52 protein-coding genes are annotated in these 57,671 nt (G+C 48.5%); 24 read left to right on the top strand and 28 right to left on the bottom strand.

The genetic code is table 11. The annotated features are described in order from the left end of the window. Window position 1 precedes the first annotated feature (1 nt). On the top strand, window positions 2-835 hold the full coding sequence (locus MST20_RS01475; RefSeq protein ID WP_243939583.1) for a dehydrogenase/reductase SDR family member 1: 834 nt from the start codon (window positions 2-4) through the stop codon (window positions 833-835). A gap of 175 nt (window positions 836-1,010) precedes the next feature. Next, window positions 1,011-1,451, top strand: coding sequence for a GNAT family N-acetyltransferase (locus MST20_RS01470; protein ID WP_243939581.1), 441 nt, complete (start codon window positions 1,011-1,013; stop codon window positions 1,449-1,451). 41 nt (window positions 1,452-1,492) lie between these two features. Here the strand turns inward: MST20_RS01470 and MST20_RS01465 are convergent, their stop codons facing one another. The 7 genes from MST20_RS01465 to MST20_RS01435 form a co-directional block, all read right to left on the bottom strand. After that, window positions 1,493-3,307, bottom strand: a complete 1,815-nt coding sequence (locus MST20_RS01465) for an IucA/IucC family protein (RefSeq protein ID WP_243939579.1) — start codon at window positions 3,305-3,307, stop codon at window positions 1,493-1,495. A gap of 13 nt (window positions 3,308-3,320) precedes the next feature. Beyond that, complete coding sequence (locus MST20_RS01460; RefSeq protein WP_243939577.1) at window positions 3,321-4,667, bottom strand: lysine N(6)-hydroxylase/L-ornithine N(5)-oxygenase family protein; 1,347 nt, start codon at window positions 4,665-4,667, stop codon at window positions 3,321-3,323. After that, window positions 4,642-5,196, bottom strand: a complete 555-nt coding sequence (locus MST20_RS01455) for a GNAT family N-acetyltransferase (protein ID WP_243939575.1) — start codon at window positions 5,194-5,196, stop codon at window positions 4,642-4,644. Before MST20_RS01455 ends, MST20_RS01460 begins: the two co-directional genes overlap by 26 nt. Next, on the bottom strand, window positions 5,193-6,959 hold the full coding sequence (locus tag MST20_RS01450) for an IucA/IucC family protein (protein ID WP_243939573.1): 1,767 nt from the start codon (window positions 6,957-6,959) through the stop codon (window positions 5,193-5,195). Before MST20_RS01450 ends, MST20_RS01455 begins: the two co-directional genes overlap by 4 nt. Then, window positions 6,956-8,467 (bottom strand): pyridoxal phosphate-dependent decarboxylase family protein, encoded by a 1,512-nt coding sequence (locus MST20_RS01445; protein ID WP_243939565.1) that lies wholly within the window; start codon window positions 8,465-8,467, stop codon window positions 6,956-6,958. Before MST20_RS01445 ends, MST20_RS01450 begins: the two co-directional genes overlap by 4 nt. After that, window positions 8,451-9,797, bottom strand: coding sequence for an aspartate aminotransferase family protein (locus tag MST20_RS01440; RefSeq protein ID WP_243939563.1), 1,347 nt, complete (start codon window positions 9,795-9,797; stop codon window positions 8,451-8,453). The genes MST20_RS01445 and MST20_RS01440 overlap by 17 nt, the downstream gene beginning before the upstream one ends. Before the next feature lie 279 nt (window positions 9,798-10,076). Continuing rightward, on the bottom strand, window positions 10,077-11,516 hold the full coding sequence (locus tag MST20_RS01435; protein WP_243939562.1) for an aminotransferase-like domain-containing protein: 1,440 nt from the start codon (window positions 11,514-11,516) through the stop codon (window positions 10,077-10,079). Window positions 11,517-11,648: 132 nt separating this feature from the next. Here MST20_RS01435 and MST20_RS01430 point away from each other — a divergent pair, with 132 nt between their 5' ends. From MST20_RS01430 to MST20_RS01415, 4 genes are all read left to right on the top strand, one after another. Then, window positions 11,649-12,254 carry a LysE/ArgO family amino acid transporter gene (locus tag MST20_RS01430; protein WP_243939560.1) on the top strand — a complete coding sequence of 202 codons (606 nt, stop codon included), beginning with the start codon at window positions 11,649-11,651 and terminating at the stop codon, window positions 12,252-12,254. A 103-nt stretch (window positions 12,255-12,357) separates the two neighbouring features. Then, the gene (locus MST20_RS01425; protein ID WP_243939558.1) at window positions 12,358-13,827 is read left to right on the top strand and encodes a spore germination protein; all 1,470 of its coding nucleotides are present in this window, start codon (window positions 12,358-12,360) and stop codon (window positions 13,825-13,827) included. Between the two features lie 6 nt (window positions 13,828-13,833). Further along, window positions 13,834-14,952, top strand: a complete 1,119-nt coding sequence (locus MST20_RS01420; RefSeq protein ID WP_243939556.1) for a GerAB/ArcD/ProY family transporter — start codon at window positions 13,834-13,836, stop codon at window positions 14,950-14,952. Then, on the top strand, window positions 14,949-16,037 hold the full coding sequence (locus MST20_RS01415; RefSeq protein ID WP_243939555.1) for a Ger(x)C family spore germination protein: 1,089 nt from the start codon (window positions 14,949-14,951) through the stop codon (window positions 16,035-16,037). The genes MST20_RS01420 and MST20_RS01415 overlap by 4 nt, the downstream gene beginning before the upstream one ends. Window positions 16,038-16,187: 150 nt before the next feature. Here MST20_RS01415 and iolX read toward each other — a convergent pair whose 3' ends face one another. The 4 genes from iolX to MST20_RS01395 form a co-directional block, all read right to left on the bottom strand. Next, on the bottom strand, window positions 16,188-17,216 hold the full coding sequence (iolX, locus tag MST20_RS01410; protein ID WP_243939553.1) for a scyllo-inositol 2-dehydrogenase: 1,029 nt from the start codon (window positions 17,214-17,216) through the stop codon (window positions 16,188-16,190). 166 nt (window positions 17,217-17,382) lie between these two features. Beyond that, window positions 17,383-18,426, bottom strand: coding sequence for a LacI family DNA-binding transcriptional regulator (locus tag MST20_RS01405; RefSeq protein WP_243939551.1), 1,044 nt, complete (start codon window positions 18,424-18,426; stop codon window positions 17,383-17,385). A gap of 56 nt (window positions 18,427-18,482) precedes the next feature. Beyond that, window positions 18,483-19,040 carry a GNAT family N-acetyltransferase gene (locus tag MST20_RS01400; RefSeq protein ID WP_243939550.1) on the bottom strand — a complete coding sequence of 186 codons (558 nt, stop codon included), beginning with the start codon at window positions 19,038-19,040 and terminating at the stop codon, window positions 18,483-18,485. 28 nt (window positions 19,041-19,068) lie between these two features. Beyond that, window positions 19,069-19,932: a helix-turn-helix transcriptional regulator gene (locus MST20_RS01395; protein WP_243939548.1), complete on the bottom strand. Its 864-nt coding sequence runs from the start codon at window positions 19,930-19,932 to the stop codon at window positions 19,069-19,071. 121 nt (window positions 19,933-20,053) lie between these two features. On the opposite strand from MST20_RS01395, the gene MST20_RS01390 reads away from it, so the two are divergent. The 3 genes from MST20_RS01390 to MST20_RS01380 all read left to right on the top strand — a co-directional run bounded on the left by MST20_RS01390 (window position 20,054) and on the right by MST20_RS01380 (window position 23,373). Then, a complete protein-coding gene (locus MST20_RS01390) occupies window positions 20,054-21,394 on the top strand; it encodes an MATE family efflux transporter (RefSeq protein WP_243939547.1) in 1,341 nt (446 codons plus the stop codon). Between the two features lie 202 nt (window positions 21,395-21,596). After that, on the top strand, window positions 21,597-21,938 hold the full coding sequence (locus MST20_RS01385) for a P-II family nitrogen regulator (protein WP_243939546.1): 342 nt from the start codon (window positions 21,597-21,599) through the stop codon (window positions 21,936-21,938). 55 nt (window positions 21,939-21,993) lie between these two features. Continuing rightward, on the top strand, window positions 21,994-23,373 hold the full coding sequence (locus MST20_RS01380; RefSeq protein ID WP_243939545.1) for an ammonium transporter: 1,380 nt from the start codon (window positions 21,994-21,996) through the stop codon (window positions 23,371-23,373). A 234-nt stretch (window positions 23,374-23,607) separates the two neighbouring features. Here the strand turns inward: MST20_RS01380 and asnB are convergent, their stop codons facing one another. After that, window positions 23,608-25,449, bottom strand: coding sequence for an asparagine synthase (glutamine-hydrolyzing) (gene asnB, locus MST20_RS01375; RefSeq protein ID WP_243939544.1), 1,842 nt, complete (start codon window positions 25,447-25,449; stop codon window positions 23,608-23,610). Between the two features lie 164 nt (window positions 25,450-25,613). On the opposite strand from asnB, the gene MST20_RS01370 reads away from it, so the two are divergent. Further along, window positions 25,614-26,180, top strand: a complete 567-nt coding sequence (locus tag MST20_RS01370; RefSeq protein WP_020450883.1) for a DUF2777 domain-containing protein — start codon at window positions 25,614-25,616, stop codon at window positions 26,178-26,180. Between the two features lie 38 nt (window positions 26,181-26,218). Here MST20_RS01370 and MST20_RS01365 read toward each other — a convergent pair whose 3' ends face one another. From MST20_RS01365 to MST20_RS01345, 5 genes are all read right to left on the bottom strand, one after another. Next, window positions 26,219-26,575 carry a YisL family protein gene (locus MST20_RS01365; RefSeq protein WP_011197750.1) on the bottom strand — a complete coding sequence of 119 codons (357 nt, stop codon included), beginning with the start codon at window positions 26,573-26,575 and terminating at the stop codon, window positions 26,219-26,221. A gap of 134 nt (window positions 26,576-26,709) precedes the next feature. Beyond that, window positions 26,710-27,762 carry a ribosome small subunit-dependent GTPase A gene (gene rsgA, locus MST20_RS01360; protein ID WP_243939543.1) on the bottom strand — a complete coding sequence of 351 codons (1,053 nt, stop codon included), beginning with the start codon at window positions 27,760-27,762 and terminating at the stop codon, window positions 26,710-26,712. A 278-nt stretch (window positions 27,763-28,040) separates the two neighbouring features. Next, window positions 28,041-28,253, bottom strand: a complete 213-nt coding sequence (locus MST20_RS01355) for a hypothetical protein (protein ID WP_243939542.1) — start codon at window positions 28,251-28,253, stop codon at window positions 28,041-28,043. Between the two features lie 139 nt (window positions 28,254-28,392). Beyond that, window positions 28,393-29,298 (bottom strand): fumarylacetoacetate hydrolase family protein, encoded by a 906-nt coding sequence (locus tag MST20_RS01350; RefSeq protein ID WP_243939540.1) that lies wholly within the window; start codon window positions 29,296-29,298, stop codon window positions 28,393-28,395. A 152-nt stretch (window positions 29,299-29,450) separates the two neighbouring features. Next, on the bottom strand, window positions 29,451-29,954 hold the full coding sequence (locus tag MST20_RS01345; protein WP_243939539.1) for a CotG/ExsB N-terminal domain-containing protein: 504 nt from the start codon (window positions 29,952-29,954) through the stop codon (window positions 29,451-29,453). Window positions 29,955-30,119: 165 nt separating this feature from the next. Here MST20_RS01345 and MST20_RS01340 point away from each other — a divergent pair, with 165 nt between their 5' ends. Both MST20_RS01340 and MST20_RS01335 read left to right on the top strand, forming a co-directional pair. Next, window positions 30,120-31,205 carry a CotH kinase family protein gene (locus tag MST20_RS01340; protein WP_243939538.1) on the top strand — a complete coding sequence of 362 codons (1,086 nt, stop codon included), beginning with the start codon at window positions 30,120-30,122 and terminating at the stop codon, window positions 31,203-31,205. Between the two features lie 163 nt (window positions 31,206-31,368). Then, window positions 31,369-31,551 (top strand): aspartyl-phosphate phosphatase Spo0E family protein, encoded by a 183-nt coding sequence (locus MST20_RS01335; RefSeq protein WP_020450876.1) that lies wholly within the window; start codon window positions 31,369-31,371, stop codon window positions 31,549-31,551. 82 nt (window positions 31,552-31,633) lie between these two features. Here MST20_RS01335 and MST20_RS01330 read toward each other — a convergent pair whose 3' ends face one another. After that, window positions 31,634-31,927 (bottom strand): DUF3784 domain-containing protein, encoded by a 294-nt coding sequence (locus tag MST20_RS01330; RefSeq protein ID WP_165426613.1) that lies wholly within the window; start codon window positions 31,925-31,927, stop codon window positions 31,634-31,636. Between the two features lie 182 nt (window positions 31,928-32,109). Here MST20_RS01330 and MST20_RS01325 point away from each other — a divergent pair, with 182 nt between their 5' ends. Genes MST20_RS01325 through MST20_RS01300 form a run of 6 tightly spaced genes read left to right on the top strand, consistent with a single transcriptional unit; the run spans window position 32,110 to window position 34,052 of the window. Beyond that, window positions 32,110-32,331 (top strand): spore germination protein, encoded by a 222-nt coding sequence (locus MST20_RS01325; protein WP_020450874.1) that lies wholly within the window; start codon window positions 32,110-32,112, stop codon window positions 32,329-32,331. 12 nt (window positions 32,332-32,343) lie between these two features. Next, a complete protein-coding gene (locus tag MST20_RS01320; RefSeq protein ID WP_243939537.1) occupies window positions 32,344-32,586 on the top strand; it encodes a spore germination protein GerPB in 243 nt (80 codons plus the stop codon). Between the two features lie 18 nt (window positions 32,587-32,604). Next, a complete protein-coding gene (gerPC, locus tag MST20_RS01315) occupies window positions 32,605-33,219 on the top strand; it encodes a spore germination protein GerPC (RefSeq protein WP_243939536.1) in 615 nt (204 codons plus the stop codon). Next, window positions 33,216-33,398: a hypothetical protein gene (locus MST20_RS01310; RefSeq protein ID WP_003180439.1), complete on the top strand. Its 183-nt coding sequence runs from the start codon at window positions 33,216-33,218 to the stop codon at window positions 33,396-33,398. Before gerPC ends, MST20_RS01310 begins: the two co-directional genes overlap by 4 nt. Continuing rightward, window positions 33,395-33,778 carry a spore germination protein GerPE gene (locus tag MST20_RS01305; protein ID WP_243939534.1) on the top strand — a complete coding sequence of 128 codons (384 nt, stop codon included), beginning with the start codon at window positions 33,395-33,397 and terminating at the stop codon, window positions 33,776-33,778. Before MST20_RS01310 ends, MST20_RS01305 begins: the two co-directional genes overlap by 4 nt. Before the next feature lie 55 nt (window positions 33,779-33,833). Then, window positions 33,834-34,052 carry a spore germination protein gene (locus tag MST20_RS01300; RefSeq protein ID WP_016885923.1) on the top strand — a complete coding sequence of 73 codons (219 nt, stop codon included), beginning with the start codon at window positions 33,834-33,836 and terminating at the stop codon, window positions 34,050-34,052. Between the two features lie 44 nt (window positions 34,053-34,096). Here MST20_RS01300 and sbcC read toward each other — a convergent pair whose 3' ends face one another. From sbcC to modA, 6 genes are all read right to left on the bottom strand, one after another. Then, window positions 34,097-37,489 (bottom strand): exonuclease subunit SbcC, encoded by a 3,393-nt coding sequence (sbcC, locus tag MST20_RS01295; RefSeq protein WP_243939533.1) that lies wholly within the window; start codon window positions 37,487-37,489, stop codon window positions 34,097-34,099. After that, a complete protein-coding gene (gene sbcD, locus MST20_RS01290; protein ID WP_243939532.1) occupies window positions 37,486-38,667 on the bottom strand; it encodes an exonuclease subunit SbcD in 1,182 nt (393 codons plus the stop codon). Before sbcD ends, sbcC begins: the two co-directional genes overlap by 4 nt. A 65-nt stretch (window positions 38,668-38,732) precedes the next feature. After that, complete coding sequence (addA, locus tag MST20_RS01285; protein ID WP_243939531.1) at window positions 38,733-42,425, bottom strand: helicase-exonuclease AddAB subunit AddA; 3,693 nt, start codon at window positions 42,423-42,425, stop codon at window positions 38,733-38,735. Then, a complete protein-coding gene (gene addB, locus MST20_RS01280; protein ID WP_243939526.1) occupies window positions 42,412-45,912 on the bottom strand; it encodes a helicase-exonuclease AddAB subunit AddB in 3,501 nt (1,166 codons plus the stop codon). The genes addA and addB overlap by 14 nt, the downstream gene beginning before the upstream one ends. Window positions 45,913-46,021: 109 nt before the next feature. Continuing rightward, complete coding sequence (gene modB, locus MST20_RS01275; RefSeq protein ID WP_243939524.1) at window positions 46,022-46,678, bottom strand: molybdate ABC transporter permease subunit; 657 nt, start codon at window positions 46,676-46,678, stop codon at window positions 46,022-46,024. Between the two features lie 8 nt (window positions 46,679-46,686). Next, a complete protein-coding gene (modA, locus tag MST20_RS01270) occupies window positions 46,687-47,445 on the bottom strand; it encodes a molybdate ABC transporter substrate-binding protein (protein ID WP_377923804.1) in 759 nt (252 codons plus the stop codon). A gap of 240 nt (window positions 47,446-47,685) precedes the next feature. Here modA and MST20_RS01265 point away from each other — a divergent pair, with 240 nt between their 5' ends. The 4 genes from MST20_RS01265 (at window position 47,686) to MST20_RS01250 (ending at window position 51,580) form a co-directional block, all read left to right on the top strand. Beyond that, complete coding sequence (locus MST20_RS01265) at window positions 47,686-48,126, top strand: ferritin-like domain-containing protein (protein WP_243939521.1); 441 nt, start codon at window positions 47,686-47,688, stop codon at window positions 48,124-48,126. A gap of 123 nt (window positions 48,127-48,249) precedes the next feature. Continuing rightward, window positions 48,250-48,891, top strand: a complete 642-nt coding sequence (locus MST20_RS01260) for a response regulator transcription factor (protein WP_243941118.1) — start codon at window positions 48,250-48,252, stop codon at window positions 48,889-48,891. Then, a complete protein-coding gene (locus MST20_RS01255; RefSeq protein WP_243939519.1) occupies window positions 48,888-50,255 on the top strand; it encodes a HAMP domain-containing sensor histidine kinase in 1,368 nt (455 codons plus the stop codon). The genes MST20_RS01260 and MST20_RS01255 overlap by 4 nt, the downstream gene beginning before the upstream one ends. A gap of 83 nt (window positions 50,256-50,338) precedes the next feature. After that, a complete protein-coding gene (locus tag MST20_RS01250; protein WP_243939517.1) occupies window positions 50,339-51,580 on the top strand; it encodes a cell wall-binding repeat-containing protein in 1,242 nt (413 codons plus the stop codon). A 20-nt stretch (window positions 51,581-51,600) separates the two neighbouring features. Here MST20_RS01250 and MST20_RS01245 read toward each other — a convergent pair whose 3' ends face one another. Further along, window positions 51,601-53,364: an SgrR family transcriptional regulator gene (locus tag MST20_RS01245; RefSeq protein WP_243939515.1), complete on the bottom strand. Its 1,764-nt coding sequence runs from the start codon at window positions 53,362-53,364 to the stop codon at window positions 51,601-51,603. A 115-nt stretch (window positions 53,365-53,479) separates the two neighbouring features. Between MST20_RS01245 and MST20_RS01240 the strand changes: the two genes are divergently transcribed. Together MST20_RS01240 and MST20_RS01235 are read left to right on the top strand one after the other, a co-directional pair. After that, window positions 53,480-54,682, top strand: coding sequence for an MDR family MFS transporter (locus MST20_RS01240; RefSeq protein ID WP_243939513.1), 1,203 nt, complete (start codon window positions 53,480-53,482; stop codon window positions 54,680-54,682). A gap of 74 nt (window positions 54,683-54,756) precedes the next feature. Further along, entirely contained in the window at window positions 54,757-56,376 is a 1,620-nt protein-coding gene (locus MST20_RS01235; RefSeq protein WP_243939511.1) for an AMP-binding protein, read from the top strand. A 44-nt stretch (window positions 56,377-56,420) separates the two neighbouring features. On the opposite strand, the gene MST20_RS01230 is transcribed toward MST20_RS01235, so the two are convergent. Genes MST20_RS01230 through MST20_RS01220 form a run of 3 tightly spaced genes read right to left on the bottom strand, consistent with a single transcriptional unit; the run spans window position 56,421 to window position 57,514 of the window. Beyond that, window positions 56,421-56,990, bottom strand: a complete 570-nt coding sequence (locus tag MST20_RS01230) for a manganese catalase family protein (protein ID WP_243939509.1) — start codon at window positions 56,988-56,990, stop codon at window positions 56,421-56,423. Window positions 56,991-57,011: 21 nt separating this feature from the next. Next, the gene (locus tag MST20_RS01225; protein WP_145653642.1) at window positions 57,012-57,275 is read right to left on the bottom strand and encodes a spore coat protein CotJB; all 264 of its coding nucleotides are present in this window, start codon (window positions 57,273-57,275) and stop codon (window positions 57,012-57,014) included. A gap of 5 nt (window positions 57,276-57,280) precedes the next feature. After that, window positions 57,281-57,514, bottom strand: coding sequence for a spore coat associated protein CotJA (locus MST20_RS01220; protein ID WP_152847512.1), 234 nt, complete (start codon window positions 57,512-57,514; stop codon window positions 57,281-57,283). Window positions 57,515-57,671: the final 157 nt, after the last annotated feature.

Below are 57,671 nucleotides of genomic sequence, written 5' to 3'. Positions count from 1 at the left end.
AATGAAACCGCTGAAAGGAAAAACCGCTCTCGTAACAGGCGGAAGCAGAGGCGCCGGCCGCGCCATCGCTGTCGAACTTGGAAAAGCCGGTGCAACCGTGTATATTACAGGCCGCAGCATCAGGGGGGCTTCCACGAATCAATGGCCCGGTTCAATTGATGACACCGTGTCACAAATTGTAGCTTCCGGCGGAAAGGGTATTGCTGTAAGATGTGATCATACGAACGATTCAGAAACAGAGGCCGTCATCGCTAAAATTCGCGAAGAACAAGGAAAGTTGGATATTTTGATCAACAATGTGTGGGGTGCGCACGATCTGGGTGTCGAGGCAAAGCCTTTTTGGGAACTGTCATTGAAAAATTGGGATACGATGTTCACCGCAGGGGTGCGCGCCCAGCTGGCGACGAACCACTTCGCCGTGCCGCTCCTTCGCGAAAATAAACAAGCTCTTATCATTCATACGACCTTTTGGGATGAGAACAAATACACCGGACAGTTTTATTACGATTTAGCCAAGAACGCAATCGTCCGCATGGCGTACGGTCTTTCACTGGAATTAAAACGGGACAACATTGCCGTTCTTGCCGTTTCGCCGGGATTTATGAGAACCGAACTTGTGCTGAAGCACCATGAATCAGATGAGGCGCATTGGCAGGAATCAGAAGATTTAAGGAAAACCGAAACGCCTTATTATGTCGGACGCGGAATCACAGCATTGGCCAAAGATCCGGATGTGATGGAGAAAAGCGGACGTGCGTTAAGAGTTGGTGATTTAGCCAAAGAATATCAGTTTACAGATGTGGATGGACGATATATTCCGCCATTTACGATATAGGGATTAGGGATCGCCTCCCGAGGGAAATGTTTCTCTAAAGGCAGATCAGGTGAAGGTGTTCATCCTGCTTTGATCGTTTCCGCCAGCGTTATATAATGGAATGACAGTCATGATTTATAGCAGCATGCGGAATTTCGTTCGCCCTCATCTGAACTGCAACTGAAGGAGGAATCATATGATTGAAGTCAAACCAATAAACGCGGAAGATACGTATGAGATCAGGCACCGCATTCTCCGGCCGAATCAGCCGCCGGAAGCATGCATGTATGAAACCGATTCGCTCGGGGGCACGTTTCACCTCGGCGGATATTATCAGGACAGGCTGATCAGCATCGCCTCCTTTCATAAAGCCGAACATTCAGAGCTTGAAGGCCAAAAACAGTATCAGCTGAGAGGGATGGCGACACTTGAAGGGTACCGCGAGCAAAAAGCGGGCAGTACGCTTATCCGCCATGCCGAAGAGCTTCTTCGAAAAAAAGGCGCAGACCTTTTATGGTGCAACGCCAGGACATCTGTGAGCGGGTACTATAAAAAGCTCGGCTTCAGCGAACAAGGCGGGGTCTACGATATACCGCCGATCGGACCTCATATTTTGATGTATAAGAAATTGACATAAAAGACCCCGCCGGAAGCGGGGCATTCTCGGCCGCATGAGCATTACAGCTTTGCGGCCTCTTTTTTAAATTGCGCAAGCGCGTTTGTCACTTTTCCGAATTCAGAGGCGTGCGGGCGGTCATCGCCGTCCTTATAGCCGTAGTCGATCATCCGGTTTCTGTTGAGGCAAAGCTTCGTCAATTCCGGCTTGAATAAGTCGAACAATTCGAAGCGCTCATGCAGTTCAGGGAATCTCTGCTGATAATCCAAAATTGCATCAGCCAAAGCTTTCCACAGGCGCTTTTCAGGAAGCAGACCGTCATTTTCCAAAATGTTGGCCACATAGCGCAAATGGCAAATGAAAAGCCCTGTAAAGATAAACTGCACAAGCCCTTCCGGCGGCTCGCTTCTGAGAACGGCTTTTAAATCTTCTGTCAAACCGCTCAGTTCTGGAAGCGGCTGGTCGCTGATATTGACGTCATCTACAAAATCTTTAATCGCCAGCCTGTGCGGCTGATGATCTTTTAAGACAAGAATCGTATTTTGTCCGTGCGGCGAAAATACGGTTCCGTAACGGTACATGAAATGCAGAAGCGGCGGCATCACGGTGTTAAACAGCTTTCCGATCCACTCCTCCGCTGACAGCCCCGACTTTTCGATCAGGCGCCTGATAAACGGCACGCCGTCTTGATCAATGTATGTTAAAGAAGCGAGCGTAACAGGCTGCTCTCCATCTTCCAAATACGTATAAATGCTTTCTCTGAAAATAGCGCCGAGCATTTCCAAATATTGATACGGGGCTTTTTCAAGCGCATGATAGTATTGGTGATCAACGTTCAGACTGGCATTTTCGCCCGGCAGGATCACCCTGCATTCGTCTTTTAGAAATGCGTCGTTTTCGGCGATCCCTTTAATATGCTCAGTAATTCTCGGCGCGATCACTGTCCGCTCCGCCGGCAGTCCTCTGTATACAAGCGTATTTAAAATGCTCATCGGCAGTTTAATATGATGCTTGTGTTTGTTTGTGATGTTTGTAAAGGTCCTGATTGACTGCTGCGGCAGGTACTCGTCTCCGCCTTCCCCTAAAGGAATGATCGCTTTTGAAGCAATTTCTTCCGGAAACTGCTGAATGATCGTATTTGTCCACTGCCATTCGTGGACGGGCAGATAATAATAGTCTTCACTGGCTGCGCCCTGCTTTTCTATCACTTTAGCGAACTGCCTTAAAGTCAGCTCATCAAGCTCCTTATGAATCAGCGTTTCATAATCGAGTCCTTCAACCGAGTGGAATGACGCGGTCTCTTTGTGTACAGCGATCCACAGCAGCCGTTCGGCCCTCTGATTTTCCGGTGCAAACCGGAGGTAGTCATCATAGCCAAAACCGATTCTTCCTTTGTTGTAGACGATCCACGGATGGCCTGTCATCTCGCCTTCAATGACGGCATAATCGGCTTCGGTCAGCTCGTCAGCCGTAAGCCCATCTTTTGCTAAAAGGTGAGCATCCGCCAGCATCGTATGGTTGAACTCCTTGATCAAATGCCCCGCTGTTTCCGGACTCATCGGGATATGCGGCTGGATATCGAGGAGAAATTCAATCGCGCTCACTTGTTTTGTCCATTGTCCGCTCTTGAAGACTTCAATCGTCTCCGGTATCGCGTCAAAACTGTCAAACATGCGGGGTTTGGCGGCAAACCGGTACACCTTATCCTCGGCCATTCTCAGCTCATACCGGTTGATCCCGTCTTCAGTTTCAATGAAATCGGGTTTAATAATATCCTCATACATATATTCAGAAAGCATCTTCGCCAGCATTCTCCGATTGACTTCTGTCCACCTGTCCGGATTGAGGACCCTCTTTAATTCATCTTGAAACAACATGAAAATGCCTCCTTTATGAGCCGTTTGGCACAGCCGTTTTTTCCGCGATTCCTGTTCCAAATGTCTGAAAAACTGTTTTGTGGCTGACGTTGTATACTTCTCTCCCGGCTAGCTGATTGATGATCACCGAGTTCCGGTAAGCGCCGAGTCCTAGGTCAGGCGCTCCGACACCGTGCGTGTGCAGCTCTCCGTTTTGAACGAAAATATGGTTTTTTGATGTTACCGCTGTCACCAGCCTGTAGTCGCGCGTAATCACATAGCGGCCGCCCGCGTCCTTTTCAATCAGACTGTCAACAGGTGCCAGACATTCCGGCAGCCTCTCTTTATAGCCCGTCGCCAGAACGACCGCATCTGCCTGCCGCTCAAACCGTTCTTCATTCACCCGGTTTGCGCAGTGCAGAATCAGCGTTTCCCCATGCTGTTCGATCTGCTCGACTTCTGTCATGGACTGCAGATCAAAAGCCGCTTCCCGTCCTCCGCAGGTCCGCTCATACAGAAGATGATAAATATCGGTGATCGTCTTCGCACTGATTCCTTTATAAAGCAGACCCTGCTGCGTTAGCAATTCATCTTTTTTCCACTGCGGAAGCTGATAGAAAAAATCGATATAGTCAGGCGAAAAATATTCGAGCCCGAGGTTCGAGTATTCCATCGGGAAGAAGCCTTTTGAGCGGGTGAGCCAGCTGACATGCTCCGCTTCATCTTCACCGACCAGGTCATAAAACACCTCGGCCGCGCTTTGACCGGAGCCGACGACGGCCACCCTTTTCCCTTTAAATCCGCCGGGCTTTCTCATTAAATACTCAGCTGAATGGAACACCGAGCCACCCAAAGCGTCTGAGAGCGTTTCGGGAACGTGCGGGCCCGTCCCGATGCCAAGCGCAATATGCTTCGCGTAATATACGGCTTCCCCGCCGTTTTCCCGATTCGCGACCCGCACCTCAAAAAGCGCGTCCGAGTTCGATTCAATGAGCGAGATGCATTCAACATTCATCCCGAAGCGGCACGAGTCGAGCTGTTCTGCCACCCAGCGGCAGTAGTGGTTGTATTCCTTTCTCGGAATATGAAAGTCTTCCAGAAAATAAAAAGAATACAGACGGTTATGCTGCTGGAGATAGTTTAAAAAGCTGTATTCGCTTGTCACATCGGCCATGCTCACCAAGTCGGCCAAAAACGGCACCTGCAGTGTCGTTCCTTCAATCAGCATGCCGGGATGCCAGTTAAAGCTTTCATTCCGTTCAAAAAACAGCGCATTAATCTCAGGCACGGAATCGGCCAATGCGGCAAGACCGAGGTTAAACGGCCCGATGCCGACGCCGATGACATCATATACATCAGAGGGTCTCTTTGTAGAGTTCATTTTTCTTCTCCTTTTCAAAAAAACGTTCTCGTTCGCAAAACATCAATAATCCGGTTTTATCAGGGAGATTCACAGGTTTAATCGGGCGAAACCCGCATTTTTCAAAAACATGAATCATTTTTTTGTTGCGGATATCCGGCTCTGCGATGACCTTTTTTGTCATAGGCTCGGCAAATTGCATGCTGACCATCGCGTTTAAAAGCGGAAGGGCCAGACCTTTTCCCAAGTACTCTTTTTCCCCGATCAACAGGTGGATGCCTTGGTCAAAAGGTTCATTGTCATAATGGCGTTCAATGACGTCACCCTTGACCCAGTACGACTCCCAGTAGCTCATCGGCACACCGTCGATGGAACCGATGTAGAGCGTTTGGTGAGGGTCTGTGATGGCCTTGTGAAAATGGGCTTCAAATTTTGCAAACGGCATGTTTAAGTGCCAAAACGGGATGACATGCTCCTCCTGCATCCAGCGGTAGACGAGCGATACGTCTCTTTCATAGTCCGCTTTTTGAAATGTGATCCGGTCATTCATTGGACAGCCGCCGCCTCCTTTAACAGCGGATTGCCGACAGACGTATAGCGAGACTGGGTTTCAAGCGAGCCCGTCAGCTCATCCATGTCGTAAAATCTCGTCAGCAGATTGGCCTTGCACGGAAGCTCCGAAAACCGAAGCAGGCTGTCCGTCAACTCAGTGATGCCGTAAATTTGTTCCGCTTTTTCAAGCCGCTCTCTGATCATGGACAGGAGCGTTTCTTCCCGAATCAGCCCTTCGCAGCCAAAGCCGTTCACCAGCCCAAACAAATGGTTGAAGAAGAAATAATAGCGCAATCTCTCAACAGCCACGCCGTCCGAGCAGATCGTCTCGCTCCTTTCGCTCAAGCCTTCGATCAGCTTGGAAAGAATCCCGGCTTTTGATTCGCTGTAATAATAGCCTTGGTTATCCCTGTAGTAAAACGTCTCCGGATAGCCGTTTTTTAAGCGGATGACGGCGTTTTGCTGGTGCGCTTCAATCGCCAGCCCGTATGTTTCAAACAGCCATAAAACAGGCTCAAGCGAAATCGATAAGTATTTGTCAAACCAATCGATGCTCACTTCTTCCGTCGTCCGCCCTTCTTCTAAAGCCAGCCCGCGGATGACAGAGGACAGCCGCGACTCTTTCCCGTAGGCGTGATCTTGACAAAGCCCGGCGACCAGACTGGCAGAACGGTCGTCTTCATAAAACGGATTCTCCCTGATCACGACTTCAAAGCCGGACTCCCCGTTCTCTCCCCGAATCGAGATGTAGGCAGGATCTGTAATGACGCGAAAGCCCGGAAACTCTTGTTTTAACCGTTGACCGAGTTCTGTCTGAAGCAGCCGGGCCATTTCAACACCTCTGTCCAATTCTTTCTGCTTGTTCACACGAAGCGAATTCGTGATTTTGATCGGGACCGAGAATTTGTACATATAGCGCGAGTGCTTGCTGTAAACCGTGCGGACGGAGGATGTCGCCGTGAACGCCCGGCCCTTTGCGCCGAGATATGTAAGGAGACCTTGATCGATCAATTTTTGCACATACGGCTCCTCCAGCAAGGCTCTCGCCTGGAGCGGGTGTGCGGGAAGAAGCGCAAAGTCCGGATCTGCTGTTTGCTCATCCAGCCAGTTATTGTCAATCATCGGGTCGTTTCTCAATTCCTCTTGGATGACTAGCGGCGCTTTTGTTCCTGTACTTGAATCGTGCAGAACGAGCGAGGCATGCGCCTTAAAGTAATGAAGCTGAAACTCCCCTTTCAATTCAGGTGAGAAAATATTTTCCTCTTCAGGTTTCATCCCCTGCCTGCTTTTTGGTGTCGGGTGCATCAGATGGCCGAGCAAGAGCGACTGCTCCGCTTCGATAAACGTAAAAGCAGCGCGGCTAAGCTCATTTTGATCACCGGCCCGTTCTTCCACATAACGGCTGATATTGCGGCAGCTCAAAATGACTCTGAGCATGAATTCATCCTCGGCACCCCCGCGGTTTTGCTGAAGAAGCAATTCTTTTGAAGCGAGGGAGACGAGCGTGACATAGTCGAGCGGAAGCGGCTTTTCGTTTTGGGTTGTTTGATAGTAAAGCGGAAATGAGAAAAGGTGCCTTCCCGTCTTCGACCAGTACTTGATCGGAACGATCAGCTCGATTTGCTGGCGTTTTAGCGGGACAATCAGCGTTTTTTGAGAGCCGTCCGCGATCTCACGTGTTTTGATGCCGGTTTCACGCAAATAGCAATTTAAAAAACTTTGAATCGTAGCGTTTTCTGCTATTTCTTTAAATGAACTCATCTTGTTACCCTCCTGCTATTCGTATAAAGACTTGCCAGCTCTTGAATCCTGCCGAGAATGTCGTCAAGATCCGAAATCGTCGTCCGCGGATTCAGCAGCGTGAATTTTAAATACGTTTTCCCGGCTGCTGCCGTCTTGGCGATCACCGCCTGTCCCGTTCTGAACAATTCTCTGTGGATACATTTATTCAAACGGTCGTTCTCTGCGTCGTCTTCTGAGGCGAGGCAGCGGAAGACGACAGCGTTCAGTTCAGGGTGCGGATTCAGCAGTTCGAACCGATCGCTTGCGGAGATTTTTTCCGCTGCCGCTTCGGCCAATGCGAATGTCCAGTCAATCATCTCGGCGAATGTATCTTCTCCAAGCACACGCAGCGAGACAAACAGCTTTAAAGCGTCAAAGCGCCTCGTCGTCTGAATCGATTTATTGACGAGATGAACGATTCCCTCCGCTTCATCCTCTTCAGGATTTAAATAATCGGCATGATAACCAATCAAGCGGAAATGCCTTCTGTCTTTGACAAGAAAAGCGCCGCAGCTGACCGGCTGATAAAACTGCTTGTGGAAGTCGACGCTGATCGAGTCGGCCCTGTCGATCCCGGCCAATTTATAGCGGCGGGTTCTACTCAAAATCAACGCCCCGCCATACGCGGCATCAACGTGAAGCCAAAGCCCGCCGGCATGCGCGGCATCCGCAAGCTCGGAAAGCGGATCAATGCTTCCGAAGTCCGTCGTACCGCATGTGGCAACAATCGCAAATGGATGTAAACCCGATTCCTCCAGTAGCGCTGTTTTTCGCTTTAAATCGTAAAGGCTCATCCGCTTTTCATCATCTGTATCAACGAGTACGACGGCGCGCTCTCCGAGTCCGAGCTGGGAAGCCGACTTTTTCACGGTAAAATGAGCATCCTTTGAACAGAGGATCCGCAGCCTGTTCGCTTCCGGCGGCAGTCCGTCCTTCTGTACGTTCCAGTTCCACTGCTTTTCACAGAAAGCATCGCGGGCCAACAGAAGCCCCATGTAATTAGACTGTGTGCCTCCGCTCGTAAATGTACCGTCAGCATCCTTTCCATACTCGAACTTTCGGCAAAGCCACTGCACCATTTCTTCCTCGATCAATGAAGCCGCTCCGCTTTGATCAAACGAATCCATCGACTGATTCAGCACACTGATCAGCATCTCTGCAGCGAGTGCCGGGATGAGCGGCGGACAGTGCAGGTGTGCGGCGCATTTTGGATCTTCAACATGAATCCGGTGCGGCAAATAGGCTTTTTTCAGACCCTTGAGAACATCCGCAAGCGGTTCTCCCGCTTCCTTAAACGAAAACAAGTTTTTAATTTCGTGCTTTAATTCATTCGGCATTTTCCCGCTGTAGGGCTTCGATTTATTTTTCCAATCGGCCCACAGCGTCTCTACAGCGGTCTCGGCCGCGTCGCGGTATGCTTTGATCCCCTGTTCACCGTTGTGCATAAACAGGGAATCAAAGTTTTTCTGTTTACTTGACTGCTTCATAGACGGCCTCTCTGAAGATCGTGATAATATCGTCGATTTGCACCTCTGTTACGATGAGCGGCGGCAAGAAGCGGATCACGCTTCCGTGGCGGCCTCCCGTTTCAACGATCAGTCCTTTTTCAAAGCATTTTCTTTGAATCACGCTTGCAAGCTCCGCATCAGCCGGATAGCTGCCGTTTGCGTTTTGTTTTTTATGCGGTGCGACAATTTCGGCGCCGATCATCAGCCCCCGTCCCCGGACATCGCCGATTTCAGGAACGTGTTCCTGAATGTCTTGCAATTCCTGCATGAGCTTCGCACCGACTTTTTCTACATGTGATAGTACATCGTGCTCTTTTATATATTTTAAGGTTGCACTTCCGGCCGCCATCGCCATCTGGTTCCCTCTGAATGTGCCGATGTGCGCCCCCGGTCCCCACTGATCAAGGTCTTGATCATAGATGACGACAGACAGAGGAAGACTTCCGCCGATCGCTTTTGAAAGGACGATGACATCCGGTATAATGCCGGCGTGCTCGAATGCAAACATTTTTCCGGTTCTGCCGATGCCGGTCTGCACTTCATCGATGATCAGAGGGATTCCGCGTTCTTTTGTGATCCTTCTCATTTCTCTTATCCATTCAGCCCGGGCCGGAATTGAGCCTCCTTCTCCTTGTACGGCTTCAAAGATCATCCCGGCCGGCTGTAAAACTCCGCTTTCCGGATCATCCAGCATATTTTCGATATATGCGCTCGACAGCTTGTGGCTCGCCTCTCCTCCGCTTCCAAACGGGCAGCGGTATTCATACGGGTATGGCAGGAAATGCACATCAGGCATGAGTCCCTGAACGTTTTCCTTTGGAGATAAATTACCGCTCAGCGCCATCGTTCCGTGAGTTGCTCCATGATATGCCCCGTGAAACGACAAGATGGTTCTTCTCCCCGTTGCTGTTTTGACAAGCTTGAGAGCGGCTTCGATCGCATCGCCGCCGGTCGGACCGCAAAACTGGATCTTCGCCCGTTTGGCAAACGCCTCAGGAAGGCTCGCAAATACTTCGCTGACAAACTCTTCTTTGATTTCCGAAGTGATATCAAGGGTGTGCAGCGGGCGTTTTTCATCAATCATTTTTTGAATCGCTTCAATCACAACTGGATGATTATGACCAAGCGCAAGCGTCCCCGCTCCTGCCAGGCAGTCATAATATTGCTTTCCATCCGCATCAGTCACCAAGACGCCTTCCGCGGTTTGCATGGCGAGCGGAAATCTTCTCGGATATGAACGCGCATTAGACTCTCTTCTATTTTGCTGCTCCAAAAACACTTGATTTTTAGAACTCGTTTGTACAGGCATAGAAAGCACTCCTCCAATTGATAAAGATTATCATTTTCAATGACAAAAAAAGTGTATATTTTGTGACACCGGCATGTCAATAAGATTCAGAAAAATAGGTCGTTTCTCACAATGAGGCGCATGAAGATTTTCTCTGCCGCAAATTCATCTTTAATATGAATCAATAGTTCCTTGAATGATATGTTAATGGAATTTTTTGGACTGTTTTTAAATAACCTGAGGCCTGAAAGCGGGGCGGCTGCTGAACGCCGATTTTTCAGCAGCCGGTACAGCCGGGGCTCACATGAGCTTCCCGGCGAGTTCTGCGATCGTTTGAATGCCATAGCGAAGCTCCGGCAAAGAGGCGTACGAATAGGACAATCTGATGCTGGATTTGGCTTCTTTATCGTAGAGGGTGCCGGGATTGATGAGGATGTTTTTCTGTAATGCTTGTTCGAACAAAACGCTGAGCGAGAGCGGCTTTAGAAATGTGACCCAAATGTAAAACCCGCCTGAAGGCTTTTCCCAGCGGGCGATTCCTCTGCAATAGGTCTCAAGACACCGGAGCGCCTCATCCCGCCTTTGTCTCAGTTCACCTTTGATCCGGCTGAGATTTTCATCATAAAGCCCGCTTGAAAGCCACTTTGCAGCCGCCCATTGCGACAATGAACTTGATCCGTAGTCAGTCTGCATTTTAATATCGGCCAGCCTCTCGATGACGGGCTCCGGACCAGCCACCCAGCCAATGCGAAGGCCGGGGCTGACGGTTTTCGATAGTGTGCCGACATAAAGAATGCTGCCTTCTCTGTCCATGGCCTTCAGCGGCGATGACGGCGGACCGTCAAGCCGCAAGTCGCCGTATGCGTCATCTTCAATAACCGGGAGCGACAGCCGCTTGCTCATTTGAATCAGCTCGCGCTTTCGGTCTTCGGACATCAGTTTGCCCGTCGGATTGTGAAATGACGGAATCGTGTACAGCAAATCGGCGCCATGCCGTTTTTTTACCGCCGGAATGACGGACGGGTCTAATCCCCCGCCATCCATGGGAAGCCCGCAAAGCCGCATGTCCATCGATTGAAAAACGTGGAGCGAGTATAGGTATGACGGCGTTTCCGTCAACACGACGGCTCTCCGCTTCAAAAGGCCGATCGATATGAGCTGCAGCGCCTGGAGCGCTCCGGAGACAATCAGAATCGAATCGGCCGATACACGCACACCCTTTCGGCCCAGATGCTCCGCCAGCACCTCTCTTGTATAGCGGCTTCCTTTCGGTTCTTCATACCCGAGCATCAGCCTATCAGACGCGGCGCCGCGAAGAATCTCTTCCATCTGTTGATAGGGCAGCAGTTTAGGCGCCAATTCACCTGTGCCGAGCCTGATGATCCCTTCTGTAAACTCCTGCCTGTTGATTTCCTGAACCGTCATTGAATTGGGACGGTGAATCCCCGAATGTACATAACTCGTCCAGTCAAGCGGCGGCCCCGCCGTCAATTGTGACCATGTTTGATTGGCCACCTTTGTGCCTCCGCCCCGGTTGCCTTCAAGAAATCCTTGGGCTGTCAGCTCGTCCAGAGCCGCGGTAACCGTGCTTCTATTCACTTGAAAAATGGAGGCCAGCTTGCGTTGTGAAGGGATTTTCGTCCCGGCCGGCCATTCGCCCTGTAAAATCTTCTCTTTTATGATCTGTTCGATTTGCTTGTATAACGGAATGTCTGAATGTTTGTTCAGTTGTCTGTGCACTTCATGTTCAGCTCCTTTTTTTAAAAGATAGCATTTGGCTGGGCAGTTAGACCAGCCAAATGGCCGGAGACATTCTCCGCTTCTTGCTCTACAATAAAACGGATGTTTTGAATGAAAGGGGTTTTTGCAGTAATGAACGCAGCTATTCACGGAATCATTCTCGCTTTTGGACTGATCTTGCCGCTCGGCGCGCAAAATGTCCTGATTTTTCAGCAAGGGGCCGCATCATCGGGCATTTGGCGTGTCTTGCCGCTGGTGATCTCCGCCTCGTTGTGCGATTCCCTCCTGATTATACTGGCAGTCACAGGTATTTCCGCGGCTGTCGCCGGCCTTCCCGAAGTTAAATTTGTCCTTTTGACCGGAGGATTTCTGTTTCTCATTTATATGGGATGGGTCACATGGAGAAGCAAGCCGGCGGTAGAAAACGCGTCCCAAGCTATGCCGGCTAAAAAGCAAATCGCTTTTGCTGCGGCCGTATCGCTCTTAAATCCGCACGCCTTGCTCGATATCGTCGGCGTGATCGGCACGAACTCTTTAGCGTATGAAGGTGCGGATCTTTGGCTGTTCACCTGTGCATGTATGATCGTTTCGTGGCTATGGTTCCTGGGACTTGCCGCAGCGGGAAGACTTCTCAAACAGCTCGATTCGCAAGGGTTCGTAATGACCTTGTTCAATAAAGGATCTGCGGCTGTCATGTGGGGGCTTGCCGCCTACCTCGGCGCCTCGCTGTTTACCTGATCCTGCGGGAATGCGGCTTCTGTCCGCATAAACCTGAGAAGCAGCGAGCACAATAAGGACATCCGGTAACCCGGCATTGATCAATCGCTGATGAGGGATGTCCATGTTTCGAAAATACAAAAGAAAGGGAGCCGGATTGCAGAGCGCTCCCATTACGAAAGATGCCCTTCTTGATGCCACCGCCGGTATGGCTGATGCGGTGATCGAAGAGCATGAAACAAAAGGCGGACAAAAAGCAGTATTTTACTATTTACATACCATCATTGATCGGGTCATGTTGCAGCAGTCAATCATCAGGCCTCTGATCATGAGCGCCGAAGAAGAGTCAATATATCGCTGTTTAAAAACCTTTGTTTTGCACGTTGAACCGATCGTATCTTTAGAAAGTGCAAAGGAATGGCTGATGTCCGGTTCGATCATCATCCATGATCCGGACAGGCAGCAGTGGTTTGCGATCCCGGTTGAAAATCGGGTCGGCCGGCAGATCGAACCGTCTCAAACCGAAACGGTGATGTACGGTCCGAAAGACAGTTTTACCGAACAGCTCGACGTCAATCTTTCTTTGCTGCGGCGCAGGCTGCCTTTAACCAATTTAAAAGCGGAAAGGCTGACGGTCGGTTCGCTTAGCAAAACATCTGTTGTCATCGTTTATATTGCCGGATTAACTAATCCAGAATTGATTGAGGAAGCCAGAAAAAAAATCGAGGAAACCAATTTTGACATGATTTTCGATTCAGGACAGCTCACTGAATTGATTGAAGATCATCATCATTCGATTTTCCCGCAGTTTCAGAGGACCGAGCGTCCCGACATTTCCGCATACAATTTAAGCATTGGCAAAGTCGCCATTTTGGTCGATCAGACGCCCTTTATATTACATGCGCCGATCACGTTTTTTCACCTTTTTCACTCCGCTGAAGATTATACGACGCGCTGGCCGATTGCCAGCTTTTTTAGAATACTGCGCTACGTCAGTTTTTTTCTGTCTATTTTGCTCATCCCTTTATATGTGGCTTTGTCGACTCATCATTATCATATGTTTCCGCTCCAGATTCTTTATGTGCTGATCGAATCAAGGAGCAAAGTGCCGTTCACCCCGTTTTGGGAAGCGGCCCTTATGCTTCTCGTTATTGAAATTATTAAGGAAGCCAGCGTGCGGATGCCGACAAAATCAAGTTCAACATTGGGGGTCATCTCGGGGATTGTCATCGGGGAAGCGGCGGTGCAGGCCGGCTTTGTCAGCAAAGTGCTGATCGTTTTGGTCGGCATCTCAACGGTCGCGTCATTTTTGGTGCCCAACTACATCGTCGCTAAAGGGCACACTTTGATTCATTTTACGATGCTCGTGTTCTCCGCCTGCCTCGGTTTTTTCGGATTGATCTTCGGCATGATCGGGCTGTTTGTTCATTTGAACGGGCTCACTTCTCTCAAGCAGCCTTATTTTGCGCCGATTACTCCGTTATATTGGCGCGATTGGCTCGATCTTTTTATACGAAGTCCTTTGATCTGGCTGAAAAAGCGCCCCGAATATCTGCATACCCTGCAAAAGTGGCGGTACGTTAAAAGGAGATGAAGCGGCTTGAGTTCTTTTCAATTATTTCACAAGACACGGCCTCTCGGCGGAATTTACATCACCCTTATCGCCAACCGTATGCAAGTCCTTTTTTTCATCTTGGTTCTGCCGATGTATCTCGTTCATCCTTACATGATGTTCGTTATGCTCGCTGTCGGATTGCTGTCACAGTTCAACTTGTACGTGTTGTCCAAATGGCTGTCTTCTCCAGCGGCCGCAAAAGGCTATGAAGGCTTCGCCGCTCTCTTCGGCGAACGCAAGCTGCGCTTTTTTATCCTGATCGGCTTAATTCAGCTCGCGTTAAAGATCGCGATCATGATCACAAGCTACGCCGAAGCGGTGAGACACTTCATCTTTCCCGCCATCAATATCAACTGGCTTGTGATCTTGATTCTGGTGATCAGCGGATATGCGGCCTCCCGCGGCATGGAAAATACGATGCGCTTTGTCATCATTGCCTTTATGTCATCATTTTGGATCGTGTTCATTTTTATCAGGTTTTACATCCCCCCGATCGCTTCCTTGACCGACTTATATCCGTTGATTCCTTTTGAGTGGACTGAACATTCTTGGAAGGCGCTACTCGTCATGTGGTCTTCTTTTTCCAGTCCCGAGTATTTGATTTGTCTGGCTCCGTGGTTCAGCAAGGAAGCAAATATGCTGAAATGTTTATCGGTCGGTAATGCGATTTCACTCTTCGAATACTTGTTTTTGTTTATCGGTGCACTGTTTTTCTACGGCTCCTCTTATTTGCGGGAAACCATTTTTCCGGTGATGAACATGCTCCGCTATTTGCAGTCACCGATTTTGGAGCGGATCGATACGTTTCTTCTGTCTGCCCATATGTTTCATTTTGCGTTTGTGATCGCAATTTTTTTGCTCTGCTTTTACGGAGGCCTCCGCATTTTGTTTAAAAGGATGGCCAAGCCTGTGACGCGAAGAGGATTTCTGTTCAGCTTTCTTTTGCTCATGGGTTTTTCGCTCGTGTTAAGCACCTGGATTTGGCAATCCGGAAAGCAGCAAGATATGTGGTTTTTGATCGAAGTATCCATCGGAGCCGTCACTTACGCATTGATTCCGGCTATTCTTGTCATCGCCGGAAAACGAAAGGGGCGCATGCAATGATCAGCGGAAAACGCCTCATATTAAACTGCTGTATCGCGCTTGGGGTTTTCATGACGATTGAGGGCTGCTCTCCATTTGTTGAAAACAATGAGATTGAAGAAATCTCACCGGTTACCTTTTGGTACATCAAAGAAGGAAAAAAAGGAAAGATCTCAATGAGCACCACCGTCCCTCCGGTGGGCCTTGAAAAAAAGCGGCTATTCAGCACCGAAGTCGATATGATCAAACAAGTCGGCAAGCGGTTTAATTTAAATTATTTCAACGAGCTGAAAAACGGGCAGCTGAGAATGGTGATGATCGAAGAAAATCTCGCCGACAAAGGCATACTTCCGATTATCAACACGCTTCTGTCAGACCCGAAAATCGGCCCCCGCCTTTATCTCATCGTCGTCAACGGCGATTTTGACAAATATATACTGAGCGAATTGAAGCAAAGCGAGAATTTTGACTTTTATCTTTATCAGACGTTAAGGCATTTTGAAAGAGCCAACCAGGGTGAAATGAGCATCGTCAACCTGCATCAATTCAAAAACCAGCTGTACACCCACTATTCAGATCCTTACGTACCTGTTTTCAGAACCGATGGTAACCAGTTCACATATGAAGGAACAGGACTTTTTCGAAACGACAAATTCGTGAAGACACTGACCGGCATAGACGATCAAATTTTTCAGCTGATCAACAATAACAGGTATCTAAAGTTCCTCACGATTCCCAGCTTGTCAATCGTAATCGGCCAAGCCCGCTCAACCGTCACATTTGACTTAAATCAAAACAATACAGCTTTATCAATGAAAGTCACCATAAATGCGGGCATTGAAGAATACACGGGCGACAAAAACTTGCAGGATCAAAGCGAGTTCAGCGCACTCGTCCATGATGTGGAATCCGAATTGGAAAAGAAAACAGCGGACATGATAAAGGACATGCAAAACATTCGGGTTGATCCGCTTGAAGTCGGCGGTGAAGCGCTGTTTCCGTTTACAAAACCGATAAGCGACAAAGCGTGGCTGAATCGTTGGGAGAAGATGGATGTCGAGGTGGACTATCAGGTGAACCTGAGACCGAATGTGAATGTGCAATAAGGGACACGCGGTTGATTGAAAACGCTAAAGAGAAAGGCGGCAGCGGGCGGAGAAACGCTTCCTTCCGCCCTTTCTGTTGATCCTATTGACCGCAGGATGATCTCCGGCGTATTTGGTCTTTCTTCACAGCCCGTTTATGAGCGCCCCGTTTTATACCGTAAGCCGTTTCGTCTGATACTGAATCTTGACGGGCTTGCCTGTTGACCAGGATTCTGTGGCTGCAAGCGCGATTTCCAGATTGACTGCCGCATCCACTTCAGTCACAATCGGTTTCGTTTTGTTGCGAACACACTCGGCAAAGTGCTGCATCTCCAAGCAGTACGCTTCATGGAACCTCGCCTGGAAATCCGGAATGATATTATAGCTGCTCCCTTGCCCGGTCCGCACGGTAACCGCCGGGTTCCGCAGCGTGCCGATGAAGATGCTGCCGTCCGTCCCGATAATTTCGGCGCGTATATCGTGACCGTAAGACGAATTGCGGCTTGCTTCCGCATCACCCGCCGCCCCCGAATCAAACTCCATATAGGTGAGCGCTTGATCGACATCATGGCATCCCGGCATGAACGCGTGCTTCAAAACCTTTCCGTGGCCGGAAACCGCCGTAATTTCAGCCCCCATTAAATAACGCGCGATATCATAATCATGAATCGAACAATCGACGAAAATACCGCCGCTTTTTTTAATGAATTCGGCCGGAGGAGAACCAAAATCGCGCGTGAACCCTTTATAATAGATCGGTTTGCCGATCTCCCCGGCATCGATCCTTCTTTTGGCATCCGCATATGCAGGATCAAACCGTCTCATAAACCCCACCTGGCAAATCACGCCCGTTTCTTTGACTTTAGAAATGACTTCCATCGATTCTTCAAGATTTAATGTCAGCGGCTTCTCGACGAAAATCTGTTTGCCGCATTCGGCCGCCTGTTTGATCACTTCGGCATGGGTAGATGTCGGCGTCACGATGACGACGGCATCAATTTCTGGATCGCGGAGACATTCAAACGGATCTTCAAACCACTTTTCAACACCCAGTTCAGCGGCAACCTCCCTCGCCCTCCCCTCTGCCGGATCGGCTACAGCGGCGAGTACGACTCCGGGCACCTCGGTTTTGAGGTTTCTCGCATGGTAATAGCCGAGCCTTCCGAGCCCCAATACGGCGCATCTCACTCGTTCTGTCATTTCCTTCTCCCCCTTTGCATCTCGCGAAAGCGCTTTATTAATTAGAGAAAGCGCTTTCCCATTTCAATTCTGATTTTACCCTGTATTTATTTTATCCGCGATATTTTTTAGGATTTCATCAGGTCAAGCGCTTGCTCTTTATAAACGAAAAAAGAGCGTTTTTCTTTTAAAACCCGCTCTTTTCGGCATATGCTTCTTTTTTAAATGGAGAGGCCGTTGACTGTCTGACGACAAGTTCAGGCATGAGAATGATTTTGCTTTTCGAGCTTTTCTTGCCGCTGATTTCTTCGGCCAGCAGCTCGGCCGCACGACGGCCCATTTCTTCAATCGGCTGCGACACTGTCGTAAGCGGCGGATCGGTCATTTCAGCTAAAAACGTATTATCAAAGCCGATGACCGATAAATCCTTAGGAACTTGGAGCCCCCATTCCCTTGCAGTCTGAATGACTCCGCACGCGAGCACATCATTCATGGCGAAAACGGCGGTCGGAATGTTGCTTTCGAAAATCTGAGCAGCTGCTTTTTTGCCGCATTCCAGGGAAAAACCGGTTCCGGCGATGAGCGATTCATCCACTTTGATACCGGCTTCATCCATCGCTTTTTGGAAGCCTTTCAGCCTGTCTTTTTCTCCGGTTGTCGATCCGTCGCCAGCGATGCAGGCGATTGTCTTATGGCCGAGCGAAATTAAATGCCGCGTCGCTAAGTATCCGCCCATAAAATCGTCAATGACCACGACATCCAGCGGAACAAGGGCGCGGTCCTGAGAAATCATCACGAGCGGTATGCCCTCTTTTGCAATATCTTCGAGCGCATCCATGCTCTCCTGATTTTCGATGCCGGTCGCAAAAATGATGCCGTCGACGCTTTTTTGCTTGAGCACCGAGAAATACGTTGTCTCCTTTTTCGGATCGCGGTCGGTACTGCATATCATCATGCTGAAGCCAAGCTCGCCCGCCCGCTCTTCAACGCTTTTGGCAAGCTCTCCGAAAAAAGGGTTTGCAATATCGGGCGTCAACAGGCCGATAATGTTCGTGCGCTTTCCGGTAAGCGCAGAAGCGTGAACATTCGGCAGATAATCGAGTTCTTTCATGACGGCATGCACTCTTTGCCTTGTCGACCTGCTGATTCTCCCTGTATTGTTGATCACCCGGGAAACCGTGGAAATCGAAACGCCTGCCGCTTCCGCTACATCATAAATGGTTTTTTTCATTTTGGTCCCCTCTAGTCCGCTGATAAAAGATATCTAATATTACATTATAGAACGTGTCAGCTACCGCCGCAAATCAGCTCCCACTCCTCCCGCAACATTCCGTATCTGATTGAATCATAATAAACTCCGTCATAATATCTGACTTTTCGAATCCGGCCTTCCATCTTAAACCCGGCTTTTTCGGCGCACCTCATCATCCGCCTGTTGCCGGACCACGTCGTCATGCCGATTCTCGGCACATCGACGTTTTCAAATAGGAAGCCGAGCCATAATTTGACGGCTTCCGTGCCGTAACCCCCGTTCCAGAACCGCGAATCATAGATGCCGATCCCGCATTCCAGCCAGCGTGTCGGCCGGCACTCCCAATAGTAAGAAACGGTTCCTTTCAGCTCTCCTTCGATCTCAATCGCCAAATAGCGCGGCGGTTTTTCTTTTAAAGCCGGCACAAAAGAGTCGAGAAAATATTGAAACGGTTCGGGCTGAAGCGGAAAATAAGGGGCATCCCATTTTTTCCATTCAGGGTTTCGGGTTCCGTAAATCATTCTCCATAATCCGGGCAGGTCATCCATTGTGATCGTGCGCAGCTTTACTTTTTCACCATTGATGGATGCCAAACTTTTCTCCTCCTATGCTTTGAAAATATCACTCAATATTTCTCTTCATCATCTTTCTGTACTCAACAGGCGAAATCCCTTCTATTTGTTTAAACAGTTTTGAGAAATACGTCGGATCATCGATTCCGACTTGTTCGGCAATCGATGACATTTTGTCGTTTGTAGCAGAAAGGAGCCGCTTCGCTTCAAAAACCTTCGCCTTGTTGGCGTATTGGCCCGGTGTGATGCCGAACACCTTTTGCATGCAGCGGGTAATGTAGTCCTGGTGATAGTGAAGGGCAGCCGCAAGCTGCTCCATGCTGAGCTTCTCCTTATAATGGCGGTCGATGTAATGCTGCGCTTCGGATGCCACACGCTCACTCGCCGAAGGAATGTGGAACGCCTCCTTCTGCAGGTGAATCAGCAGCTCTTCGAACAAGAGCTGCTTCCGAAGAGGCAGGTCGGAATTTTGGGCCGAATCGTCAATCAAACGCCTAAACTGCTGTTCAATAAACGCTTTTTGGTCGATCTTTCCCTTTCTCGGAATCTTTAAATGATACAATGTCGGCGTTTCAAACGTCCCCTTCTTCAGCTTGAGCTCGGTCCAGTTCTCACCTCCCTGCTGTGCGAAGCCATAAGACGGCTCCTGAAAGTGCAGCCAAAAATAGCGGGTATCGTCTTGACAGCCTTGGTGTCCATAATGCTCAAGCCCCGGAACAAGGATGATGTATTCCCCTTCCCGGATCTGATGGGGGTCGCCGTCTTCAGTCAAAAATAGTTCCCCCTGTATTACATATAAGAGGTCAAACACGGAATATTCACGCCTCACATGCTTTTCCCCTTTTTTGAACAGTCCTTCTCCGCCGGTAATCAACACAGGGAGCGGCGGAATTGTAAAGATGATATGTTCCATGTTCTCTCCCCTTTTCATCAAGTCGGATTTCTCCAAGAAGTATCGGTTTCGTCTCTTCTTATTATAAGAAAATGGCGTTACACTATAAAACGGATTTTTTAAAAGAAAGGGGTCAAACGCCATGAAAAAAACAGCACCTCAAAACCTCTCTTTATTCGCATTGACCTGGCCTATCTTTATCGAGGTTTCATTATATATGTTAATGGGCAACGCAGATACCCTGATGCTCAGCCAATATTCCGACGACAGCGTAGCAGCCGTCGGCGTCAGCAACCAAATGCTGAACTTGATCATTGTGATGTTCGGTTTTATTGCAACAGGAACAACCGTCATTATTTCTCAATTTTTAGGAGCACGGCAAAAAGCCGAAGCGATGGAAGTCGGCTACGTTTCCATCAGCGCCAATTTTATCATCAGTCTATTCATCAGTGCGGCGATTTATCTATTTGCCAAACCGCTTTTGTTGATGATGGGCCTGTCCGCCAACCTGCTTGCCGAGGCCGGCATCTTTCTCCAGATCGTCGGCGGACTGTCCTTTATCCAAGCGCTCATTATGACGTTCAGCGCCATTTTGAAAAGCTACGGGCATACAAAGGACACAATGGTCGTAACCATCGGCATGAATATCCTGAACATCGCCGGCAACTATCTTGTCATATTCGGACCGTTCGGCTTTCCGGTTTTAGGCGTGGCCGGTGTAGCAATGTCCACTTCAATCGCGCGCATCATCGGCCTTTTGGCGATCGCTCTGCTCGTCAAAAAGCGCGTCGGCATGCCGCTGTTGTCCAAACGGCTGTTTGTCTTAAAGAAAAGTCATTTGAAAAAACTGCTGAAAATCGGGATTCCTTCAGCAGGGGAGCAGCTTTCGTATAACGCGTCACAGATGATTGTCACCTATTTTATCACGCTGATGGGCGCGCAGGCGCTGACGACAAAGGTCTATACCCAAAATTTGATGATGTTCATCATGCTTTTCGGCACAGCGATCAGCCAGGGAACGCAAATCTTAATCGGACGCCATATCGGCGCGAAACAATTTGATGAAGCATACAGCCGCTGTCTGAAGAGCCTCTGGTGGGCTCTGGCCATTACAACATGTACTTCCGTTCTCTTCGCTGTGTTTTCCAAACAGCTGATCGGCATTTTCAGCAGCAATCCCGATATTATCGCAACGGCCAGTATACTGATCCTTTTGACGATTATCCTGGAGCCGGGCCGCTCGTTTAACGTGGTTATCATTAATTCTCTCAGAGCTGCTGGAGACGCGAAATATCCGGTTTATATGGCAATTGTCTCAATGTGGGGAATCGGTCTTCCGATCGCTTATATTTTCGGCATTCAGCTCGGATTCGGCCTGGCGGGAATATGGTTTTCCTTCATCGCCGACGAGTGGGTCAGGGGAATTTTGATGTACAGAAGATGGAGATCTAAAATGTGGCTACAAAAAGGCTTTGCGGCATAACCTGCTTTCAGTTGAAAGCAGGTTTTTTCATGTTATGAAACATTACAACAATTTCATTCTATGAGCACAGACCTTTCGAAGAATAGGTCTAATAGATTAATTTTTTTGAAAATTCGTATTGATTTTCAATTTAATATTACGTATGATAATAAACATAACAACACACGTAATAAAACCTTACACCAAAAGGAGGATTTACATTGTGAAAAAAATCGAAACGATTATACGCCCTGAACAGTTTCCCCGCCTCCGCAAAAAGCTTGAAGAGGTTGGCATAAACGGATTAACAGTCTCAGAGGTTGCCGGCTGCGGGCAGCAGCGCGGGAAACAGGCTTTGTTTCGCGGCACCTCCTACGAAATCAAGCTGCTGCCTAAAGTGAAAGTCGAAATGGTGATTGAATCGGAGAGCGTTGATGAAATTATCCAAATCATCGAAAGCACATGTTCGACAAATACAGTAGGCGACGGAAAAATCTTTGTGCTCCCGATTGAAAACGCGATTCGAATCCGGACAGGGGAATCCGGAAAGGAAGCGATTGGGTAAAGCGGCCAATTCCCTCCTGTCTCTTTTAACCGATACTTTAGAAAGGGTGATTCTAATGAAAACCAAAGTATCTTTTGTCCTGTTCCTCAGTTTTTTCCTCGCAGCATCAGCTCTGGCCGCCGAACCGACGGCGCAATCGGTCAATGATTCGGTCAACATGACATGGGTGGCCATCGGCACTCTGCTCGTCTTTTTTATGCACGCCGGGTTCGCGATGGTTGAATCCGGCTTCACGAGAGCTAAAAACACGTTAAATATTTTAATGAAAAACTTTCTGACGGTCTCTATCGGCTCCATCCTTTATTTCTTCGTCGGATACGCGTTGATGTTCGGGGACAGCGCCGGCGGGTTCATCGGCACAAGCGGTTTTGCTTTAGCGGGTGATCAGGATGTCGGATTTTTCGTCTTCCAGGCCGTGTTTGCCGCTACGTGCGCGACCATTATTTCCGGTGCTGTCGCTGAACGAATGAAGCTTGGCAGCTATATGATCTTGACGCTGTTTATGACCGGTCTCATCTACCCGGTTGTCGGCCATTGGACTTGGGGAGAAGGCTGGCTGTATGACCTCGGATTTGTTGATTTTGCCGGATCTGCGATCGTTCACATGACAGGTGCTGCAGGCGCGGTTGCGGCTGTCATGTTTCTCGGGCCGCGGATTGGAAAATATGCAAATGGAAAGGTCAATGCCATTCCAGGACACAGCATTCCGCTGGGCGCACTCGGTGTCTTTATCCTGTGGTTCGGCTGGTTTGGGTTCAACGGCGGAAGCACGCTTGCGGCCGATCCCGCCGCCGTCCCGCACGTCATCACCACAACCCTTTTAGCCGCGTCGGGCGGAGTCGTCAGCTCAGCGCTGTTCACTTATTTCCGCTACGGCAGGATCGACCCTTCCCTGACGCTGAACGGCGCGCTTGGCGGCCTTGTCGGAATTACCGCGGGTGCGGACGGCGTTTCATTTACAGGCGCGATTTTGATCGGGGTCATCGCCGGTGTCATTTTAGTTGTCGGCGTTCAGTTTATCGACCAGGCGCTGAAGCTTGATGATCCCGTCGGCGCCATTGCCGTTCACGGTGTTTGCGGTGTTTGGGGGACGCTTGCAGTCGGGCTTTTCAATACATCGAGCGGTCTCTTTTACGGAGGAGGAGCCGCACAGCTCGGCATTCAAGCCGTCGGCATTTTGGCGATCGCAGCCTGGACCCTCGCTGCCACATCGGCTGTCACTGCGGTAATGAAAGCTATCACTCCGATCAGGGTATCAAAAGAAGAGGAAATATCCGGACTCGATTATGCCGAACACGGTTCTTCGGCGTACGAGTATAAAGAAAGCTACATCGATCAGGGCGATGTTGACGTCAGCTCCGCTTTCGGAACGGATCTTGTCTCACGGCTCAACAATTTAAAGCCGGGACCGTCTTCCAAAACAGAACAGGTTTGACTCTCATCCATCCGGCTCTCCGGCCGGTCTGCCGATCATTGAAATCAGCGGCGGTGTTCGAAAAAACGCCGCCGTTTCTTTTTGTCTTCAGCGTGTCGACAAACCCTCGCATCCGTTGTCAGACCTGCAAGGGTTTCGGGTCACGCAGAAGGAATGACAAAATCGCAAAACAAAAAGCCGTTTTGCGATTTTGCCAACAATCTGAAACACCCGGCTTATGCCGGGTGTTTTATGTTATTCCTCGATATCAATTCGATAATTCTCAAACCAAGTATGGATTTGGGCAAGGTGCGCGATCAACTGCGGCCCCTTCATCAATTGTCCGTACCAGGGAACTTGAAATGATGCGCCCTCCGTCTCAATCAGCCGCTCCAGTTTTTTCTTGTCTAAGAAAACATAAAGCGCCGAGTCTTTTTGCTCCAGCAATGACTCCAGCCAACGAATGACGGCTTTCGTATAGGCCGGGTGGTGCGTTTTCGGATATGGACTTTTTTTGCGATACAGCACTTCATCAGGCAGAATGCCTTCAAGTGCCTTGCGGAAGATGCCTTTTTCACGGCTGCCATGCATTTTGACATCCCACGGAATATTCCAGACATACTCGACAAGCCTGTGATCCGCAAACGGAACCCTGACTTCGAGGCTCGCCCCCATGCTCATTCTGTCTTTTCGATCTAAGAGCGTTGTCATAAACCAGAGCATATTTAAGTAAAACAGCTCTCTCCTTCGTTTCTCCGCACCCGTTTCTCCTTCAAGCAGCGGTGTTTCTTTAACCGTTTCCTCGTATTTCGCCTTCACATATTCGCCGAGGTTCAGTTTTTTCTGCCAGCCGTCCCGCAGAAGTCCGATCCGTTCTTCCATTGATCTCATCCATGGGAAACCTTTCACATCTTCTGCCGAATGGAACCAAGGGTAGCCGCCGAAAATTTCGTCCGCGCATTCCCCGGAAAGGCTTACGACAAAATCCTTTTTAATCTCACGGCAAAACCACAGCAGGGAAGAATCGACATCAGCCATCCCCGGCAAATCCCGGACCAGTACGGCTTCTTCCAAATAAGCGGCCAGCTCCTCCTGGGAAATCACGCAGTTGTGGTGAACCGTTGCGAATGCATCGGACATTTTTTTAATCCACGGGCCGTCGGCGTTAGGCTGAAATGAACTTGACGTAAAATATTGCTCATTGTCTTCATAATCGATCGAAAACGTATGAAGCGGCCCCTTCCCTTCTTTCTCGAAATGCTTGGCGGCCGTTGCGGTAATGGCGCTCGAATCGACCCCTCCTGATAAAAACGTGCATACCGGCACATCAGACACAAGCTGCCTTGTGACGGCGTCCTGAAACAGCGACCGCACATTTTCCACCGTTTCGTCAAAGCTGTCCGTATGCTTCTCGCTTTTCACATTCCAGTAGCGCCAAACCGTTAAACCGTCTTTTGAGAAAATCATCGCATGCCCCGGGCGGATCTCTTTTATTCCTTTAAAAACCCCGCTCCCTGGCGATCGCGACGGCCCGAGGCCGAAAATTTCGGCCAACCCTGAACGGTCGACCTTTGCTTTCACTTCAGGGTGAGCGAGAATCGCTTTGATTTCAGATCCGAACAAAAATGATGAGCCCTGTTCGGTGTAAAAGAACGGTTTAACGCCGAGCCTGTCGCGTGCCGCAAAAAGAAGATCGCGCTTTTCATCCCATACCGTAAATGCAAAAATTCCGTTCAGCCTGTCGATGCATTCCTCTTTCCATTCCATGTATGAATGAAGCAAAACCTCCGTATCTGAGTGGCTCTTGAATTGATGCCCCCGCTGCCTAAGCTCTTTCCGCAAATCCTCCGTATTATAGAGCTCGCCGTTATAGCAAATCGTATAATCGTATCCTTGGTGTGTGCGGGTCATCGGCTGTCTGCCGCCTTCCAGATCCACAACTGCCAAGCGTTTATGTCCGAATAAAACATGGCGCTTTCCCCAAATGTTCGTATCATCAGGTCCTCTGTTCGAAAGCGTATCAGTCATTTTCTCCATGATGGACTGCTCCCGGACAAGCGGCTTCTTAAAATCGACCCACCCCGTTATTCCACACATTGTCGATCAGCTCCAATTCTAATGTTCTTCCTCTGCTTTAGGCTTCACTTCCTTTGTCACTTTACCTATTTTATGCACCTTAAAATAATAGTTGAATTGTCCAACAGAGTCTTGTATGAGACAAGCCCGTTTTGGAAAAAACGAAATAAGAAAGGAGACCGCCTATGGACACCGAACGCCAAAAACGAATTTACGCCGAAAAGCGCAAATGGATTTACGGCAAAATCTTAATGGAAGACGGGATCTGCCTGATTGAAAACGAAGAAGGAGATTTATTTTTGGTTGAAAGCCTGAACAGCCCCGGAGTTTTCATCAGCATAGACGGAGAATGGCAAAAAGCCGAACTGTTTGATCAATTCGCCGTCACGGAAAAGCCGGAGACCGTGAAGCTGACCGGCGGAGAATCGATCCGTTATCTGAAAACGGTAAAACAGGCATTCCTCGAATTTTTGAACGATCTGGAAGACGGACAGTTCTATTCTTTTTTGGATCAACTGAATAGCCTCGGCTTTTCCGTCTTTGACTGCGTCTTCGCCTATAACGGCTTGAGCTTTTGGCCCGGGAAAAAGGATGTGAAGGGCGTTTCGTTTTATCAGTTTTCTCATGATATGAAACAATGCGCCCTGCAGCATCATTACGAACGAAAAGAGGAATGGAAGGACAGATTCGAATGGACTGCTTCAGACGGGGAACGGATCGTGATGATTTCAACCTTCAAGCCGCCGACATAAAAAGACATCAGCTCTCATCAAGAACCGATGTCTTTTAATTAAAACACTTTAAAGCCGAGTGGAAGCCGGAGTCCAAGCACAACCGTCAAGAGCAGAACGACAATAAAGCCGATCCAGATCCCGGTGGCCGCTTTTCCGTTTTTCCTGCGAATTAAAAGCATTTCCATGAATCCGATGGTGATGAGGCCGAGCAAGGCCTTCGCTATGTATTCTCCGTTCCATGCCGTGAACTTTAAAAAGAGCTGCGCCCCGGTAATGATCACGATAATATAGAATAAGCGGAGAATCATATGTGTAATTTTTGCGCCTTTGCTGTTTCCAGATGAGTAAAGTCCGTAAGCAACGAACACTAAAATGAGTGCGATCACCCAAGACGTGATATGCATATGCGTCATATTCGTTTTTCCCCCTATCAAATCAGGTATCGTTCTTATCTTATCATGAACCGGTCCATTAAACAAAACAATGTGAACGCTGTCATTTCCGCAGCAAAAAAGACGCTGAAACCATTCATCAGCGCCTTTTTTATTTATTTGTGTTTGTTCTTTTTCATGCTTTTCGTTATCTGTTTCCACCGCTTTTTTTCCTGCTGTGCCGCCCGTTTATCCGTTTTTCTTTCGAGGTATTCGAGCTCTTTTTTTAATTTCAGGTAGCTTTGGAACCGGCCCGCATCCAGTCTGCCGTCAGCCAGCGCATCCTGCACGGAGCAGCCGGGTTCTGTTTGATGCAGGCAGTCTGAAAATCGGCAGTTTTTTGCAAGCTGGTCAATATCGCTGAAGCTCTGTCTGAATCCTTCTTCCGATTCCCAAAGCTCCAAGGCCCGCATCCCCGGCGTATCGATTAAAAGCCCGCCTTCAGGCAGCAAAAACATTTCCCTGTGTGTCGTCGTATGCCGCCCTTTATCGTCATCTTCACGGACGGACTGGACCGCCTGCCTGTCTTCCTTTAGAAAAAAGTTGATGATCGTTGATTTGCCGACGCCTGACGACCCTAAAAGGGCGACGGTTTCTCCTTGTTTCACATACGCTTTCAACTCATCCATCCCATTGCCTTCATGAGCGCTGATGACATGAATCGGCACCCCGAATGCCACGGATTCCGCCTCGCGCACCTTTTCTTCAATCCGATCAGCGATGTCGGCTTTACTCAAGACGATGACCGGATTGGCTCCGCTTTCCCACGCCAGCAGCAAATAGCGTTCGATTCTTCTCACATTAAAATCCTGACCGAGCGCATTGACGAGAAAGATCGTGTTGACGTTTGCTGCGGTGATCTGTTCCTCCGCAGGCTCCCCCGCCGCTTTGCGCGAAAATTTGCTGAATCGGGGAACGATCTCCGTGATCATTCCCTTCTTTTCGCCGCCGCGGGGACGCATATACACCCAATCGCCGACAGCGGGGTAGTCTCCGCGGCTTTCCGCTTCAAACCGCAGCCTGCCTGAGATTTCCGCCAGCCATTCTCCATCTTCCGTCCATACCCGGTACAACCTTTTATGCTCAAGGGCGATCCTTCCTAATATCAGACCTTCCTCGTCCTTTAAAGCTTCCATGATATATTTGATGCCTAATGCAGATAAATTCAATGCGGTTTCCTCCTAAAGATCTGATGATTTTTCAAACAAAAAAAGAGCCGCAAATACACGGCTCTCTCAACATATAAACACTCCATGAGCCGCTTCGACAGCCCACGGAAATATCACCAGATCCATTTGAAGAATACCAGTCGAAATATTACATGGGCTGTGCAATGATCGTTTGTTGGGCAAAAAAGACAATATCCATTCTCATCACACATCCCTCATTTCTAAAAAGTTTGACAGCTTCATTATATGCTAAAGCCAATCTTTTGACAATCCTTTATTTAACTGGATTGGATTTTATTGAATATAAAATCACTGGTAAAAAATACGATTAAACCAACCATTAAAATCAAAAATGAAATATTAAATCCAGAATCTATAAAAAATGAATATGCGGAACTTACCGATAAAGCAATCATATAAAAAACAAATCCTACTTTTGTCGCTTTTTCAGTACTCTTCTTTTCTTCTTCCGTCATTTTTCTAAAGAACAATTTCTTTCCTCCCAAACATCAATCATTATTGATAAACAATCTGCGAGCAGCCATAACACATATCGAAAGCGGGCTGTGTACTTGCCGTTGATTCGAAAAACAACCCCCTGACAATCTCGCGTATTTTCATAAAAGTTTTTTATTTAACTGGATTGGAAAGCGTTCCGATCGGTTCGATCGTAATGTCGACTTGATCACCTTTTCGGAGGAACTTCGGCGGATTGAAGCCTTTGCCGACTCCTGACGGCGTACCGGTTGCGATAATATCCCCCGCTTCAAGCGTCATTCCTTTGGACAGCGTTTCGATCATTTCCGCAATCGGAAAAATCATATCCTTTGTGCTGCCCGACTGGCGAAGTTCGCCGTTCACTCTCGTCTCCACCCTCAAGTCGCCTGCGTCTTCAATCATTGATTTATGTACAAGAAACGGCCCCATCGGGCAAGTCGCATCAAGGCTTTTGCCGATAAAAAACTGCTTGTGCCTCTTTTGCAGGTCGCGCGCCGTCACATCGTTAATAATCGTATAGCCGAACACATAGTCGAGCGCTTCAGCTTTCGGGATGTTCTTTCCCGTTTTGCCGATGACAACCGCGAGCTCGCCTTCATAATCGAGCGCCTCTGTCACGCCTTCGTGGGCATCAATCCCTTCCATGTGGCCGATAACCGAAGTCGGCGCTTTTGTAAACACCATGATATGTTCGGGAATATCTGCTTCACTTCCCATTTCAATCGCATGATCCCGATAATTTTTTCCGATGCAGATCACGTTTTTCCGCGGTTCGGGAATCGGCGCAAGCAAATCAACGTCTGACAGCGGATAAATATACGAACCGCTCTCTTCGCTGTTTTTCTTTTTTGACCATTCCACTAGCTGTTCGACATGGCGGACAAACTTCTCTCCCTCTCTTACGCATTCGATAAGCGTTTCAGGTATCGTTTCAAGCTCAAACAGCTTTTTTTCCGCCTTTTGCAAATCCATTATCTTCTCATCCATGACAAGCCCTACAAATGTACGGCTGTGTAGCTTTGCTGTCGCAAACTTCATAAATATTCCCCCGCAGTATGATTTAAAACTATTCTACATATTCTCTAAAAAAACGAAAATTCCTTTTCGCTTTCTGTAAACAGCTTCTAAAGTCCCTGGCGTTCCTTCCCAGAAAAGAAAATGGCGGCTCACCATGCAGTAAGCCGCTTCTCTTATTTTTTCCGGTAGATGACTTCGGTCAGATTTCCGTCAGACCATTTTGTAATGGTTTCATAGCCGCCTCGTTTGTGATGGTGAGTCTTCTTGCAGCGATGATGATCGGGGCGTTTGCGGCCGCATTTATCCCGCTTTTTGCAATCGTGAGGCTCTTTGCTTTTATCCGGTTTTTTACAGTCGTCGGGTTTCTTGCTTTTGTCGGGTTTTTTGCAGTCATCGGGTTTCTTGCTTTTGTCAGGCTTTTTGCAGTCATCGGGTTTCTTGCTTTTGTCGGGCTTGCTTTTATCCGGTTTTTCATGGTCGTCATGCTTCTTGCTTTTATGATGTTTTTTGCTTCTGTCCGGCTCGATCCCCCACCAAAGATCCCAAATGTTATGCGGACGCCGCTCTTTTCCCGAGCCGGCGGATTCTTCGGGTTCCCGGTCTAAATAATGGTCTCTGCCTTCGCTCTTCAGCTGATCTACCGCCTCTTTAATGTCATGATCATGGACACCACTCATCTTGTAACCTCCTGTTCTTCCTTTTTTATGTCCTGATTTATCATACGCACCGTAAAGACGAGTGTACTGAGGCAAATGACTGTTTTTGTTCAAACTTAGGCGGTCCGCTTCCGGGACTGGCTGTTTTCACATATGATATGTCAGCTGAAAAAGGAGGAAATGATGATGAGTGCCACTGCCTTGCCGGCCTTCAGGCTGCACATTCATCCGAAGCATCTGCTTGAGTTGAAAAAAGACGTCTGGAGTGATGAAGCCGTTCCGGGCATGCTCTTGACCGGTTCAGCAAAGACGCCTGTCGCAGTGTCATACAGAGGGGCCCACACCCGCGAACTGACAAAAAAGTCCTATTTCATTCAATATCCGGACAGAAAAGAAAAGGCTGAAGAGGCTGCGCTTCATTTGAACGCGGAATATCACGACCCGTCTTTCATCAGAAACAGGCTGTCCTTTCATTTTTTTGAACAAATCGGCGTTCTTGCGCCAGCAGCATCGCATGTTTTCCTTTATCTCAATGAAAAAAAAGAAGGCATCTATTTAAAAATCGAATCTGTTGACGATCATTTCTTAAAGAGGAGAAATTTAGAAAGGGGGGCCATTTATTATGCCGTTGATGACGATGCTAATTTTTCTCTGCTGAGCTCCTTCGATAAAAAGGCTAAGCAAAATCTCATGCAGGGATATGAAAGAAAAACGGGGTCAAGCCGCCACGATGATTACCTCCAGGAATTTATCTACTTTATTAATACCGCCAAAGACGACATATTTGAAAAGGAAATCAAACGCTATCTCGATGTCAAACAATATTTGCTGTGGCTCATCGGCGCCGTCTGCACCCAAAATTTCGACGGCTTCGTCCATAACTACGCGCTTTATTTAAACGATCGCACAAAAACGTTTCAAATTATTCCATGGGATTATGACGCGACATGGGGACGGAATATTCACGGAGAAGAAATGGAACACAACCGGATTCCGGCGAAAGGCTATAATACACTGTCTGCGAGACTGCTCGACATCCCGGCTTTTCAGTCCCAATACTTCAATTTAATGAAAAACGTCTTGCACCGCCAATTTACAATCAGCCGGCTTTCGCGGTTTGCGGTAGACTGGCATGAGACAATCGCGCCTTTTCTTGAACATGATCCTTATACAACCGTCACATACAACCGACTCGAAGATGAGCAAAAACAAATGTTCCATTTTATCGAACAGAGGAAGCGGTTTCTGCTTTTCGAGCTTTCCCGATTATAAGCGGACGCAGTCCTTCAAAAAAAATGTCACATTTTTTGTCATATTGGCGAAAAAAATCCCTTTAACACAAAATAAGGTATACTAGCAATATCAAGGAAACATCATTGCTGAATACCTGAAATCACCGACTCAAAATACAAATCGAAAGTTGGAGACTGCCATGATGAACAATAAAATTGAAGCAAAAAGACTGGCCTTATTTGAAGCTGCCGAAAAGTTCGGCATCAACTCCAAAGAGGCCATTCAATGCAGTCAGGAATTGGACAACTTGCTGAACCAACGAATGCAAAAGGATGAAAACTGCGTGATACATGCGGAAGAAAGAAAAGGCCGCCACACGTCATGACCTCCGACTGCAAGCTGCGCCTGATGCCCGGCCTTCCCTCTCCTCCGTTTCATCATCCGTTGATTTCAGGACGCAGCTTTGGCTATTCGGCCATTGTTTTTTGAACATAAATTATCGTGCACACACCATAGGCAAGAATGACTGAAGGCGTAAAGGACTCTTGATACGGGATATAAACAAACCCGTTCAAGAATAACAAAAATCCGCTGTTTAAAAAGAAATACCCCGCGATTTTGGCCAGCTTATCCTGATCCCTTATCTTTTCCCGGCGAAATCCCCTCAATATCCAAGTTTGTTTTTTGATTCCGACTGCATATGCTGCTGAAAAGAACAGCAGGGCTGCAGTGATTGACATCGCATTCCATTGAAAATACATACGTCTCCTCCCCTTATCGCACCGTTTTTCTTATTCATACGTTTTCCCATCTGATGCGTTTCACCCGCATGTGATCAGCACTCACGGAAAAACCTCTTTTTTTATCACAAAAGCGCCCAATCAACATAGGATATGGTGTATAGCCCATAAAAAACGTTTGATTACTTAAAGGGTGTGCCATCATGCCAGCTATTGTCGGAGCTTTTAAAGTAAATGCCGTCGGTACGAGCGGCGTTGTTCATGTAGGAGACTGCATCACGATTTCTCCTTATGCAGAAGTTAAAACATTCGCAGGCGCCGGCAGTTTCAATACCGGAGACGGACTCAGCGTCTACAACCAGAACAGCATCACCAACACATATGACAACGATATGATTGATCAGCCGATAGCAGGCAACCTGTAAGGAGGTGGGGGCATGAATTTTTATATCAACCAATCGATTCAAATCAACTATTTAAGAGTCGAAGGCATCAGCAACTCTTCCGTCTTGCAGATCGGGAGCGCGGGCTCCATTAAAACACTTGCCAACCTTTATAATACAGGGAGCTACACGGAAGCAGCCCCGCCTGTCACCGGCGAAGTTTTCCAAGAAGCTTTCGAAGAGGAGCCGTCGCCGGTCTTCGTTCCTCTCACGGCTCCATCTGTTACAACAGGCTAAACGGGGGTGTGATCACTTATGAAGCAAAACAATCCCTCCTATTCTCAAAACTGGTACAGCTATGTGCAGCAGCAGGCTGCTCTGATTGAAAATCTCGAAAGGCGAATGGCCGTATTACAGGCAGAATTGAACAACCTGAAAGAAAATCCCGGCACAAGGATTGACCGGATTGAATACAAATTTGACCAGCTGAAGATCGAGCGTCTTGAAGGAACGCTCAACATCGGGCTTAATCCGACAGATCCTGACCAGGTGGAGAACTTTGAAATCAGCCAGCAGCCGCCGGGTATCGGAATGCTGCAGCAGGAGCTTGACGGCCAGCTGATGCAGCAAACGAGACAGCTCGTCGATGCCTACTTAAATGAAGAAACTCCTCATTTGCTGGAACAGCTGGAAGACCGGTATGACAGTAAATTGGACGATACAAACCGCCACCACATTATCGAAGACATCAGAAAGCAAATCGACAGCCGCATCCGCTATTACGTCAAACATGTGCAGCCTGACGAAAACATCCAGCCCCGCGAGCATGCAGAACGGCTGGCCGATTATGTAAAACGTGATATCGCCCGGGCAATCGAACACTTTCTCAAATCGATTCCTGACGAAATGAAAGGAAATGAAAACAAATGAATTTTACCGTTGTGAACCGCTGTTTCGATGTAGGCAACATTAACATTACCGCGGTTTCAAGCTCATCTGTTTTTTTAATCGGAGATACAGAGTGCATTTCCCTGTCATCAATTTTTGATACACCGCCTGAATCTCTCATTGTCGGGCCGTTTGTCCCGCTGGCGCCGGAATCAAGATGATCAGAACATCAAAAGTAAAGTTTTTGAAAGTACAATCAATAGGGATCACCAGCGCCCTGCAAATCGGGGATGTCGAAGAGATTGTTCCTAAAGTGAAAATTCTCGCTGTCCAGCGCTACCTTTCACTTTTTTTCGGAAATGAAGGCTCATTTAATCAGGAAGATTTCCCTCTTTTTCAGCAGCCGATACCACAATTATTACCGGAAACCGGCGTCTCATCAGCGTTTTTCCATGAGGTTCCCGTCATTCGAGTCAGAGCTGTAAAAATTGCCGGGGTTTCCTCTTCTTCAGTTTTTCAGGTTGGTTCGACGCGCCGAATCATTGCCGAGGCGAGAATCAAACATATCAGAAAGCTTCCTCCTCCAAGGAACTCACAATAGCAGCCCGCCCGACATATACTGGTTCAGAGACTTCTACAAAGGATGTCGATCAATCATGCCAGCCATTGTCGGACCCATTAAAATCAATGAAATCTCAGGAGGAGTAGTGAATTTCGGCGATTCTTTTTATCTATCTCCAAAAAGCTCTTCAAAGTCTGCACTCGGTTCTGGTGCTGGTAATACTGGAGATTTCCTTATCGTCAACAATGGTATAAACGCGACAAATTATATAGACCCGGATGTAAGCGACCAGAATGTTGTCGGAAATGCATAAAGCAGCCTCTTCCTTTAGGAGAAGGCTGCTTTTTGGTTATCAGGTTAAATCATTTCAAGCGATACGGCTGTACCTTTGCCGCTCGGCTCAGCCGGATGGACGATCAGCTTCTTCGGCAGCCTGGCCCGAAGTTCCTGAACGTGGCTGATCACACCGACCGACAGATTGTCAGACTGAAGCTTCTCCAATGCGGTCACGACCGTATCCAGCAAATCCTGATCAAGCGTGCCAAACCCTTCGTCCAAAAAGAAGAATTGGAGCGGATACTCTCCCCGAAGCTGGATCTGTGCCGAAAGTGCAAGCGCAAGCGCCAGTGAAGTCAGAAAGGTCTCCCCGCCTGACAGACTCGTCACAGGGCGCTTGACCCCGCCGTTGGCATCGTCCCTCATCACAAAGCCGCCTTCGGAGTCGACTTCAATCGCATACCGCTGTCTTGTCAGTTCGCCGAGTCTTGCAGATGCGTCTCTTGTGACGCTTTCAAGCTGCTCTTCTGCCAAGTATTCAACAAAGCTGTTTCCTTTAAAGACGGCTTGGAGTTTATCAAGGCGGTCGATGTATGTCTGCCATTCAACCAATGATGCTTCAAGCTCCTTAAACCTTTTATGGTTCTCACGGATGACGGCGAGAGCTTTGCCGGCCGCTCCTCTTTCCTCCAAGGCTTTGCTGAATGCCTCCTCCGCCTTGTCCTTCGTGACGGCGGCTTTTTCCCAATTCTCCTCAGAAACCGATCTCCCATCAAGCTTTTCCGTAATCCGCTTGATATTGGACTCGCACTGCTTTGTCTGATCCCAATACATTTGAATGTCTTCTTTCAGCCGGGAAAGCTCATCGCGGTCTAAAATGCTCGCTTTCACTTCAGAACCCTTTTCAAAAGGTGTACCTCCGGCTTTTTCCTGCCAGATGTCCTCCGCTTTCGCAAGCCTTGCTTCAGCTTCACGCAAAGCGAGCTCACACCCTTTTGTCTGTCCTCTTAAACGGCTGACCTCGGATTCGGTCTCTTTGAGCTGTCCGTAAAGCGTCTGTTCCTGCTCATGCAGCTTGGCCAATTGCGTTTTCACGTCTTGAAGCTTTTTGTCGATCGCGGCTGTATCGGGATAGCCCATCAGCTCTTTTTGATAATCGTTTATTTCTTTATTAAGGCTTTCGACCGCATAGCGGAGGTCGAGCTTTTCTTTATCAAGCGCAAACAAGCGCTCGGTGAGTTTCTCTTTTTGCTGTTCATTTTTTGTGAGAAAGTCGACGCTCGTTTCGATACGCTTTTCGAATGCCTCTGCGGCCAGATCTTTTTCTTCAATCGTTTTTTGCCATTTTTCAGCCTGTTCATAAGAGAGGCCGTCGAATTGTTCGCCGAAGCTTTTTCGGCGTTCATTTAACTGGTCATTTAATTCGCGGACGCGGTTTTGAAGCCTGTTACGCTCCTTTTCTTCATGGCTGAGGCGCTCGCTGATTTGATCGTGTTTCTTGCAGAGCTCTTTATATGTGTGAAGGAGCTTGGACATCCGGCTTTTTGTCTCGGCGAGATCCTGTCTGATTCCTTTCCATTCAAAGCTGATGTGGTTGTACCGTTCGGGAATGGTGCCTTCTTCCAACGATGCTGCGGTTTCAGGCAGTTCATGTTTGCTTTTCACTAAAAACGGGCATTCGCTCACCAGGTGGTCGGACTGCTGTTCGAGTGCCACTTTGGCTGAGAGAAACTCCTGAGCCAGCGCGCCGGCTTCGGCGATGATGGCTTCCGTTTTCTCCAGTTCGGATTCCGTCTCTTTAAAGGACAGGCTTTCTGTGCCGACGCGGGCGGGCATTTCATGATGTACAGATCCGCAGACCGGACAAGGCTCCCCGTCTTTGAGCTGCTTTGCCAGTTCGATTGCCAGCTGATCACGGTTTGCCTGTTCCCGTTTTACCGCAATCTCTTCTTTTTTTTGAGACGCGAGACGGATGGTCTCAGAGAGCGATCTGTCTGTTTCGCAAACGAGCGCGTACGCTCGTTCGACAGCGGCAAACAATGCCTTGATGCGTTCGGTTTCAGCCTTTACCTTTTGATCCACCGCTTGCTGTTCTTGCTGAAGCTCTTTGATCAGCGTCTCCTGCTGATCAAGCCGTTCCTTTTCTAAAGCAGCATCGTTGTTAAGCTGCTGAATGTGAAAAGCAAGCTGATTGGCATTTCGGCAGTTTTTACGCTCTTCGCTAGATACCTGGACAGATTTCAGCTCCGCTTTCAGCTGATTCTGCTTGGCTGTTCCGCGTTCAAGCAGGCTTTTCACCTTGGCCAGTTCGTCTGCCGCATGCTTGATTTCCTCTTCTTTCAAACGCTGTTCGCTCTGTTTTTTTTCGGCTTCGGCCTGTGCGGCAAGCCGCTTGTTTTCTATTTCCTTTAAAGCGGTGAGCTGTTCTTCTTGCTTGAGAAGCTCCGGTTCCTTTTCATTTTTAAGACGCCTGAACTCCTCGTACTCGCGCTCTGTTTTTTTATGAAGCTCTTCATATTGTTCTAATTGTTCCCGCGCTTGTTTTTCTTCCCGGCGTGCGCGTTCGGCATCTTCCCGCGCTTCCAGAAAGGCGTCTGCATAAGGCTTGAGCGTATTTGCCGTTTCGGCGAGGTTCAGGCGGCTTTCTTTTTCCCGAATCTGTTCCTGTTTCTTTAAAAGCTCCGCCTCTTTTTTTAGATAGCTTTCTTTTTCCTGCTGCAGGTTCCAAATCTCCTGATACTCCGCAAAGCGCTGCGCTTCTGCGTCTCGTTCGCGCCTCTTGCTTTGCAAAAGGCTTTCGGCTTCTTCGAGATGCTGTTCCGCCTGTTTCAGCGCCTCTTCCCCCGCATCGCCCAATCCAGTCTGCTCGGCAAGCATCTCATTTTTTCTGGCCTGTGCTGTTTGCGCCTGTTTCTTCAGTTTTTTGACGAGCCTGTCCCCGTATTGTTCGAGGTTGAACAGGCGCTGAAGCATCTGCCGCCGCTCCGCTCCTTTTAAGGAAAGAAATTCGGCGAACTTCCCTTGCGGCAGGACGACTGCCCTTGTAAAATCGTCAATCGTCAAGCCCAGCAGCTCTTCGATTTTCCGGTTTACTTCATTCGCTTTATCGGCTAGAACGATTTGTTCCTCTTTCATTTCAATGAAGCGGCAGATCGACGTCTTAACCTTAACGGCGTCTGTCCGCTTAAAGACGCGTTCCACTTTATAAGCCGTCTCATGGCCTGTCTGCAGCTTAAACGTAAACGATACGGCAAGCTCATCTTCGGCATGATTCAAAATACCGTGCGTATTATTGGCAGCCCGCTCCACTTTCCCGTACAAAGCGAGAGTCATCGCGTCAAGAATTGACGACTTGCCGCTTCCGGTCGGCCCGAAGATGCCGAATACACCGGCATCGCACAGGCGCTCAAAATCGATCACCTGCTCCTGCCTGAAACTGTGCAGCCCCTTAATAGACAGAGAAATCGGCTTCATGTTTCATCACCCTCTTCCTGTTCCGATCCTGCGGCGAGCTCCAGAAACATTTTGACGGTTTCCTCATCGGGAACCGCTCCGCCGGTTTGTCTTTCATAAAACGCTATAAACCGTTCTTCAATCGGCACGTTTCTGGACCGGATCTTCTCTTCATCCGAGGCGGCTTCCTCAAAAACCGGACGAATATGGATAATGCCTTGATGCGCTTTCCTCAAACGGTGAATTTCTTCAATCGACAGCTGGTCTGTCAGATGGATTTCAAGGTCGATCCACGCGTTTTTGTCCCGCTCTTCCTCCAGCCAGCTGTACACTTGGGACATCCCTTTTTCCGCCTTCCATTTGACGAGCGGTTTTCCACTCGTCAAATAGACCTCTTCCCATGATGCCGTTTGACCGGGTGCGGCTTCGACAATAGTGACCGATTTTGCGTATCCCGCTTCGGAGAAGCTGTAGGCAAGCGGTGATCCTGAATATCTGGCAAGCGTGCGGGCCCGTTTAATCGTCTGCGGGCGATGAAGATGCCCGAGTGCCACATAGGCGGCGCTTTCCGGCAGGCTTTCCGCAGCCACCGTATATGCGCCTCCGACTTCGATCGGCCGCTCAGAATCCGTCTGGCTGCCGCCCGCCACATAGATATGGCTTGCCGCAATCTGCACCGCATCCTTTCTCGCCTTGCCGCACATGCGCTGAAAGGTCTGCTTGATTTTCTCATCATACTGGTCGCGCAGCAGTTTTTCGTCAAATGTTTCCGACAGCACTTCATTCAGTCTGGACTCGGAAGGATAGGCGAGCGCTGCGACTGACAGGATCTCCCCGCTAGAAGCGACTTCTATATCAACTGGCTCAGTCTTCGGGTACCCGATCAAGTGGATGCCATGGTCTGTCGTTAACGGAGAGGCCGCGGAAAGGCGGTCCGGATTATCGTGGTTGCCGGCAATCACGACAACCGGACGGTTTCCTTTGTCAGACAAGGCAGAGAGGCTTTCATAAAAAAGCTGTTCAGCCAGTGCAGGCGGATTCACTGTGTCAAATGCGTCTCCGGCCATGATAACGGCGTCGATCTTTTCATCTTTTACGATCCTTGTGAGCTCTTCAAGAAAGTCCGCCTGTTCCTTCAGGCGGCTTCTCCCTTCAAGCGTTTTTCCCAAATGCCAGTCCGCTGTATGTAAAATTCGCATGTGTGCCTCACCTCTCTTTTCATTAAAGCTCCCCCCGAAATCGTCAGGGGGAAGCCGGTTTCATATTAAAATAAGAGCACGTACCCTCCGTCAAAAAAGTACAGTGCACGCCCTTTGAGCGGCATTTTAATCATCGTTTCAACGGCTCGTGCATAAAGCTGAATTTGTGTTTCGTAACGCTTCCTTAAAATCGGTTCGGCCCCTTCGAAGCCGTTTCGGTACTTTCCGTGTATCCGGTCGGTTTTGTAATCAAGAAGGTAAAAACCGTCCTCCGTCTCGAATAGACAATCGATAATTCCCTGTATCAATACAGGTTCGTCGGCTGACTCAAGATCCGGATAAACCTCTTTGGCGGACAGCGTCATGTTAAAGGGAACTTCCCGTTCGACGCGGCGGGCGCCGAGAAGCTTTTGTCCGATTTCCGTATCAAAGAATGCGAGAATATCGTCTTCTTCAATCGCTGCCCGCTGGTCTTCTGTTAACAGCTCTTTCTCAACAAGTCTGTCAAGGAGACGGCTGAGCTCATTTATTTCAGGCGTACGGGTCAGCGGAATATGCTGCATGACGGTGTGCATCGCCGTTCCCCGTTCGGCCGCAGTCAGGCCTTTTGCCATCATAAAGGACGGCCGCTTAAACAGGAATGCCTCCTTGGATGGGCGGATCAGCGAGCGGTCGCCGTATTCATCCTCATATTCCTTCTGTCTTTTCATTTCTGAGACAGACTGTTTTGTTCGGACTTTGGCGGCGTCATTGTATGGATATGACCATGTCAGCCGTTCTCTGACTTGTTGCTCATACTCAAACGAACCGTCGATCGGAAGCCCCATTTGAATTTGGGCGAGCCGGCCGTGTCTTTCTTCACCGGCCTGATCAATACCCTCTGCTTGAAGATCCGCGGCGGACAGCCAGCTGACCTGAAAGCGGGCCGGATGTTCACGGATCTCATCAATCACTAGCGGCGCGCCGGATTCATCCATATCTCTGTGTCTCATCAAAGCAGGTCCGATGAAATCCAGGTAAGATTTCGCCTGAAACCGTTCATAATCCGGGAGCAGCCACTCAGACCCTGCCGCTTGTGACCGCCAGTCGGCAAGCAGCTTTTCTTTATCCTTCGCCGTCCCGACCAGGTACAGCTTTTCCTTGGCCCGAGTAAGGGCGACATACAAGACGCGCAGCTCTTCTGATAAAAGCTCGCGGCGGAGCTTTTTCTTCATCGCGATCAGCGGCAGCGTCGGATAGCTGATCCGCCACCTCGGATGAATAAACTTCGTTCCGAAACCGAGCTCTTTATCCAGCAGATAAGACTTGTTCAAGTCCATCATATTAAAATTTCGTCCGAGACCGGCGGTAAATACGACAGGAAATTCAAGTCCTTTGCTTGAGTGGATCGTCATCAGCCGAACAACGTCTTCCTGTTCACTCAGAGCTCTTGCCGTTCCGAGATCATCACCCCGCTCCTGCATTCGCTCAATAAATCTTAAAAAGCGGAACAAACCGCGGAACGATGTCGCTTCATAGGATCTCGCCCTGTCGTAAAGCGCGCGCAAATTGGCCTGCCGCTGTTTTCCGCCCGGCATTCCGCCGACATAATCCAAATACTTCGTATCCCGGTAGATTTCCCAGATCAGCTCTGCCACAGAGTGGTTTTTCGCATACGCTCTCCACTTTTTGAGCAGGGCGTCAAAGCGGCGAAGCTTTTCGCTGAGCCTTTCATCGCCGTCTGCTGCTGCAAGATATGCTTTCACCGCTTCGTAAAACGGCGCTTTTTTATCCTTGATTCTGATCAAGGAAAGCTCATTTTCGTCAAGGCCTACAACAGGCGATCTGAGAACGGACGCAAGCGGGATGTCCTGATAAGCATTATCGATGATTTTTAATAAAGACAGTGTGACCGATACTTCTGTCGCTTCAAAATAACCCGTTGAGAGGTTCGCGTATACCGGGATCCCCTGCTGTTTAAACTCGTCCATAATTTGCGGCGCCCAAGGCATTGACCGCAAAAGCACCACGATATCACGGTACTGGATGTTCCGAGACGCTTTCGCTTTGGCATCATATACTTGAAATTTTTCTGTTATCAGCCTGCGGATTTGCCCGGCCATCGCTCTTGCTTCAAGCTGGACCGCCTCAAGCTCTTCAGCCTCTTCATCCGGCGCGCCGCTCTGGTTTTCAATGAGCAGAAGCTCCGTTTTTGTCGCTTCGTTCGGCGGGTAAGTAGCACCAAGCTTCAATTCTGCTTGTTCGTCATATTCGACTTCCCCGACCTTTTCTCCCATGAGCTGCTTGAATAAAAAGTTCGTGCTGTCCAAAATATCTGAACGGCTTCTGAAGTTTTTATTTAAATCGATTTTCTGGCCGGAACCCGAACCATCGTCTGTAAAGCGTTTATATTTCGAGAGGAACAAAAGCGGTTCTGCCAGGCGGAACCGATAAATCGACTGCTTGACATCGCCCACCATAAACAGGTTCCCCTCATGCTCCTCTTTGGCGACGAGCTTTAAAATCGCTTCCTGGACCAGGTTCGTATCCTGATATTCATCAACAAGCACTTCATCGAACTGATGGCGGTAAAACTTCGCCGCTTCGCTCGGCACGGCTTCGCCGGCTTGGTTTTTCCCGGATAAAATCGCAAGGCAGTCGTGTTCAAGGTCTGAGAAATCGACGATCGCTTTTTCCTTTTTCGCGTCCGCAAACCGCTTGCCATACTCCAACACGAGCTGGACGAGCGTCTGAATGACCGGCTTCATTTCCCTCAGGCTCTCAAGGTGCTGCTCGGGAGTTCGCGTAAAATAATCGCTTTTCAGCTTTTCAAATTGCTTTTTCGCGCCGTTGCGGAGGTCTGCCGCCTCATCAACCAATCGAGGATCGTACGCATCTCCTTTGCACGGCTTCAATCTTTGAAACGAAACGGCCGGTACAAGCTCGTACAGGGCCGAAAAATCATTCTGCTGCTGAATCAGCCTGTCAATCTGTGCTAAATCATCGAGGAAATTTTCGGCGCGCGGAGCAGGCCCCCCGGGCTGCTTTGTCAAATCAAGCGCCCGCGTCAGCTTTTGCCGCATCCCCTCCAGAACGAGTGCGATGTCTTCTTTAATGTAAGAATAAAACGGCAGAGCCTCAACTTTCGTATCTGAAGCGGCGTCATACAGATCAACAAATGTGTGAAGCCAGCCCTCCGGATCGGGATGCGAACGGGAAAACTCGTAGACCCGCTTGACAAGATGCTGCAAATCGAGGTCATGACGGTCTGTCGTATATCTGTCCACAAGTTCAAAAAAGGCCGGATCTTGCTTTTTGTATTCTTCTTCAAACAGCTCGTCCAGCACCTCATCGCCAAGCAGCTCGCCTTCCGTCTGATCGGCGATCCGGAAAGCCGGATCAACATCGATCAAATAATAGTATTTGCGGATGACTTGAAGACAGAATGAGTGCAATGTTGATATGCTCGCTTTATTTAATAAAGCAAGCTGTCTGCGCAAATGAAGCGATCCCGGATTTTCGGCAAGCTCTTTTTCGAGCGCTTCGCCGATCCTGTGCTTCATTTCAGCCGCAGATGCATTCGTAAAGGTGACGACGAGCAGCCTGTCGACATCTACGGGACGTTCCTGATCCGTTATTTTCCGAATGATCCGCTCAACCAGCACGGCCGTTTTTCCGGAGCCGGCCGCTGCCGCAACTAAAATGTCCCGGCCGGATGAGACAATCGCCTTCCATTGGTCATCAGTCCATGTGCTGCCCTTCGGTTTAGAAATCTCCATCTGTCTCATCCTCCTTTTTCAGCCGCTCCAAAATCACGTTGTCTTTTTCGGGTTTTAATATCCGGTATTCGTTTTCCTCAAGCGATTCGTCAAACTGGCAGAATGACCGGTATGAACAATATGTGCACGGTGTCCGGTCTTTTAGCTTGTAAGGCTCGATCGACACTTTGCCGTCTGTGATCTCCTCGCCGGCCTTCTGAAATGTCCGGCGGATATGGCTCCTCAACACATGAAAATCCTCTTCTGCAATAACGTCAGAATCCGAACGGAGCGAACCGTCTTTTTTCAAACCGGCGCTGATCATGTTCGACCTGCCTTGTTCCAGTGTGGTGTCCATCAGCTTGATCGCTTCCTGGTCTCCCAAGAGCAACCCTTTCATCTTGAACTTTTTGAAAATCTCTTTTTCTATTTCATCAAGGCCGAGCGGCACCGAAGCCTGGATCATCGGATCGTGCACATGAAAATAAAGCACGCCTGCCGGGGATGCCTTTATGCCGAGCCAATCGGTTGAATGTGTGATCGACAAATCGAGATATGTCAGCATTTGCAGGGCGAGGCCGTAATACACCTCGGCCAAATCGAGGCCTTTATCGCTTGATTTATAGTCGACAATCCTAAGCAGCAGCCCTTTTGAGCTCTCCGCTTTATCCACTCTGTCGATCCGGCCGACAAGCTCCATCGTGCAGCCGTTCTTCAAGGTAAAACGCATTGGAGGAAGCGGGCCTTTCCCCCCGAATCCGAGCTCTATACCGACGGGGGCAAACCCGCTTGCTTTTGCATGCTCACTTAAAATGCCCGATACCCTGGCAATGATTTTTTGCAGCTTCTGCTTCACGTAATGATGACGGTTCGAACTGAGCAAAATCTCTTTTTGCAGCTTTGGCGCGAGCCGTTCAACTGCATCACTTGACAAAGTCTCGCATTGGGCTTTCGTTAAGTCGCGCCAATCCAGTTTAAGCTCGTGAAGCCGGTCTGAAATCAGCTTCAGTGCCGAGTGAAACAGCTGGCCGATATCCGGAGCTTCAAGCTTGAAAAATTGGCGTTCCTTCAGCTTTAAACCGTGCGAAGCAAAATGGGAAAACGGACAGGCTTTGAACGTCTCCATCCGCGACACGCTTCCCTGAATGTGCTCCCCATATAAATCGCGGCTCACATGCCGGTTCAAGTTTTCGACCTTGTTTCTGAAAAACAGGCTGGACAGGATATTTTGAGAAAAAATGCGGTCAGGCTCATTCATTAAAAAATTGTATGTACTCCACCATACATCGCTGATCGCATACTGCCTCGTCCATATGCCGAGCTGTCCTGCCAGATGGCTCAAGGCGATGCCTTTGTTCACGAGAAATTCAAGCTGGGCTTCATCGTCCAGCTGCTCGGGTTCATGAATCAGCATCTTCTCTTCGCCATCCGGGAACAGTTCATTCAGACGTTTCACCACTGTTGAAGGAAGCAGCGTCTTCCCTTCCGAATCCGCGATCGGATAGGAGACATAGAGCTTTTCAGACGGGCTTGAAAGCGACATATAGATCAGAAAATTCTCGTCCAAAAGCTGCTCTCGCCCTGTTGCCGCAAGCTGTGCGCCGTTTCGTTTCAGCCACTCTCTGTCATCGTCTGAAAGCACGCCGTCATCCGCAGGCCTCGCCGGAAGTATGCCGTCGTTTACACCGATGAGAAATGTGCATTTCGTGCCGTACATCCTTGAAAGGTCCATATTGCCGATAAACACTTGATCAAGAGCGGGCGGAATCAGCGCGAATTTCAAAGACTCCAAGCCGGTTTCAATCATTTGCTGAAATAAAGCAAACGATATCCGCTCTGTGCCCATCATTTCAACAAACTCGTCCAACAGTTGAATAACGGCATCCCATACTTGCTCATGCTGGCGCGACTCGGCAATCATACCGCTTTCTTCGGCCAGCCGCCTTTCCTGTTCAAGCTTCATCGGAACATCGGCTTCTTCTAGATAAAGGTAGACGGCTTCGGCCATTTCCCTGACTGTGTCAGCTTTTTTCAAGCGCTTCTGCAGCCTGTGGACCGGCGGAACGATCCAGCCCTTTAACTCGTTGAGCATATTTTCCGTTTCAATCTCTTTATCTGTCTTGGCGAAATCCTCATCCAGTGAAGCGTATCTTCTGTAAACAAACGGATCTTTGCTTGTCCATCTGTCTCCTTTAATCCCATACGCAATACAGTAGTTTTCAAGCTGGTCAATCTGTTCGCGCAGCCGTTCCTTCGGCTGTCCTTCCGGGAATAAAAGCTCCGTTTTGACACAGCGGAACACCGCTTCATACCGCCAGTTTCCTTTGATGATATCAAGCGTCGAACGAATCAGCTCAACAAGCGGATGATTTTGCATCGATTCCTTGCCGTCTATGAAAAAAGGAAGTTCGCAATCTTTAAAAACTTCTTTTATCGTATCTTTATAATCTTCGACATTGCGGGCGATGACGGCGATATCCCTAAGCCGGAAGCGGCCCTGGCGGATTAAAGAATGAATCTCGCGCGCAATTCCTTCAATCTCGGTTCTTCTGTTCGACGCCTGCATGATACGGAGCGATTCCGTCCGTCCGCGATACGGTTTCGCAGGACGCTCGTCAAAATAGCGTTCAAGGTGCCGGAGCTCCGGATGTTGCTGGTGCCGTTTCGTTTCTTCCAGCCGCACTTCTGACGGATCAAGGCCGAGTTCCTTCGCCTTCTGGTAAAGGTCATAGTACGCTTTCCCGGTCATTCTGAACAGATGGAGCTCATTCGGGCTGTTGGCCGTAAACGGCTTATCCGCCGTCAGCGAAAAAGTGATCTCCTCCGCATGGACCATCAGCTGTTCCAGCACGTTCATCTCCTGTGGCGTAAATTGGTGAAATCCGTCCACGTAAACGGCAGCGTTTCTAATCTCATCCGCATACGGAATCTGCTCGGCCAAAAGTGTCAAATAATCCTCAGATTGAACATATTGATTCTCCAGATTTTCCTCAAGCTTGCTGTACAAAATATATAAGTCGTGCAATTTATCGGAAAGGATCCGTTCATCTTCGTATTCCGATTTGCCCGTCCCCTCTATCATGTCCCGGATGCTTTCAGGCGGCAGACAATGCCGTTTAAATTCGGTCAGCATCCGTTCCACCTGCTCCGTAAATCCGCTTTTATCGCTTGCGTTTTGATAGACTTTAAACTCGCCCTTATGCTCTTCAATCAGTCTCCGAAGCAGCATCTGAATGCCCGTCCCCGTCAAAAACGGCCGGTTCATGCCTCCTGTGTGCTGGAGCACTCGCCAGGCAAGCCTTGAAAAACTGTACACTTGGGCGCGGATGGTGCCGCCCAAATCGGGTGTTTTGCTAAGCTCGTATTCCATTAAAAACGTCATTTGATCCGGGACTAGAAAAATGATCGGTTTTCCGAGCGGTTCATCGCGAAGTTTTTCTCTGATTTCATTCAGGATAAAGGTCGTTTTCCCACTCCCGGATCTGCCTGATAAAAATACTGCTCCCACTAAGCTCGTCTCCTTTCTGTTTCTTACTCTTTATTCTATCGAAACATCTGCAAAATAACCATTCTCCAAAACTGGGAAAAAACCGTATGAGCACTTGCACCCCATACGGCTATTTTTGCTTGAACTGCACAAAAAACAGCATCAAAAACGAGATGATCGCGATAGAGACGACCCACATCCATGCCAGCGTCATATTTCCCGAATCGATCGCCAAGTATATCGCCGTCGGCACCGTCTGCGTCACCCCCGGGATGATACCCGCAAACATCAGCGTTGCGCCAAACTCGCCAAGCGCCCTCGCAAAGCTGAGCACAACCCCCGTCATGATTCCATTTGATGCAAGGGGAACGGTGACAAAAAGGAACACCCTCCATTCGCTTGCTCCATCAACCCTCGCGGCATCCTCGATGTCGCGGTCGACAGCCAAAAATCCTGATTTTGCTGACTGATACATTAACGGGAACGCGACAACCGCAGCGGCGATCACGGCTGCCCACCAGGTGAAAATAACCGGTGCTTGAAATACGTTTTCTATCAAGCGTCCGATCACGCTCTGCCTTCCGAAGATCACGATTAAAAAGAATCCGACAACGGTCGGCGGCAGTACGAGCGGCAGCATCATCACCGTCTCGATAACGGACTTGCCTTTAAAGTTTCGATTCGCCAGGAGCCTCGCTGCAGCAGTTCCAAGCAAAACAGCGATGATGCCCGCTGCAGCTGATACTTGAATCGAAATTTCGATTGGGGAAAAGAATTCCTCAAGCATAACGGCGGTCAGCCCTTCTTAAATCCGTACTTTTCCATCGCCTTGACGGCTTGGTCGCTTTGCAGGAATTGATAAAATTCCTCAGACTGTTCCCTGTGCTTTGTATTTTTTACAATTCCGAGCGGATAGACAATTGGTGTATGCAGATCGCTTTTTGCCGTCTCTATGGTCTCGACCTGATCTGATGAAAGGGCATCCGTCCGGTAAACAATTCCGGCATCCGCGTTGCCTGTTTCGATATAAGAAAGGACCTGCCTTACATCTTTGCAGTAGACGAGTTTAGATTGCACTTTAGACCATACGTCAAGGTTCGTCAACGTTTCTTTTGCGTATTTTCCTGCTGGCACTGATTCGGGTTTGCCGACCGCAAGCTTTTCGACTTTGTTATCCGCCAAATCTTTGAAGCTGTTGACATGCTGATTTTTCCCTTTCGGAACAATCAGCACCAGACTGTTTTCGACCAGCTTGACAGAGTCTTTTTTGTCAATTAAGCCTTGATCAACCACTCTATTAAATTTGTCTTCAGCGGCAGAAAAAAACAAATCAGCCGGAGCGCCCTGTTCGATCTGCTGCTGCAATGCACCCGATGAACCAAAATTAAACTTTATGGAGACATTCGGATGATCTTTCTCATATACGGAGGAAAGTTCCGCTAATACATCTTTGAGACTCGCAGCCGCGGAAACCGTAATTTGAACTTTTTCAGACTTCCCCTTGGCTGATCCCCCTTTTTCCGCCTGGCAGCCGGCGAACAACACAACCGACATCAAGACGGCCACGGCCGTCAATATTACCTTTTTCAATAGTCTCACTCCATTTTGATATGTATATCACCAATTCGGCACTAACAACCATTTTACGTCAAACTTCATTTTTTTAAAATAGATTGTACTCACCGCACATCATTTTGACACATGTTCGAGGCTCAAACTTTACCATAGGCACATGCAAGCCATCACATACATATAATGGCAGGACGTCAAATATAAAGTGTTGAGGTGAAAAACATGTGGTATGTTCAGCCGTATCATCACGCCTATCCCCTTAGGCAAAACAACAGACTGATCAAAGATCTTGAAAAAGCGGTAAACGGAGAGCACAGCGCGGTCGTCTGCTATGAAAAAATCGCCCAAAAGGCGCCGGATTCCGAAACAAAAAAGCAGATTTTAGAAATCAGGCAAGACGAAATCCGCCACTTTAATGCGTTCCTAACATTTTATACGTCTCTTACCGGCCGAAAGCCTGACATTTCCATTACTGAGCCTTGTCCGGAACAGTATCGAAACGCGCTGGAGTCCGCATTTAAAGACGAACAAGAAACGGTTGATTTTTATTTGGACATCGCAGACTATGTGAAAGACCGGGCGATACGGGAGGCGTTCAAGCGCGCGGCAGCTGACGAACAAAACCATGCAGTCTGGTTTTTATACTTCTTGTCAAAGAGGTGATCCCGTTCCTCCCGCCTTGATCAATATACCCTTATAGGGTATATTTTTTAAGTAGCGGACTTTTATTTTGACTAAAGAGGTGCTAAAACATTGAACGTGCTGCTTGTCGATGATGAAATCCGGATGCTCGATCTGCTGGAGCTTTATTTAGAACATTATTCGTGCACAAAAGCCGCCACCGGAAAAGAAGCCCTGGATTTAATAAAAATGAGCCATTTTGATCTTGTTATTCTCGATATTATGATGCCTGAGATGGACGGATGGATGGTTTGCCAAGAGATCCGAAGATTGACAAGCGTTCCGATTATCATGCTCACCGCTAAAAACGGGCAGGATGACATTGTGCGCGGACTGAACTACGGCGCAGACGATTATTTAACAAAACCGTTCAGCGAAAAAGTGCTGCTTGCCAGAATAGAAGCCGTCCTGCGCAGAACCCGCCGGTTTCATGAAATCCGGTTCCGCGGTTTAATCTGGAATAAACAGCATCATACCTTGCATGTCAATCAACGGGAAATCGGCATTACGCCAAGTGAATTCGATCTGCTCGGAACGCTCTTAAACCACACGGATCAAGCGCTTTCGAGAGACCAATTGATTGAGAACATCTGGGGGTTCAACTCTGATATCGAGCCCCGAACCATCGATTCGCACATGAGAAATTTGCGAAACCGATTGAAAAAAGCGGGCTTTCCGGTTGAAGATCATCTCCGGACTATCTACGGCGTCGGCTACAAATGGACAAGCAAAGGAACCGGCGCATGAAAAAGATTTCATTTAAGCTCGCAGGTTCATTTTTCATTTTAATCCTTTTCATCGAAGCCATCCTTTTTGCCGCGCTGTATACAACGATTATCAACACAAGAATAAACGAAGAAATCCGCGCGCTCCAACTAAGGGGCAACAGCCACAGAGACGTCCTCGAAAAACATTTTGACAAAAGGACGATAGACCACGTCACCCTGATGGAAACCGAAGCCCGGACAAACGTGATCATAACGGACCATAATAGACGCGTATTGGCGCAGTCTACCCCGGGAGACATGACGGAACACCTTCATTTCGAAGAAAAAAACATCCCGAGGAAAGGGACCGCTTTATCGTCCCATTGGAATACATCAAAGTACATTTGTACGATCAGTCCGATCATGAACGGGCGGGAAACGGCCGGCTACGTCTTCATGTATTTGGAGACCTCCTCGATAAAATCCTTGGTGGCAAGCATTACGAAGCGGTTTTTCCTCAGCTTCGGCTTAACCGGCGTCTTAACGGCCGCAGCTATTCTTTGGTTCAGCCGTGTATTAGCGAAGCCGATTATTAAACTGAAGGAGGCAACCGAAGGCATCAAAAACGGTCAAGCTTCGATTCCGCTTGATATCAAAAGGAACGATGAACTCGGCGAGCTCGCCGCATCGATCGAAAGCCTTTCTTCAAATCTCAGCAGGCTTCAAAAAGAACGAAACGATTTTCTGTCAAGCGTCGCTCATGAGCTCCGGACTCCAATTACATATATAAAAGGTTACACAGATGTCGCGATGAGAGATAAACTCGATCAACAAGCCAGAAATCAGTACTTGTCGATCATCAAAGAGGAAGCGGACAATTTAAACACCCTTGTTGACGATTTATTTTTGCTGACAAAACTGAAACAGCCCGGATTTCAAATCAGTAAGAAACAGGTTCACCTGCACACATTCATAAAAAAAGAAGTTCAGAAAGCGGCGGTCGCTTTTTCGGAAAAACGAATCAGACTTTCATTCGACATCCCGGCGGCTCTTTACGTCTCAGTCGATGAAGTCCGTTTTTCACAAGTGATCTCAAATTTGCTGAACAACGCCCGCCAATACTCCGATCCTGATTCAACAGCGGTCGTCACCGCAGCAAAAGCAGAGGACCAGGTCAAGATTATGGTAGCGGACGAAGGCTGCGGCATTCCGGAAGAAGAACGGGATTATATTTTTGAGCGCTTTTACCGGGTCGATAAGTCGAGATCCAGACAAACCGGCGGTACCGGGCTGGGCCTGGCCATCGTGAAAGAAATCATCGAGCTTCACGGCGGGCAGATTGCAGTGAAAAACAGAACCCCGAAAGGAAGCGAATTTATCATCACGCTGCCTTCTAATGTGTAACAAATGTCGAGATGTCTGCACCAGTTTTGCACATTTCCCGGGTATACTACTCAGTAAGCTGAACCAAAAAGGAGGAAAACACCATGAAATTGAAATCCGGTTTACTTTTTGTCATGCTTGTTTTCGCGCTTCCGCTCGCAGCATGCCAAAATTCCGGCTCGGGAAACACGGGCGGACATGAGGAGCAGCATACGAAGAATCATTCGGAGATGAAAGAAAAAGACGCCGCTTCTCTTCCGAATGATTTCAATAAGCGGGCGGAAGAAGGGCTTCTGGTGAAAAACACAAAGAACACGACAAGACTTGACGCAAATACCCCAGAAGAAATGAGCATCAAAACCTCTCAAACGATATGGCCGGCCACGCATAAACAAAACAGGCCGGGCGCAGTGATTTTAGTTTCGGGCGGATCATGGCAGGCAGCTCTTGCATCAGCTGATCTGATCCATCACCCGAATAACGGACCTGTTTTAATCGCGAAAAATGGGAAAATCTCCGGGCAGATTCAGAACGAAATCAAGCGCTTGAATCCGACGGGCACTTCAGACGGAACGCAAATCATGGCTGTCGGAGAATTCGATTCAAAAGCGCTTCAAGCTTTGAACTCTTTTAAAATAAAAGAGCTGAAAGGGAAGAACGCGGCTGATCTGGCAAAAGAGATTGACAAAGAATACGCGGATGCAGCCGATGAGTATCCGAAAAGCGTTATCATCGGATCATCTGAGGAAGATGCGGAACTTTATTCGCTCCCGGCTGTAAACTGGATCGCCCACATGCCTGAGCCGATCCTGTACGTGAACAAAAAAGGCATTCCCAAAGAGACGGCCGAAGCATTAAAGAAAAGGGACGGCAAAGCAAACATCTATATTCTCGGCCCTAAAAAAGCCATATCGGAAAAAACGGAGGATGCATTAAAGGAATACGGAACAGTCAAAAGAATTTCCGGAGATACTCCTGTCGCAAATTCGATTGCGTTTGCGAAATTCAGCGATAAAAACACCGGTTTTGGGTGGGGAATCACAGATCCGGGACACGGACTGTCGTTCGCATCAACGTCTGCGCCCGAGCTGGCGCTTGCCGGAGCGCCATTTTCCCATTTGGGAAAACACGCTCCCCTGCTTTTACTCAAAAATGGGCAGGCGGACAGTACGATGTACAGCTATTTATCCGGGATCGAGCCTTCTTTTCGGGACAGACCGCAGGACGGCCCTTACAACCATGCATTCATTCTCGGATCAGAAAATGAAATTTCATTTCGAACGCAAGGCATTCTTGATGACATACTGGAAATTAAATCAGCGGATGGAGGACATTCCGGTCATTAAGAAGCACAATGGAGAGGCTCTTACAGAAGAGCCTCTTTTTTGTACCAGATGCCGTAAAAATCAATCCATCCTTCTTCGTTAAGTGCAATACCTTGAATGACTTCCCCCGCTTTGACGCGAATATTGTTTTGATAAAGCGGAATCGTGTAAACATCTTCTGCCAAAGCGCGGTCCGCCTCACAAAGAAGGTTGATCCGCTTGGAATGCTCATCGATGAAACGAAGTTCATCCCTCATCAAGGCGGATTTCCTCTGCCATTCCCCCGGCAAATGGACATGTAAAAAGCTGTTTTCCGTTAAAAGGAGGTGAAGCCAGCTCATTTCTTCCGAACGCCCGAATGTCGCACTGTCGTGAATCAAATCGGCTTTTGCGATCACTTCTTCCTTCATGAGCTCATCCGCTTTCATATAACAAACCTCTAGTGCGATGCCGTACCGCCTACACCTCTTTTGGATCCATGACGCATCCTCCCGGTGATCCGGTTCGGAAAACGTATAAAGCAGAAGCGGATCGCCTTTGTAATCGCCTTCCGTGAGCAGCTTGCCGATGTCGTCGTCCCCGGATTCAGGCGGAAGACCCCGGTTTAGAAAGCCTCCCGCCGGAGCCGTCCGTTGTCCGGCTAATTCACTGACCATATCTGAAGGGGAAATGATTTGCCGCAAAGCCTTTCTGAACGCCTTATGTTTGAGAGGCCCCGATTTGTTTGCATTCAATGAGATGTACTGAACATTCCTTTCCTCGTGCCATTCATCGAAAACCCGGCTTTGTTCTTCTTTTTCCATATAAAAACCGTAGTCGACAAAAGAAAAATTGCCATCCATATACCATAGTTCGATCCGGTCTAAAAAAGCCCGTCCTTGAAAATATCGCTCATGCGCTTCAAGCGCGAGAATCCGGTCATCCCGGCGGACAAGTCTGAAAGGCCCTGTCCCGATCAACAGCCCGTCATTCTGATGACGGTTTAAAATAGACAGCCTTTCATCGCAAAGATGATGCAAAAACAGCGAGTTTTTCGCCTTTAAACAAATATCAAAGCTATATTCATCCCTGACGTTAACGTTTTCGATATCCTCTGCGAGCCATTTGCATTTATTTTCATCATCCAGCATAAAACGCTCAAACGAGTATTTCACATCTTCGGCTGTCAATGTTGAGCCATCATGGAAATAGATCCCTTTCCTCAAATAGAACGTCCACGTTTTTTGGTCGGCGTCACATTCCCAGTGGTGGGCAAGATGCGGCATAAAACCCCCTTCCTTTTCATTTAAACGGATCAATGTATCACATACCTGCTTCACGACATGGCTCTCTGAACGCAGATAAATACGGCGCGGATCAAGACGCTTAAAATGATCCGGCTCCATCGCGGTCATGAGCCTCAGCACATCTTTTTGCCTGCTGCCCTCCGATTCGGTCTGAAAGCCGAAAACGCGCTCGAGCCACTCTTTATATGAAGGCAATGCGCCCGGACACGAATGCTGATATGCTTCGAGAAGGTGTCTCGCCCGGTCGATTTTCCCTTCTTTCGTATCATTTTTCGCCGTTTCAAGCAGCAGTTCACAAGGTTCTTTTAAAAAGCGGATTTCTGATTTGTTTCCTCTCCCCCTTCCCCTTTTCCAAGCAATCCACTGCAAACCTTCAAGTTTCGCTAAAATCAGTTTTGCGTTCCTCGGTGTGCAATACAGAATATCCGCGATTTCATTAACTGAAATCTCTTCTGCTTCCCCTTCGCTTTCGCATTTAATTGCCGCGGTGAGTTCCATGTAATGTTCGATCGATTTCATTTCCGTTATCCCCCGCTTTTTAAAAGGGGAAATTTCTCCCCTGGTTTTCTGTCCTTTTTACTGATGATTTTACATTTTACACTAATTGCACTGCTGTGTTGAAGGAGGAAATGATATGAACCGTTTAAAACAAAGGTACGGTTCCCCCGTGCTGATTTGCTTCTTCGGAGAGTTCCTGACCGGAATAACGGGAGCCATGCTGGCCCCTTTCCTCCTTTTTTATCTGTATGATGTGCTTGGAACCGGCATATTGCCGGTTATGCTCGTCATCGGGGCAAGACCGCTGACGGAGGTCGCGGTGACGCTGGCCGCAGGAGGACTGACGGACCGGATCGGAAGACGGAAGGTCATCCTGGCAGCGCTCGCCTTTCAGACCGTCTCTGCCGCCGGTTTTATGATGGCGGATCACATTTGGCTGTTCGCTTTTTTTTATGTACTGAACGGTATCGGGGGAGCTTTGTACATCCCTGCACAGCGGGCCCAGATAACGGACAGCACCGAAAGCGGGCGTCGCTCTGAAGCGTTCGCTGTCCTTCATGCCATTGAAGGGTTGGGCGCCGCGGTCGGTCCGGCCGCCGGCCTTGCAGTCTATTCCTATCAGCCAAGCCTGATGTTCGGCTTTCAGTCATGTGCATTTTTTCTCTATTGGCTTGCTGTTTATTTTAAAATGCCCGAGGTATGGCGGTCAAAAAGGCAAAAGGAGATTTTAGAGAGGGAAAAACTTCTTTCCGCAAAAAAGGTATTTCTTCAGCACCGTCCGGTTCTGTCCTTGATGTTCTTGTCGGTCCCCGTCAGCCTGTTCTATGCTCAGCTGGAGTCAAACTACCGCCTTTATCTCGAAACTCTTTTTGAAGATTTCCTATTCACCTTGACTGTTTATACAGTGTGCCGCGCCCTTCTTAGCATTACGATGCAAATTCCGCTCGTCAAATGGACGGAAGGACTGAACATCAAAACGATCGTTTCCATATCATACGTATGTTACGCTGTGGCAGCGATTGGTTTCGCTTTTTCATCATCGATCTTTTGGCTGCTCTCGACTGCCGTTATATTTACGGCGGCAGAAAGCATGCTGCTGAATCACATGCAAACCTTTGTCTCGCGCCTTGCTCCCGATCATATGCGGGGCAGATATTTTGCATTTTTCGGCCTGCATTGGGATATTTCCCGGACAATCGGTCCTTTTTTAGGCGGGATGATGTTCATCAAGTTCGGCGGGGCAGGGCTTTTTCTTGCCATTGCAGGAATCGTGGCTGCCGGCGGGATTGCACAATATCGAACAGTGTTAACATTATCTTCCCAGCTAAGAAAAAACTAACCCTTTTTAGTACCTGGTATTAGAACAAAGTGCTATAATAGAAACAGTTTTTATTCGGGAAGCAAGGAGGCACTATGATTACATTAAAAAAACAAACGATCGGCGGGCTTTTAAAATCAACCGCCGGCCGGTTTCCGAATCATGAAGCGGTTGTATATTCTGAGCTCGATTTAAGATATTCGTATCAGGAGCTTGTTGAAGAAACTTCTAAAATTGCAAAAGGGCTGCTCGCGCTCGGCATTCAAAAAGGAGAGCATGTCGCCATTTGGGCATCCAATATTCCGGAATGGATTCTGCTCCAGTTTGCGACGGCGAGAATCGGCGCTGTGCTCGTCACCGTCAATACAAGCTATCAGGCGAGAGAACTTGAGTACTTATTGGAACATTCCGATTCCACCACCCTCTTTCTAATGGACGGCTACAAAGGGACATCCTATATCGATATGGTCGACGAGATCAAGAAAAATCCGGAAAAGCTGCCGAAGCTGAAAAATCTCGTCTACCTTGGCAAGAATAAAATCCCTGAACATATGACGGCTTTTGCCGACATCGCCAAACTGGGCGAAAAGGTCTCTGATGCCGACCTTTTCGAAAGAGAGCAGTCACTCACACACGATGATGTGATCAATATGCAGTATACGTCGGGAACAACCGGCTTTCCAAAAGGTGTTATGCTGACTCACTACAATATCGTCAATAATGCGGCGATCGTTGCCGACAGAATGGGGCTGACGAGCGAAGACAGGCTGTGTATTCCGGTTCCTCTGTTTCACTGCTTCGGCTGTGTGCTAAGCACGCTTGCCTGTGTCGCGTCAGGCGCGGCCATGCTGCCGATCATCGAATTCAAACCGGACATCGTCCTGCAAACGGTCGAAAAAGAGCGCTGTACAGGACTGCAGGGTGTGCCGACAATGTTTATCGCCGAGCTCACCCACCCCGATTTCGCAAACTATGACCTATCTTCTTTGCGGACCGGAATCATGGCAGGCTCCCCGTGTCCTAAAGAAGTCATGAAAAAAGTGATGAAGCAAATGAATATGACGGATATCACAATCGCATACGGACAAACGGAGTCTTCACCCGTGATTACGCAAACAACGGTCACCGACACGATCGAACGCCGCGTTGAAACCGTCGGTAAAGTGCATCCGCATGTAGAAATGAAAATCGTCGATCCTGATACGGGGGAAACGCTCGGCCCGGATGAGCAAGGCGAACTGTGCACAAGAGGATACCTCGTCATGAAGGGATACTATAAAATGGACGAAGCCACCAAAAAGGCCATTGATGAAGACGGCTGGCTCCATACCGGCGATTTGGCCGAAATGGACCGGGACGGATACGTAAGGATTACCGGGCGTTTAAAAGATATGATCGTCCGCGGCGGTGAAAACATATACCCGCGTGAAATAGAGGAATTCCTTTATGAACATGAGGATATTGTCGATGTACAGGTTGTCGGCGTTCCTGATGAAAAGTACGGGGAAAAAACGGCGGCCTTTATTAAATGCCAGCCGGGCAAAAAGCTGACGCTTGAAGAGGTCAGAGATTTTTGCAAAGGACAGCTTTCGTATTACAAAATTCCGGAGTACGTATTTCTGGTCGACGAATACCCGCTGACCGCATCCGGAAAAGTCCAAAAGTATGTGCTGCGCGACCGCGCAGAAGAGCTGCTTGCGAGCCCTGTGCAATAAATAAAAAGCCGAAAATACCAATCGTATTTTCGGCTTTTTGCTGTTTAAAATACTTTTTTACGGTCGCGCTCTTCCTTCAAAATTTCGACAGCTTCGCGGAAGCGTTGTGAATGAATGATTTCCCTTTCCCGTAAAAACGCCAGCCCGTCATTTAAATCCGGATCATCCGACATGTCAATCAGCCATTGATACGTAGCCCTCGCTTTTTCTTCAGCCGCTATATCTTCATATAAATCGGCAATCGGATCGCCTTTTGCCTGGATGTATGTAGCGGTGAACGGAACGCCGGCAGCGTTATGGTAAAACAGGGCTTTGTCATGGTCTGCGTAATGATCGCCGAGACCGGCTTCCTTCATCTGTTCGGGTGTCGCGTCTTTTGTTAATTTATATACCATTGTCGCAATCATTTCAAGGTGAGCAAACTCTTCCGTACCGATGTCCGTCAGCAGTCCGACGACTTTGTCAGGTATGCTGTAGCGCTGGTTCAAATAGCGGAGTGCCGCAGCCAATTCGCCGTCCGCTCCGCCGTATTGCTCGATCAAAAATTTGGCAAGTCTCGGATTGCATTCTCTCACCCTAACAGGATACTGCAGTTTTTTCTCATAAAGCCACATGAACCTGACTCCCTTCCTCTATTAAACTTGCCACGGCCAAGGACTTCTTTTCCAGCTCCAATAGGATTCCGTCTGATCCGGGCTCCCTTGCGTCAAAGGGCCGTATTTTGATTCAAACTTCGCTTTCAGTTTTCTTGAATATCCGGCATACTGGTTGTATTGTCTGATGGCGTCGGTATCATCGGGATGTGTGTCAAGATAAAGCATCAGCTCAACGATGACAAAATCGACGGCCTGAATTTCATGGAGCCTTTGATAATAGTCTTGCGGTAAAGAGTTCGTCACCCCCCTTACCTCCCATCTTCATACGGATTTTCATAATGATCGTAAAATACGGGCCAAAGCGTCCCTTTTTGCAGTGCCTCCATCGGGGAAAACTGCGGAAGGCCGCGGGGCTGAAAACCTAGATATAGATTTGGAGGGGTTCTGTAGTATTTTTTACCGATCGGAGGGCACGGATCAAAAGCGCTGTGAAACGGACGATACGATTTGACTTTGGTGAATGATTCCTTGGAATGTTTCATATCGGTTCACCTCTATTTATGATCGAATCTAATTTAATGTATTCATATGTTCGATCTGTTATGTTCAAAAATGAACGATCAGTTTTTCTTATTAATCTTTTAAATAAAATCGTATTTTACCAATCACTAAAATTATTATATAGTGATATAGAGAAAT

The organism is Bacillus sp. B19-2 (assembly GCF_022832475.1).
Lineage (GTDB): Bacteria > Bacillota > Bacilli > Bacillales > Bacillaceae > Bacillus > Bacillus paralicheniformis.
The sequence above is the reverse complement of the archived record's forward strand: the minus strand, read 5'-3'. Positions and strand labels throughout refer to the sequence as shown.

Excerpts from the sequence above, each read along its gene's own strand:
- MST20_RS01475 (WP_243939583.1), top strand. The coding sequence starts at position 2 with ATGAAACCGCTGAAAGGAAAAACCGCTCTCGTAACAGGCGGAAGCAGA.
- MST20_RS01470 (WP_243939581.1), top strand. The coding sequence starts at position 1,011 with ATGATTGAAGTCAAACCAATAAACGCGGAAGATACGTATGAGATCAGG.
- MST20_RS01465 (WP_243939579.1), bottom strand. The coding sequence starts at position 3,307 with ATGTTGTTTCAAGATGAATTAAAGAGGGTCCTCAATCCGGACAGGTGG.
- MST20_RS01460 (WP_243939577.1), bottom strand. The coding sequence starts at position 4,667 with ATGAACTCTACAAAGAGACCCTCTGATGTATATGATGTCATCGGCGTC.
- MST20_RS01455 (WP_243939575.1), bottom strand. The coding sequence starts at position 5,196 with ATGAATGACCGGATCACATTTCAAAAAGCGGACTATGAAAGAGACGTA.
- MST20_RS01450 (WP_243939573.1), bottom strand. The coding sequence starts at position 6,959 with ATGAGTTCATTTAAAGAAATAGCAGAAAACGCTACGATTCAAAGTTTT.
- MST20_RS01445 (WP_243939565.1), bottom strand. The coding sequence starts at position 8,467 with ATGAAGCAGTCAAGTAAACAGAAAAACTTTGATTCCCTGTTTATGCAC.
- MST20_RS01440 (WP_243939563.1), bottom strand. The coding sequence starts at position 9,797 with ATGCCTGTACAAACGAGTTCTAAAAATCAAGTGTTTTTGGAGCAGCAA.
- MST20_RS01430 (WP_243939560.1), top strand. The coding sequence starts at position 11,649 with ATGAACGCAGCTATTCACGGAATCATTCTCGCTTTTGGACTGATCTTG.
- MST20_RS01425 (WP_243939558.1), top strand. The coding sequence starts at position 12,358 with ATGTTTCGAAAATACAAAAGAAAGGGAGCCGGATTGCAGAGCGCTCCC.
- MST20_RS01415 (WP_243939555.1), top strand. The coding sequence starts at position 14,949 with ATGATCAGCGGAAAACGCCTCATATTAAACTGCTGTATCGCGCTTGGG.
- iolX (WP_243939553.1), bottom strand. The coding sequence starts at position 17,216 with ATGACAGAACGAGTGAGATGCGCCGTATTGGGGCTCGGAAGGCTCGGC.
- MST20_RS01405 (WP_243939551.1), bottom strand. The coding sequence starts at position 18,426 with ATGAAAAAAACCATTTATGATGTAGCGGAAGCGGCAGGCGTTTCGATT.
- MST20_RS01395 (WP_243939548.1), bottom strand. The coding sequence starts at position 19,932 with ATGGAACATATCATCTTTACAATTCCGCCGCTCCCTGTGTTGATTACC.
- MST20_RS01390 (WP_243939547.1), top strand. The coding sequence starts at position 20,054 with ATGAAAAAAACAGCACCTCAAAACCTCTCTTTATTCGCATTGACCTGG.
- MST20_RS01380 (WP_243939545.1), top strand. The coding sequence starts at position 21,994 with ATGAAAACCAAAGTATCTTTTGTCCTGTTCCTCAGTTTTTTCCTCGCA.
- asnB (WP_243939544.1), bottom strand. The coding sequence starts at position 25,449 with ATGTGTGGAATAACGGGGTGGGTCGATTTTAAGAAGCCGCTTGTCCGG.
- MST20_RS01370 (WP_020450883.1), top strand. The coding sequence starts at position 25,614 with ATGGACACCGAACGCCAAAAACGAATTTACGCCGAAAAGCGCAAATGG.
- MST20_RS01365 (WP_011197750.1), bottom strand. The coding sequence starts at position 26,575 with ATGACGCATATGCATATCACGTCTTGGGTGATCGCACTCATTTTAGTG.
- MST20_RS01350 (WP_243939540.1), bottom strand. The coding sequence starts at position 29,298 with ATGAAGTTTGCGACAGCAAAGCTACACAGCCGTACATTTGTAGGGCTT.
- MST20_RS01345 (WP_243939539.1), bottom strand. The coding sequence starts at position 29,954 with ATGAGTGGTGTCCATGATCATGACATTAAAGAGGCGGTAGATCAGCTG.
- MST20_RS01340 (WP_243939538.1), top strand. The coding sequence starts at position 30,120 with ATGAGTGCCACTGCCTTGCCGGCCTTCAGGCTGCACATTCATCCGAAG.
- MST20_RS01335 (WP_020450876.1), top strand. The coding sequence starts at position 31,369 with ATGAACAATAAAATTGAAGCAAAAAGACTGGCCTTATTTGAAGCTGCC.
- MST20_RS01330 (WP_165426613.1), bottom strand. The coding sequence starts at position 31,927 with ATGTATTTTCAATGGAATGCGATGTCAATCACTGCAGCCCTGCTGTTC.
- MST20_RS01325 (WP_020450874.1), top strand. The coding sequence starts at position 32,110 with ATGCCAGCTATTGTCGGAGCTTTTAAAGTAAATGCCGTCGGTACGAGC.
- MST20_RS01320 (WP_243939537.1), top strand. The coding sequence starts at position 32,344 with ATGAATTTTTATATCAACCAATCGATTCAAATCAACTATTTAAGAGTC.
- gerPC (WP_243939536.1), top strand. The coding sequence starts at position 32,605 with ATGAAGCAAAACAATCCCTCCTATTCTCAAAACTGGTACAGCTATGTG.
- MST20_RS01310 (WP_003180439.1), top strand. The coding sequence starts at position 33,216 with ATGAATTTTACCGTTGTGAACCGCTGTTTCGATGTAGGCAACATTAAC.
- MST20_RS01305 (WP_243939534.1), top strand. The coding sequence starts at position 33,395 with ATGATCAGAACATCAAAAGTAAAGTTTTTGAAAGTACAATCAATAGGG.
- MST20_RS01300 (WP_016885923.1), top strand. The coding sequence starts at position 33,834 with ATGCCAGCCATTGTCGGACCCATTAAAATCAATGAAATCTCAGGAGGA.
- sbcC (WP_243939533.1), bottom strand. The coding sequence starts at position 37,489 with ATGAAGCCGATTTCTCTGTCTATTAAGGGGCTGCACAGTTTCAGGCAG.
- sbcD (WP_243939532.1), bottom strand. The coding sequence starts at position 38,667 with ATGCGAATTTTACATACAGCGGACTGGCATTTGGGAAAAACGCTTGAA.
- addA (WP_243939531.1), bottom strand. The coding sequence starts at position 42,425 with ATGGAGATTTCTAAACCGAAGGGCAGCACATGGACTGATGACCAATGG.
- modB (WP_243939524.1), bottom strand. The coding sequence starts at position 46,678 with ATGCTTGAGGAATTCTTTTCCCCAATCGAAATTTCGATTCAAGTATCA.
- modA (WP_377923804.1), bottom strand. The coding sequence starts at position 47,445 with ATGTCGGTTGTGTTGTTCGCCGGCTGCCAGGCGGAAAAAGGGGGATCA.
- MST20_RS01265 (WP_243939521.1), top strand. The coding sequence starts at position 47,686 with ATGTGGTATGTTCAGCCGTATCATCACGCCTATCCCCTTAGGCAAAAC.
- MST20_RS01260 (WP_243941118.1), top strand. The coding sequence starts at position 48,250 with ATGCTCGATCTGCTGGAGCTTTATTTAGAACATTATTCGTGCACAAAA.
- MST20_RS01255 (WP_243939519.1), top strand. The coding sequence starts at position 48,888 with ATGAAAAAGATTTCATTTAAGCTCGCAGGTTCATTTTTCATTTTAATC.
- MST20_RS01250 (WP_243939517.1), top strand. The coding sequence starts at position 50,339 with ATGAAATTGAAATCCGGTTTACTTTTTGTCATGCTTGTTTTCGCGCTT.
- MST20_RS01245 (WP_243939515.1), bottom strand. The coding sequence starts at position 53,364 with ATGAAATCGATCGAACATTACATGGAACTCACCGCGGCAATTAAATGC.
- MST20_RS01240 (WP_243939513.1), top strand. The coding sequence starts at position 53,480 with ATGAACCGTTTAAAACAAAGGTACGGTTCCCCCGTGCTGATTTGCTTC.
- MST20_RS01235 (WP_243939511.1), top strand. The coding sequence starts at position 54,757 with ATGATTACATTAAAAAAACAAACGATCGGCGGGCTTTTAAAATCAACC.
- MST20_RS01230 (WP_243939509.1), bottom strand. The coding sequence starts at position 56,990 with ATGTGGCTTTATGAGAAAAAACTGCAGTATCCTGTTAGGGTGAGAGAA.
- MST20_RS01220 (WP_152847512.1), bottom strand. The coding sequence starts at position 57,514 with ATGAAACATTCCAAGGAATCATTCACCAAAGTCAAATCGTATCGTCCG.